A 57,671-nucleotide genomic window follows, 5' to 3' on the forward strand; every position below is an offset into this window, starting at 1 on the left:
TCCTGGCGGCGGGGGAAAACAACCCGATGGATGCGCTGCGCAATGCAATGATCATTGGTGCACTGCCCTTTACCATGGTGATGGGCCTGATGATGGTTTCACTGGCCAAGGCTCTCTACCGTGATGGTCAGCGCGACAAACACGCTGACTCAAGCACGCAGGCCGCTGAATAAGCACAAGTCCAAATGTCAAAACAAACGCCGCCCCAACCGGGGCGGCGTTTTTCGTTTACAGACAACGCAGGCGCTGCCCAGTGTTCCGTTTTTCAAGCTTCACGCAGGCCCGGCACCCGCGCGGGACTGGGCATTCGAGGGAACGAGAATGGGCCATGCGGCGGCGTTTAGTGCGTCCCAGTGATCTGGATCAACCTCAATCCCCAGTTCCAGCGCTTGGTTGTAGTTGGCTGCAAACTGCGCCGCCGAAATTTCATGTCGCTGAAGTTCGGGTTGTTCGACCTGACGTGTCACCGCATCCGCCAGCAATGCGGGCTGAGTTGTGCAGATGATCGTGACGGTCGAGATTTCTTTGCTGTCATCTGCATTGTCTACACGCCAGTAATGCGGGAAAGTCGCGCCGCTTTCAAAGCTCGCACCGTGCGATCCCGCCTGATCCTTCCAATAGGCCGATATATACACGCCCTGCTGCGCGACTATCGACAGGCCGTGCAGGATCAGGCCAGGATAGCGGCAGTTGGCCAATTCGATGATCGCAAAGCCCGACTTGTTGGCCTTGGAGTGCATCAGATAGGCCGCCAGCGTGCCGTGTTCGCAGACATCCGCGCCACCCGCATCCAGAACGGAGATATCGTCATTCTCGAAAACCAACCGCGGAGTCGCGCCACCCTTGGGGGCCAGTGGCGGCAGGGCAATGCGGTCGAACCCGCCCAGGCCCGCCATTTGCGACCAGGTGACCAATTGGGCAGCGTCCTCGTAGTCGCCGATCTCATGCCCGGCTCCTTCATACGCGCGGGACAGCGCGGCGATCATTTCGTTACGGGATACTTTCATGCCTGTGCCTCCTCGATCTGCGGTTTCAGTGGCAGGAACCAGCTTTCATAAGTCTGGCCAATGTCATCAATCAGCGGCGCTCCCTGATACATCGTGTTACGTACCCACAGTTTCGAACGCGGGTCGAACTTGCTGACGCCAAAGAAGGCCAGTTTGCAGCGTAACAGATCCATGGGCCGCACGTTCCGGTCCGCAAGGTTGGCCTGAATTTCGGCGTATTTGTGTTTGCTCATGGTTTGGATGCGGCGCACGATGCTTTTCAGAGCCGGGCTGCGTAGCAGGAAATGAATAACATCACTGTCCGGATGTTCTTCAAGATCCTCCAGCAACACGTCATAACATGCGCGAACACGGCGGGCGATGGGCAGCGGCATCTGTTTTTCTACCCCCGGATCAGCACCGGCAAAACCCAGGCGTGGTTCCAGCTTTTCTTCCGAGCGATACCAGAACGCATCCGATTGCTGGGGATCAGAAAAGTCGATGGCCAGCGCCCAGTCATAGCGATCCTCGATCAGCGTACGCAGCTGTTCGGTGCTCATGTCGGGGTCAATTACCGGATTGGGGACGACGGCAAAGCTGTCTTCCAGCTCGTTCACCAGTTCGGGATGAATCTCCAGACACAAAGCGTGGATAAGTTCCTGCGTCTCAAGGCTCCACGCGTCGCGGGCGTGATCCGACAGAGCCGACCATGTCTCTAACGCATCACCCTGCGCCGACAACCAGTCGCGCACCTCAGCCAGTTCCGCAATCAGAACCCGGTTGCGTTCGACCTGCTCTTCGTCTCCGGTGCGACTTTCGTTAAAGTGTTGCTCAGCCCGGTCGATCAACTCATGAAACAGCTTTATGCGCCAGTCGGTCGGGGTGGCCTTGTGCAAGACCTGCGCCAGAGCAGTTTCGCGCATCTCTATCCACTGGCTCAGCAATTCTCCGTGGTTCACCAGATAAGGCGCCATGCCCAAACCGGTCGAGTTGCCGATACCAAAGAACCGTTTCAGCCGACTGTCCAGGGCCACGGCGGTTTCGGGCGAACGCGACTTCGCAATTTGATCCACCTGATCCAGACTGAACTGTCGGAGCATGTAGCAGATGAACATCTCGGGGGCGAAGGGGCGGTTGAAGTCAGCAAACTTGGCTCGCACCTTGTTCCAGTCCGCCATGCCCAGCTTGCCACTACCGTAAACTGCAGTGGTGCGGTACAGGTATCCTACATCGGCGATCCGCCCCGCGTCAGGCTGGCGTCCGGCGCCGAGCTCCTCAAGCACATAACTGAACAGGCGCGAGCTGCGGTTGGCCCGCGACAGGCTGAAGACGCGCGCATCCACCCGGCCCGCTTCCTGTCGAGGCACGTTGCTCCGCATGTCCTCCAGCCAGATATCATCCACCTCGCCCTCACAGAGCGCCATGGTCAGATCCCAGCTGGTGGCGATCACGCGGTCGTTGCGGTCTTCGTCGGACAGGAAGTTAGAAAACAGCACGAAGCTGAATACATCATTCGGTGTTTCAATTCGGTAGACCGCGGTGCCATAACCATCGTTGTCGAGATCGAAGCGCTGTCGATCGATGGACCATTCCTCTTTCATGATCCGGCGCACCAACGTGCGCATGAAGCTGAGTGTCGACGAATGCAACGACCCCAATCGCGCAAGGTCCATGACCTCGGCTTCGGGACGCATTCTGTCGGAAATTGCAGCAATCATTTGACCCTCCTACGTCTGATATGCGTTGAGGGAATGCTTCGCCGGAACGGACGGTAGAGTAAAATTTGAACTTTCTGGGTATTTATTTGCAGAAATTATAAATTATCGGCATTTGCCTGGACTGTATTGTTAGGAAACATGGATGACATCTTGTTTGACCGGGATTGCAGAAACGTCAGAAACTCCTGCGCGGCGGTCGGCAGCGGCTGCTTGCCCGAGGTAATCATGCACAGATCACGGTACAGATCGGGTTCGGACAGTCGCCGGTAGACCAGAGACGGGTTCAGGTAATCCGGCGAGGCCAGAGCAGGCAACGCCGACACTGCCCTCCCCTGTTCGACGATTCCGACCAGCGCGGCAATGGTCAGGACAGTATAGTCGGGCTCGGATACGGAGACAGGCAAACTCCGCACGCCATCGGTCAGACGGCTGATCCCGGTGTCATCGGCCATGCCGACAAACGATTGATCCCCAAGACAGGCCCATGTCAACCTGTCCTTGCGCCGCGCCAGAGGGTGATCCGCCCGACAAATCAAACCCACATGATCCCGGAGGAAAGGAGTATAGGTCAAAACCGGATTGCCGGACCACATATTCGCAATCCCGAAATCGGCGACCCCGTTGAGAACCTGCGTTTCAACCCCACGTCCGTTATCGTCCTGAATTTGCACCGAGACATCCGGATTGACAGTTGCATAATCCCGGATAGCCTGCGGCAGTACCCGGATTGCGACGGAAGGCAGCGCAGCGATACGTACCCGATTGCGTTGTTTCCTGGCGCTGGTCCGTGCCGAAAGGATCGCATCGTCAAGGTCGCTCAGGATGGCTTCGGCCTTGTGTAGAAACTCCTTCCCCTGAGCTGTCAGCGAAACTGAACGTGTGGTGCGTTGCAGCAAAGCCGCCTCAACGTGTTCTTCGAATTGCTGGATGCTGAGGGTCAGGGCAGGCTGGGAAATAGCGAGCTCGTCCGCCGCCTTGCTGAACGACCCGCATTTCGCCACCTGCACGAAGGCACGAAGCTGCTTGAGTGTTACGTTTCTGGAAACCGGCCTGGACATGGGCAGAGTCTAAACCAGTTACGCAGCGGGTGCCTGCGAAATCGTCCCTACGTGTGACTATCTGCATAACATCAGGCACATGATGGGTTGGAGCACCGCAGCACTGCCAGATTGAAGGGGGTCTGTGAGACACTTGTGGGGTTGGCCGGCACCAAGGGAATTTCATGCTATTGGGCGTTTTCGTTCAAAAGCGAAGCCGCAGTGCTCTTCTTCTGCAGCGCTTGGTGGGAGGTTACAAACGGTCACGAAGATATCAGCCCGTCGGGTTCCAATCCTGTAAACCACCCCGACCGTTACCACTTGCAAGAGTTGATCACGGAAAATGGCACTTACCGTGTCGCGCTGAAAGACAAATGTCAGCCGGCCCGAACTTTGGTAAGAGTGGGTTTTGAGTACAACATGTGAGAAGTCTTACTGAATGCTTGGAAAGTACTCTGCCGGAGATATCTGGATATCGGTCAGCGTCGGATCTGACCGGGTCAAAAGGACTATGTCAGGCCCAACCAGACCGGCCGGCTTTCCGGATGCCAGAACGGACACAACCTGATTGAGTGCCATGTCACCCTGCATGGCCGGATCGTCAAATGGAGCTGCTAAGACCCTTCCATTCATCAAGCCACGCATGACCGTATGGCTGATATAGGTAGAGATCAGCTGCGGCGGCTCAGGATCATCTGAGTTCACAAGTACACCAATTGCCGCCTCAATCGCGGGGGCGCTGCCGATCAGATAATCGGCATCGGGATAGCGCTCCAAGGCCGCTTCGACCTGCGCCAATTGCTGACTAAGGCCCGTGTCGGCACCAAAGACTTCAAGGATTGTTACCTCGCTGCCGCTCAAGCCGTTACGCAGCCCGGTCTCCAGTGGCCCGGTCCATCCGGCTTCTGACGGGCCTGAAATGAAGATTGCGGTTTTGCGCGGCGATCCGTCGGGATGCAGCTTGGTCAAATGATGTCCAACGGCTTGTCCCATATCCTGCCAGTCGACTCCGATGCGTCCACTCAGGGTATCTGCATGGAGCTCGTTGACCAGACCAATAACGGGGGTCTTCCGCGCGGCCTGTTCTATTGACGCGATCAGATCCGGATGATCAGACGTCACTGCGCCGATGAGGATCGCGTCAACGCCCTGTTCAATGCAGGTATCAATCTGCCTGATCTGCCGTGACCGGGCGCGGTAGCCGCCCGCCTCATAGAGCAGCAGGTCCAATTCCAACCGTTCAGCCTGCTGTTCCAGGCCATAGCCGACGCTTAGCCAATATTCATCCTTGAAATGAGGAACAAGAACGCACACCAAGGGGCGCGGACCTGCCGTGGCAGCAGACCAGAACGCGACACATAGTCCGGTCGCCAAGATTGAACCAACCCAGATGGCCCCGTAGTGTCTGACAATGCGACGGACGAGATTTGACACGCGGCTGATCCAGATCCTTTCAGCAATGGGGGCGCTTGCCATTATGGTGGGTATCGTCGCGATTGCCGTCAACCGATATCTTATACGCACGCAGAACGAGCTGATCGAAACAAATCTGCCCGCGATTGAGCTGGCCAGTCGGATCGGTGCCTCTGCCGAGGTAGTTGGTACACTTGCCACAGCATTCACGCAGGCGGATACCAGCGATGACCTTGATCGAATTTCAGTCGCGCTTGGCCAGACCGTCGAAAGCATCGAAGGTGGAGTTAAGGTCTTGCAAGGCATGACCCCAGCCATGGCAGGCGCAGGGCCGGACTCTCGCGCCAGCGAAATTGTTGCGCAAATGGCCGAAAACGGACAAGAGGAGTTGCAGCTTGCCATACGGATCGCGGAACAAACAAACGAGATCATCCAGTTGGCGGGCCAACTGGATTCACTCGTCAGCGACGATACCGATCTGGCGCGACTTAGGATAACAGCCGGCATCGTAGGGATTTATACCGATTCTGACGGTGACCCGCGCCTGGCACTGGACGAGCTTGCGGATCGCCATTTCTTTGCCTTTGAACGGTTGACCGAGCTTGCAAACGTGGTTGATGCGATCCGGCTGAAGCTGCAGCAGGTTCAGGTGATTGCCGCGCCGGATGCGCTGGCGGATCTGCGCGCCGAGCTATCGGATCGTCTGAATTTGGCCGACCGCCGAATCCGCTATCTGCCGACACCTACGGCGCGGGAAGCGGCGCAGGCTGCGCTGCACCAGCTGCAGGATACCGTTGCGCAAGGTGGGCTGGTCGATACGCAGCGGGACAGAATCGCCTTGCAGATGGCGATTGCTGACGACAGTCAACGCCTGCAATCCATGATCGCCAGCCTGTCGTCGCAAGCCCGACAGGCACGCGACGCCGTGCAGGCCCAGGGGGTCGCCCAGATCGCGGCAGCAGAACGGCAGTCGTCAGTGATGAACATCGCATTGCTTGTGGTGGTCGCTGCAGCAGTAATCACCGGTTCGATATTGTGGCTTTACGCCCGACAGCAACTGGTCGACCGTCTGGGAGAGCTGGCCCGACGCATCGTGGCCGTGGCGGAAGGGGAATATGGCGCTCCGATGAAGATCAGCGGCCATGATGAGATCGGGCGTATGGAAAAAGCGCTCAATATCCTGCGTCGCCGTGCAAGCGAAGCGGCCGATCTGCGCGAACATCTGGAAGAGGCGGTGATCGCACGTACCGGCGATGTCGTTGCCGAGATGCAGGCCTCGGACGCGGCACGCACAGAGGCCGAGGCTGCAAACCGCAGTAAGACCGAGTTTCTGGCCCGGATGAGTCATGAAATCCGCACCCCGCTGAACGGTATTATCGGGATGTTGGGGTTGCTGGAGGCCGAAGTGACGGACAAGGCCCGGCAAGACCGGGTGCGAACGGCACACCGCTCGGCCCGCGAATTGCTGGAGATCACCAATGACATCCTGAATTATGCCAGCAGTGAAGACAGCGGCAATCGCACGAACCCTGTGCATTTTCACCTGCGCGATCTGGTTGGCCAGCTTGGTCACCAGCTGCAGTCGCTGGCAGCAAAGACGGGGCTGCAAACCGTTGTTGAACTCGCAGAGCCCGCCCCTCCGGTGCTGTTCGGCGATGTTGTGAAAATCCGTCAGATACTGGGCAACCTGATCTCGAACGCGGTCAAGTACACCAAGCGCGGGACTGTCACGCTTACCGTGGACCATGCGGTGGCGGACGACACCGGACAACCTGTTGTCAGCTTCACGGTGGACGACACCGGAATAGGCATGACGCGCGAAGCTATCGCTCAGGCCTTTGACGCCTATTCGCGGACAGCAACCGTGAAACGCGCGGGAATTGAAGGGCTCGGCCTCGGCCTTGCAATATCGCGTAATCTGACCGAAGCGCTCGGCGGGGCGCTGAGCATTGAAAGTGAGCCCGGCGTCGGCACCCGGTTTACTCTGACCGTCCCGTTGATGCCCGGCGATGCCGATTGTGTGGCCGAAGACGAAACCCACTTGTCCGAGGCTGATCTCAACCGCAATGTCCTGGTGATCGACGATCATGCGGTGAATCGCATGGTCGCACGCGGATATCTTGAGCGGCTGGGCTGTCGGGTGCAGGAAGCCGAAACCGGAATGGCCGGATTGAAGTGCTGCCGCGACAACCGCTTCGATCTGATCCTGATCGATCTTGATTTGCCGGACATGCGGGGCGAGGAAGTGGCCGCACGGATCGGTGCCGGGGAACACGCACCGATGCTGGTCGCGTTGACGGCGCATCTGATTGACGACACGAAACAGAACCGCGCCCAATTAGGTGTTGCCCGCATTCTAGCCAAGCCGATCTCGCCCAGAGCTTTGACGGAAGTTCTTTCGCCCGTCAGCCCAACCGAAACACCCCTGCGCGAAACCGCGGTTCTGGACAGTCTTCGCAGCGATATTTCAGATCTGGGCCCGGAAACAACCGGGCTGATCGTTTCCGAGTTTCTGCGCGCATTGCCCGAGGCTTTGGAAACGATCAAATCCACACGGGCCGATCAACAACGCAAGGCCGCCCACCGGTTGAAAGGGGCCGCCTCGAATTTCCAGCTTGAGGCGCTGTGTACGCTGCTTGCCGAGTTGGAGGCACAAGACTGTGATGCCAGCGAGGCCCTGTTGGATCGGGTTAGCGCCAGTGCCAAGACCGCGGCATCAACCCTTGAAGCGGCGGCTGCAGAGGCGGGGCTTCAGGTCGAGGCCGGATCAACGAAGTGATAGCCCTGACCATGTTGGGTCAGAATCCATTCTGGATTGGCCGGGTCCTTTTCCAGCTTCTTGCGCAGCCGTCCAACCACCACATCGATCATCCGGTCGTTGGCGCGGTTGGAGCTGCGGCCGATCAATTCGGAGAGCCGCGCGCGGCTGAGCGTCTGCCCAGGGTGATCCGCAAGCGCGGTCATGATCGCGAATTCCTGAGGTGTAAGTGTTTCTGTTCTTGCTGCCGAGACCAACCGGTGTCGAATCCGATCAAAACACCAAACGCCAAATAATTCGACCGGTGGAGGGCCCTCGGGTGCCTGCCCGATATCCGCAATCCGGGCCAACAGGTTTTTCACGCGCGCCGCCAACTCACGTTTGTCGAATGGTTTCGTCACATAGTCGTCGGCGCCCATTTCCAATCCGACGATCTTGTCGACCTGATCATCGCGGGCTGTCAGCAGAATGATACCGACCCGTGATTTTGCCCGCTGTTCACGGGTGATCGTCAGGCCATCCTTTCCGTCCATGTTGATATCAACCAACAACAGATCCGGCGGATCGTATTCGATGATGCTCTCCATCTCGTCCGCGTCCTCGGCCATGCTGACACGATGCCCCTGTTCTTGCAGGTAAGCGGCAAGCCGCAACCGGGTTGTGCGGTCGTCTTCGACAATGAGGATATGCTGCGCCATATGCTGCTTTTACATTTCTTTACATATTCGGACAACCGCAGTTGTGCGCAATCAAAGCGACAGCTTTGCCCAAGAAATATTGTGCGCCCAGAAGCCAGCCACAGGAGGCCCGATATGTCTTTCTCAACGCCAACCCGCCGCGCCTTTTTGCAAGGGGGTATCGCCACCTTCGGCGCAACTGCTCTGATGAATTCCACTGCACTTGCAGCGCTTGACCCCAACTCATTCGGGGGCCGCACATTCCACGCGACCCATTTCGGTCCGTTTGAGGCCGTGGTCCGCGATGGCAAGCTGATCGGCATCAACAAAATCATGGAGCTTGATGCCCGTCCCACCGAGATGCTGGCCTACGGCGTCATGGACCGTACCTATGACAAGAGCCGGATCAACTATCCAATGGTGCGAAAATCCTATCTGGAAGGTTGGGAAAGTGGCGACATCAAGCCTGAATTGCGCGGCAAGGAGGAATATGTCCGCGTCGATTGGGATACCGCCTGGAGCCTGGCAGCGAAGGCTTTGCTGGATACTGCCACCAACCACGGAAACGAAGCAATCTTCAGCTCGTCCTATGGCGGCTGGTCGAATGCCGGCGTGTTCCGTCCGAATGTTCTGCAGGGGCGTTTGATCAATCTGATGGGCGGCTGCACGAACACTGCGGGCGACTGGTCGGCCGGTGCCGGACAGGTTTGCCTGCCTCATATCATCGGCGACATGGAAGTTTATTCCGCGCAATCCGCCTGGGAAACCATCCGCGACAATACCGAACTGTTTGTGCTTGTCGGCTGTGACCCGATCAAGAACAACCGGATCGAGTACCGCGTGGCTGACCACGGCATGTATGCCCATTGGGAAGAAATCCGCGATGCGGGCGTCAAGTTCATCTCGATCAACCCGCAGCGCACCGCCAGCGACGACTATCTGAACGCAGAATGGAAGCGGATCATACCAAACACCGATACCGCCCTGTTCCTGTCGATGGCCTATCATGCGCTGGAAAACGGTCTGGAAGATCAGACCTATATGGACAAGTACACAGTCGGCAGCGACAAGTGGATTGCCTATGTGAAAGGTGAAACCGACGGCACACCGAAAACACCCGCCTGGGCCTCGGCAATCACCGGCATTGACGAGCAGGAAATCAAGGATCTTGCCGAACTCATCGCGTCGTCGAAAACCAGCATCGCGGGTTCCTGGGCCATCCAACGCGCCCAGCATGGCGAAATGGCCTATTGGTCGCTGATCAACTTTGCGGCCTTGCTTGGCAAGATCGGTAAACCGGGCGAGGGTGTCGGGTTCTCGTGGCACTACGGTAACGGCGGTATGCCTCAGGGTGGCAACGCCACACCGGTCGGCATGAGTCAGGGCCGGAACTTCGTCAAGAAGATCGTCCCGGCCTCGCGCATTACCGAGGCGCTGGAAAGCCCGGGCGTGGATTTCTTCTATAACGGACAGACCAACACCTATCCCGACATCAAGATGATCTTCAACGCCGGCAACAACTTCATGTCGCACCAGCAGGATACCAACCGGCTGATCCGCGCGCTTGAGAAGGTCGACACCATCGTCTCTGTCGATGTGTGGTGGACAGCTGCAACCCGTTGGGCCGATATCGTTCTGCCTGCGGCCTCGACACTGGAACAGGATGACATCACGTCGGGCGGCACCTATTCGAACGACCGTGTCTACGCGATGAAGAAAGTGATCGAACCCATTGGCGAAAGTCTGCCCGACTACGAAATTTTCGAAGGTCTGGCTGACAAGCTGGGTCTGTGGGCGCAGTTTACCGACAGCGAAGACAAGATGTATCACATCAAACTGGCCTACGAGGCTTCGGGCGCGGCCAAAGAAACCCCGTTCGAGGAGTTCTGGGAAAAGGGTTATGCCCGGATGCCGGTACCTGCAGAGGCCCGGAAATGGGTACGGCACGGCGAATTCTATACCGACCCGGAAGCAAACCCGTTGCACACAGCCTCGGGCAAGATCGAGATGTTCTGCGAAAATATCGCAAATATGGAGATCGAGGACTGTCCCGGTATGCCCATGTGGATGGAGAAACACGAATACCTCGGCAACGCCAAGGAAGGTCAGTTGCATGTCGTGTCACCCCACCCGTGGTACCGCCTTCACAGTCAGATGGACCAGTCGGCAACGCTGCGTGGTATCTATAAAGTTCAGGGGCGCGAGCCGGTGCGGATCAATGCCGAAGACGCCGCAGCACGCGGTATCGAAGACGGCGATCTGGTCGAGCTTTACAACGACCGGGGCACCGTTATCGCCGGGGCCGTTGTCAGTGACGAGATCATGCCAGGCGTCGTTTCGATCTACGAAGGTTGCTGGCCGTCGCTGGACAGCAAGGGACGTTGTAACTCGGGTCTGGTGAACTTCCTGACTTCGACACAGCGCGCATCGGGTCTCAGCGAGGCCACGTCTGCCAACACGGTACTGATCGAAATGCGCAAATGCGAAGACCCGGAAGGGCCGAACATGGCCTACGATAAACCGGCGATCATCGAAGACATGGAGCTTGCCGCGATTGATGACGACAAGCTTGGTCTGGAGCGGCTCGAAGCTTTGACGGCATCTCTTTATGCTGACATGACCCCGGGCGAGAAGATGTTCTTCCAGCGCTGTACTGTCTGTCACGCCCCACGGGAAGTGACCCATTACACGCAACAACAGTGGAAAGGTATCGTGCCGTCGATGTTCGAACGGGCCGGCCTTGATGACAGCGAACGCGAACTTGTCATGGAATACTTGATGATGAACGCGGCCGACGCCAACTAAGACACCGGAGACCAGCGCGGCCGGGTCAACGCCCGGCCGCGCAACACTTAAGATAATCCCCATTACTTGCAGGAGGGTCCGATGCTGGACAACACAAACAGCAGTGGTTGCGGCCAGAATGCCTACCCTTCTGACCTGACCCCCATCAAAACTGCGCGCATTAGCGCATCTTCGACATCCAAAAGAAAAGCGCGGTATCCGCTAACTCCGCTGGTCGATGGTTTTGGCCGAACCGTCAATTATCTGCGCCTGTCCGTCACCGACCGCTGCGACCTGCGCTGCACCTATTGCATGGCCGAGAAGATGTCCTTTCTTCCCAGGCGCGACCTTCTGAGCCTCGAAGAGCTGGCCCGCCTCAGCGACATTTTCATTCGGCGCGGTGTGCGCAAGCTGCGCATTACCGGAGGCGAGCCTCTGGTGCGCCGCGATGTAATGGATTTGTTTCGGGATGTGTCGCGGCACCTGCGATCCGGCGTGCTGGATGAATTGACACTCACCACCAACGGAACATTGCTGGCACACCACGCGGATTGCTTGGCGGCTTGCGGTATAAAGCGGATCAACGTCTCGCTCGACACGCTAAACCCGGATCGATACCGCAGCATGACACGGCTTGGTGATATTCGCATGGTTCTGGCTGGGCTGGATGCCGCGCAGGACGCGGGCCTGAAGGTCAAGCTGAACGCGGTTGCCAGCCGAGGTGCGTTCGAAGACGAAGTTGACGAATTGATCCGCTTTGCCCATGGGCGCGGCATGGGTTTGACCCTGATCGAGGAAATGCCACTGGGCGATACTGGCCTGGACCGAAATAATAGTGTGTTGTCCCTGCGTGTTCTGCAATCGGACCTGGCGCGCCGATGGACGCTGACCCCGCTAACCCGTAGCTCTGGCGGTCCGGCGCGCTACGTTCGGGTTGCAGAGACTGGTGGCCAGCTTGGGTTCATTTCCCCGATGTCCTGCAATTTCTGCGCACTCTGCAATCGGGTGCGGGTCAGTTGCACCGGACGCCTTTACACCTGCATGGGCGACGAAGGATCGGTTGATCTGCGCGCAAGCCTGCGCCGATCCGAGGACGAGGTATCGTCCGCCATTCGAAGCGCGTTGCTGACCAAGCCTGAACGTCACCGCTTCGACATTTCCCAGATGTCAAAACCAGCCGTAGCGCGGCACATGTCCGCGCTTGGCGGATGAACCTCTTATAACCTCACAGCGAAACGTAAGATGAAACTCGGATCTCCAACCACAGCCACCCCGCATGCTCTTGCCCCGGTTTCGGTGTTTGCCGAAACCATTGAGGTCCAGATGCTGAACCAAGGTGAAGCGGGAACAATTGTGTTTGAACCGCGATTTGTCTCTGCTCTGGTCGGTGATATCGTGGTCTTCCGCGCAGCGGACAAGGGTCACAATGCCGAAACCGTCAAAGGTGTGGTTCCCGGCGGGCAAGCGCCTTTCGTAGGCAAGATCAATGAAGAGGTTGAGCTGACTTCCGATGGCATGATCGGGGTTAAATTCAAACCGCATCTCGGGATGGGTATGGTTATGGTCATGGAGGACGGCGCTCTTGCTATGCAGGACGGGTTCCTCAACGCCAAGTTACCCAAGAAAGCATGTGAAGAAATCATTTCCGAAAGCATGAGCTAACAAAAAGGAGAGTTGAAGATGACCAGAGATCTGCCCGGCGCCGCAGGTGCGCTTGCCAATAAACACCCCGCCATCTGGGACGCCTATTCCGCACTCGGATCAGCAACCGCAGAGGCGGGGAACCTCACGGAACGCGAACGTCGACTTGTTAAACTGGCACTCGCGATCGGCGCTGCGTCCGAGGGAGCGGTACATTCACATAGCCGTCGGGGGCTGGCCGAGGGAATTCCGGTCGAAGATTTGCAACAGGTCGCGCTTTTGGCGATTGGTCCGCACGGGCTTCCGCGTGCCGTCGCAGCGGGAACGTGGATTTCGGACGTGACCGAGACGTAAACAAACGCGAGTAGTGAGATCCTAACCACGTGTTGCTCGCACTCTGACTCAAGGTAACTCCTGACGGATGTGTCGCAAAATTTGTTGCCCAATTGACGAGCATGCAGGGATTGACGTTTGTTCCTATCGAATAGGAATTGAACAGGTTTCAGAACGATCTCCTTGAAAGGCTGCCATTCCCTCAAGGATGTGGTTTTGTACGCAGTTTACTTTTATCTGCGGTACACAGTGTCTTATCGTGACCTTGAAGAGATCATTGCCGAACGCGGTGTTCTGGTTGACCACGCTACTCTCAATAGGTGGGTTGTGAAGTATTCGCCGGTGGTTGCTGCACGTGCGAAATCGAAGAAGCGCCCGACACAGAATTCCTGGCGCATGGACGAAACCTACGTACGTGTTCGTGGCAAATGGATGTACCTCTATTGAGCGGTCGACAAAGCAGGAGACACTCTTGATTTCATGCTGTCTGAGCGCCGGAACGGAACTGCGGCAACAAAATTCTTTGCCAAAGCGCTGTCGTCAAATGAAACCCCCGCCAAGATCGTCATCGACAAGAGCGGAGCAAACAAATTCGGAATTCGCGAAATCAACAGAATCCTGAAGCGCTACGGTTGTCCGGCCACTGTGCAGGTGATCAGGTCCAAATACCTAAACAACATCGTGGAACAGGATCATAGATTTATCAAACGTCGCGTGCGTCACATGTGTGGGTTCAGATCTTTCGAATCTGCGTCACTAACCGGGACGGTATCGAGGTCGCCAACATGATCCGAAAGAGACAATTTCCAAATACAACTATATCCGGATTTCGACTGTTCGTTCAGTTGGCAGAAAAAGTGTTCCCAGTGAAATGCCAGAACTTACCGCTCAATAAAGTTTGCGACATAACCAACTTAGGCCTGCTACGAAGGCAATGATTTTATCATTGCAGCACACTCTCAGCGTTTGCTTCGAACGGCATTCCCACGTTAATTACACGACTGAAAGACAGGCACATTCCGCAAGGTGATTGACACGCTGGGTTGTGCTGCCTTGAATAAGGGCTCCAACTGAGCCCAATCCGCGACGCCCAGTCACAATCAAATCAGCATTGCAATCCTTCGCACAATTGATGATATTCTCTGCTGGATCACCAGTTTCCAGATGTGTTTCTGTAACGGCTTGACTGTATTTTTCTGCAATAGCCTTTCCAGCAGAAAGAATTGTCTCCCCCGCTTTTTGCACTTCTTCGGCTGATGGCATTGTAGTGGCTGCATGGTAGCCTGCAACAGCTCCCAGCGCGAACGCAACCGTCTGCGGCTGCGGAGTGTGCACCAGATGAATATCCGAGCCGTACTTCTGCGCTAGATCGCAAGCCACGCTAAGCGCTTTTTCTGAAGCTTCCGAACCATCCAGTCCGACAACAATTTTATTGAACATTTCTTCCTCCTAAACTCGGTGTTAATAGCCTGCCCACAGACACACATTTTTTATTGAATAGAAGGTAGGTTACCGTACAACGGACAACACCGTAAACGCACTTTTGATCAGCTTCTTTTTCACCTGTGCTAACTGCAAAAGAATTATTGTGGCTGCCGGGCGATCATCAGTTTCGTGGTTTCACTACTTTTTCTGCAACGTGCTTCTGGTCGTCCTGCTCCGTTGAGCGCTCAGATTGGTAAAGCGGGTCCTGCCGTTTGGTGCCACCAATAAAGGCAAACCAATAAGCCAGGGCGACGCCACCTGCCCCACCAACAATATTGCCCAAAGTAACCCACAGCAGATTGGTCGCTGCAGCGAAAATCGGCACAGTTGCCCCCGCTGCCCAGCCCTGCGGGAAGAAATACATATTTGCAATCGAGTGCTCGAGCCCCAACAACACAAATGCGGTGACGGGCCACAAGACAGCCAGGACTTTACCAGCTACAGTGCGGGCGGCGAAGGACAGCCATACGGCAAGGCAAACCAGTCCATTGCATAAAGCCCCGCGGGCGAATGCTTCCATCGGCTCCAATCCCGCTTTGGCATTGGCTATCGCCGCAGCAGTGCTACCCATCGGCCCCTCGAGCAGGCCGGTAAAGACAAAAGCCAACGCAAGTCCGATGGCACCCGCGAGGTTGCCAACATAGACAATTCCCCAGCTTCGGAACAACAAGCTCAGCGGTATCTTGCGGTCAACTGCCGCCATTACCATCAGAACATTGCCTGTGAACAATTCTGCCCCGCCTGCGATTACCAGGATAAGTCCAAGCGAAAACACTGCGCCACCCAGAACACGGACCGGCCCCGAAGTGCTGTCTGCTCCAGTGATCGCCATTGTATATGCTGCTGCGCCAAACCCTATGAACGCTCCGGCGAGCATTGCAAGAACAAACATGGGCGCCACTGGCAACTTTGCTTTTGCCACCCCGGCAGTCTCGACTAACGCTGCAATTTCGGCAGGCTTGTGAGCATCAAACGGGGTCGGGGTGTTCATATGGCCCTCCAATGTTAGTGCGGATAAACGTAACAGGAAGCTAACGGCCTGTCTTGTGACCTGAAAAATGCGCGAATAGAACCGCAAGTGTTCTCCGCTCCACTGAGGTTCAGAAAGGTCCGCCAAGGACGATTTCTGGCAAACGGAAATGGCGAAAAGAACCCGTGCTGCCTTGACAGCATTGGGTGACGCGGGGCGCGATAGAGCGCGTAGAATGAAATTTCTATTGGCTGCTCCTGCCTAATAGAGGCAAGCTATTTTGATTTAACGCAATGCACCGTGTCGCGTTTTAAGTATGTTCTACTTGTATTATTAACTGATGTTCGCTGGATTATGAAAAAGCGCCTAAGTGCAATGCTGATTGTCATTACCCTGCTTCTTGTGGGTGCGGGCGCGTACATGCTGGTCTCAAACGGCAACAATGAATTGCCTGTTGGGTTTGTACAGGGCAATGGGCGGATCGAGGCTGAACAAGTAGAAATAGCCCCTACCTTTGCGGGGCGCGTTGCACAGGTCATGGCGGCCGAGGGCAGCTTGGTTTCGTCGGGTGCACTGCTGGTTGAAATGGATACAGATGAATTGTCTGCCGCCCTTGACCGGGCCAGTGCCGAAGTTGCACTGGCCCGCCAATCCAAGGCCGAAGCTGAGGCTGTTGTCATCCAGCGAGAAAGCCAGCAGCGTCGCGCATCGCAAGAGCTTGACCGGGCAAAGGCATTGCTGGCCGGTCAGAATATCTCGATGACTGTCTTTGAAGATCGTGAGACCGCGTTTCAGGTTGCCGATGCCGTGCTGGGCGCGGCTAAGGCCCGGGTAGCAACGGCGGATAGCCAGATTGCCGCCGCAGAGGCTGAGGTACGCCGGATCGCGGCACAGATAGAGGATGGTTCTCTCATCGCTCCCGTGCCCGGGCGTGTTCTGTATCGACTGGCCGAGCCCGGCGAGGTTGTCGGAGCGGGCGAACCGATCCTGACGTTGCTGAGTTTGGAAAACGTCTATATGGAGGTCTTCCTGCCTGCCCGCGAAGCGGGGCTTTTGCCCATTGGCGCCGAAGCGCGTATCGTGCTTGATGCGTTGCCGGAATTTGCCATTCCTGCAACCGTCACCTTCGTCTCTCCCGAGGCTCAATTCACTCCCAAGCAAGTCGAAACTTTGAGCGAACGCGAGCAGCTGGTTTTTCGCGTTCGGGTTCGCATTCCCAAAGATCTGGTTTTAGAGCGGATCGAGCATGTTAAAACCGGCCTGCGCGGCATTGCGGTGATCCGGCTTTCTTCCGATGGCGCATGGCCAGAATATCTGGACAGACGAATTCCGCCCGAGCTGTTCGAATGAGCGCCGAGGCGGGCTCATCTCGTTTTTGCATCAACGGTGTCACACACAGGTACCGGCAGCATGTCGCGCTGGATAACCTGTCGCTCGATCTGCCAACTGGTCAGCTTATCGGATTGATCGGGCCGGATGGGGTTGGGAAATCTACGCTGCTGGGATTGATCACCGGCGCAAAGAAGCTTCAGTCCGGAAATATTGATGTTCTCGGGGGCTCGATAGACAGCCGCGCGCACCGTCACCGCGTGTGCCCGGCGATCGCATATATGCCACAGGGGTTGGGCCGCAACTTGTACGCGGAACTGTCGGTGCGTGAGAATCTCGAGTTCTTTTCGCGTCTTTTCGGACAGGGGCAACAGGAACGTGAAATCCGGATCCCGGCCTTGCTGTCAGCGACGGGGCTTGCGCCTTTTTCGGACCGGCTTATGGGCAAGCTTTCGGGTGGAATGAAGCAGAAACTCGGACTGTGTTGTGCGTTGATCCACGACCCGAAACTTCTGGTGCTGGACGAGCCGACGACCGGAATTGATCCCCTGTCGCGGCGCCAATTCTGGGCGCTGATCCACGCGGTCCGGGAGGAAACGCCCGGTCTCTCCATACTGGTTTCAACGGCATATATGGAGGAAGCTGAACAATTCGATTTTATCGTCGCGATGGATGCCGGTCGGGTGATATTTCATGGCTCTCCAGCCGAGCTGAAGGGTGAAGCCAGGGACCTTGAAACGTCATACCGACAGCTTCAGGCGCAAGGAGAGCCCCGGTTTGTGCCGAACAAGGCACCAATGCACCATCAAGGCGCAGACCCGGTGATCACGGCGCGTGGGTTGACCCGGCGCTTTGGCGATTTCACCGCGGTAGACGGTGTCAAATTCTCGATCCGCCGAGGCGAAATCTTTGGCTTCCTAGGATCGAATGGCTGCGGCAAGTCAACTACCATGAAAATGCTGACGGGCCTTCTGCCAGCAAGTGAGGGAGAGGCATTGCTGTTCGGCAGGCCGGTAGATGCGCGCGATCTTAGGATGCGCCGCGAGATCGGGTATATGAGCCAGGCATTCTCGCTTTACGGCGAGTTAACCGTTCAACAAAACCTCCAACTGCACGCCCGCATTTTTGCGATCAAAAATCGTGTGGAACGCATTGATGAATTGGCCGAACGTTTTGGCCTGACCGCACATATGGACACGCTGGCGACGGCGCTGCCGTTGGGTATCAAGCAGCGTCTTTCCCTGGCCGTCGCCGTGATCCACCAGCCCCGCGTGCTGATCCTGGATGAGCCAACCTCTGGCGTGGACCCCGAGGCCCGCGACTCGTTTTGGGCATTGTTAATCGAACTGTCGCGAGACGATGATGTAACGATATTCGTCTCGACCCATTTCATGACCGAAGCGGAGCGCTGTGACCGGGTCTCTTTCATGCACGCAGGCCGGGTATTGGCTGAAGGCACGCCAGATGAGTTGATTGCAGCAGCGCAGGCGGACAGCCTGGAAGAAGCGTTCATCGCTGTCCTGGAAGCCGCCGAGACCCCGGCACCGGTAGCAGCGCCCGATGTCTCGGTTGATGCGGTCTATCCGGGCGCCGCCGGGAGTATCGGGCGCATTCTGGCCTATGCACGGCGCGAAACAATCGAGGTTCTGCGCGATCGCGTGCGTTTGGCTTTTGCGTTCCTTGGCTCAGTGATCCTGATGCTGGTCTTTTGCTATGGGATCACTCTGGACATCGAAGATCTGGATTTTGCGGTACTCGACCTGTCTCAGGGACCAGAGAGTCGTGACTATATCGCCGAGATATCTGGTTCGCGCTATTTCAACCCTACGGGGCCACTGGCCAGTTCTGAAGATGGCCGCGAGAGGTTGGCCAAAGGAGACATTTCGCTGGTTGTCGAACTCCCACCCGATTTTGGTCGCAAGCTGCGCGCTGGTGAGCCAACTGAAGTCTTGGCAATTGTGGACGGTGCAATACCGTTCAAGGGTGAGACAATAGAGGGATATGTGGCTGGGCTTCACAGTTCGTTTCTGGAAGTAATGGCCCGCCAAAGTGGTGAGCACCCGGTCGAAATTGCCCGTATCGAACCACGCTTCCGATACAATCAAAGCTTTGAGAGTATCGCTGCGATGGCCCCAGCCATGCCCGCGATCCTGTTGATAATGCTGCCGGCCGTTTTGATGGCAGTCAGTGTCGCGCGGGAAAAAGAGTTGGGCACGATCACCAATTTCTACGCGACGCCAACTACGCGGCTCGAGTTTCTGGTTGGTAAACAGATCCCATACATCGCAATAGCATTCGTCAATTTCCTGCTTTTGGCGGCGATGACCATCTTCATTTTTGGCGTGCCCCTGAAAGGAAATCCGGTGCCGCTTGCAATTGGTGCTTTCCTGTATGTCTGGGCAACCACATCTTATGGACTGCTTATTGCGACCATGACGTCGAGCCAGGTGGCCGCAACCTTTGCCACAGCTATTGCGTCGGTGGTGCCCACCATTCAATTCTCCGGGCTGTTACAACCGGTCTCGACTTTGGAAGGCGGTGCTCAGGCGATTGGATCGCTTTGGCCGTCATCCTACTTTCTGCATCTGAACGTCGGCGCGTTCACCAAAGGCCTTGGCTGGAATGCACTTGCCCCCGACCTTCTGGCCCTGGCCTGTTTTGGACCGGCGCTAACCGTGATCGCTGCACTGTTACTCCGAGCGCAGGAGAAGTGAATGCAACGATTGTCCTGCATATTCTGGCTTGGTTTGAAAGAAATGATGAGCCTCCGGCGTGACTGGGTGATGATGGCGCTGCTTGTCTGGTCATTCACGCTAGCACCCGTCATGGAGGCAACGGGTGTTTCAAACTCGGTCAACAACGCATCCATCGCTTTTGCCGACGAGGATGGATCGACCCTTTCACGCTCACTTGCCTCTGCATTTTTTCCGCCCGAATTTCAGCCCGTCGCCGAGATCGCACCGGGCACCGGGGCCGAAATGATGGATGCCGGGCTGTTCCTGTTTGTGGTGGCGGTACCACCGGGGTTCGAGAAAGATGTTCGTGCCGGACGCTCACCAGAAATTCAGGTTCTGATTGATGCGACAGCGATGGAGCAGGCCGGGATCGGTGCGAACTACATCATCAATATCCTGAACGCCGAGATCCGGCGTTTTGCCATCGGTGCGAACTTGTTGAACCCGCCTCCCATCGACATCATCGTGCGCAGTGCCTTCAATCCGAACCGCGACACTGTCCGTTTCGCCGGTATCGTCGCGCTGATCGGCCAGATTATGTGGCTGACCACAATCCTCACGGGTGCCGCCATGATCCGCGAGCGTGAGCATGGAACAATCGAACATCTGCTGGCGATGCCGCTTACCCCGTTTGACATTGCAGTCGCCAAGATTTGGGCAAACGCGGCGGTGGTTCTGGTCGCAACTGCCTTGTCGTTGTCCTTTGTTATGCAAGGTTTCCTAGGGATCAGCATCGCGGGATCGAAGGTGTTGTTTCTGTTTGGAACCGCGCTTTTTCTCTTCACAGCGACGGCGCTTGGGGTGTTTCTTGCGACGATTGCGCGCTCAATGGCGCAGTTCGCACTTTTGGTTATGCTGACGGTCCTTCCGATGTTGATGCTGTCAGGGGGAGAGACGCCAATCGAGGGGCAACCCGGCTGGCTTCAGATCGGAACATCCATCCTCCCGTCCCGCCACTACATGTCGGCCAGCCAGTCCATCATTTTCAAAGGTGCCGGGATTGAGACGGTCTGGGCAGAGTTTGTGTGGATGGCGTGTCTCGGGGCGATCCTTCTGGCAACAAGCCTGCTGCTTTTTAGACGCTCGGTGGCGCAAGAGTCTTAGAATAAGCCGTTGAACCTGAGCCAAGCTAGGCGTCTGACAGAACACCCGTTTGCGCAAGATCAAGGCCCGAAGGCCCGTAATTCGGCATAATTCTACTTCGCCCTTGTCGCACTAAAGAAGGAGGTTCAGAAAATGCTTGAAGACAAAAAGTCCCCGCAACTGTTCGCCGGAACACATCCGCTCTCCGATAGTTTTCGACGCGAAATGGAAACCGTGATGTCGCGGTTTTTCGGAGGTGCGGCACCATTCTTGCCACTGGGAACAGCCGCTCAGCGCACCGGTTTTCCATCTCTTGATATGACGGGTGCGATTTCGCCAGCAATTGACATTCACGAGACAGATACCGCGATAGCTTTGACAGCTGAATTGCCCGGCCTAAAAGAAGACGACGTCGAAGTCGAAATCAAGGACCGTCGGTTGACACTGCGTGGCCAGAAGAAGATCACGCATGACGATGCGGGCGACCTGCGCGTCAGCGAGAGAAGCTATGGAAGCTTCGCCCGGACAATGACGCTCCCGGATACTGTTGACTGCGAGAAGATAACTGCCGAATTCGACAAAGGTGTCCTGCACATCAACATGCCGAAAACCGAACCTCAGGATCCCAGGCGAAAGATTGAGGTCTCATCCAAATAGGCGCGTTGTCTGTCCTACCGCTTTCATCAGATCGGGGCCACCTGCGCGAAAGGCTGGTCTGTGACGGCCCGTTCTTTGATTACGTCACCTTTGCGCCTGTTTATCCGGCGGACATGATTGGCCACCGGAGACTCTTCCCGGGAGTATTCTGATTGCATGCGTTGCTCCCAAACGTAGCGGTACTGAGGTTGCACATGGTAATGTGCTCGTAGCTCTATTGAACAGGGATGGACCATGCGGACATCTGATCAAGGCAACACGGGAGATGATACAGTTAGCGTGCGTGCATTCTTGGAGAGCTTGACTGGCCCATCCCGTGGAGCCGTAGTCTGGCTTGCCGATAACGCTGTTTCCGCCTCGGTCGGTCCGGACCGTACCTTGAGGCTGAGACCGAAAGAAGACGTGCCAACTCATGACGAAGACATTGCGACCTTTCAGTGGTCAAATGACGGGTACACGTTAAACGCGTTGTTTGATCGGGAAATCTGGGTCAATGGTCAAAAGGTCGTTTCGGCTGATCTTAGGCATGGCGACATGATCGAGTTTGGCGAAGAAGGCCCGATGTCGCGCTACAGGGTGTGCAATCACTCATTCCCCGCGCATCACACGGTCGAAGATATATTAAGTGACGCGTTTGCTTATACGAGGACAAGCCGTCGACCGTTCACCAGAAAAATGTCCGGCGCTCTACGCGACAGCGGGCGTAGGCTGGCGTCACAAACCACAATTCTGTTCAGAGTCACTGTTATCGGCGCAATCATACTGATCGCCGTATTTGGGCATTTGCTCTTTAAGAACGACAGGAAGCTGGCGGACAGCCTGGAACGAGAATCCCGCAAGATTGAAGCGGTAGCCGTCATGCTGGCGCAGACCCGGGAAGATGCGCTGACGCCCGAGGATTTGGGGGCACTCAAAGACGCTTTCGAGAGCCAGGTGCTGTCCACCGAGCAACGTCTTGGCACGCTGGAGGAGCGCGCAGGCGCATCAACGCGGATAATCACAGCCTCTACACGTTCCGTCGCATTCGTTCAGGGTGCCTATGGATTGCGACAGATCGAAAGCGGGAAATTGCTGCGGCATGTGGTTGGCTCCGATGGCGAGAATCTGAAAACACCATTTGGACAGCCGTGGCTCGAACCAGATGCAATGGGCAAGCCTGCAGAATTCCAGTTCACCGGAACCGGGTTTCTCTTGCAGGACCCGCCGCTGTTGGTGACCAACCGTCATGTCGCATTGCCCTGGACCACAGGCGACCGGGCGCAAGCCCTGCAAGCCGCCGGCCTGGAGGCCGAGATGCTGAGTTTGTTGGTCTATCTGCCAGATCAGACGGCACCAATAAAAGCTGTCTTGCACGCAGCGAGCGAAACCGCAGATCTGGCGCTTCTGTCTATTGATGCCACACGCGTTCAGGGTCTTGGGCTGTTGCTTGCCGATGAACCTCCGCGAGCGGGCGAAGAAGTTTTTCTGCTCGGGTATCCGACAGGCCTCAAGGCGCTGATCGCGCAGGCTGGTCCGGACTTTCTGAAAACACTTGAAAGCAAAGGCGGCGTTGATTTCTGGACCATTGCGACCCACCTTTCGGAACAAAGTAAGATCCGACCCTTGGCCAGCCGGGGGATAGTAGCCCAGACCAGTCCCGGCGCGATAGTGTATGATGCGGAGACCACAACCGGAGGAAGCGGAGGACCTGCATTGAACCGAAGCGGTAGGGTGGTCGCGATCAACGCCGCGATCTTACCCGAATTTGGCGGCTCGAACATTGGCGTTCCGGTGTCGCACCTCAAGACACTTCTCGATGAAAGCGATTGAATCGCGTATTCACTCGCTTGTCCGATAAGGTGAATTCTGCACAAGAAAAACCACGGCCAGTGGAACGATGACAGAGATCGCGCCCACAGCAATCAGCAAATTCCCCAAGTGACTATAGTCAGCGACGGAGGTAACCGTGCCCGATCTGGGGTCGGTCACGGCGCGGGTCACGACAAATACCTGGTTCAGGTATTTTGTGCCCAGGCTGCTTGCTGACAATGCCATGTTGGTGAATGACGCCATGACCGCAAAAAAGGTAGCCTTCAGATGTGTTGGAGCGTTGCGTGCGATCCAGGCCAACATCGGAACCATCGCGATCTGGCCCAGCGGTGACTCGACGGCTGTGTCGAGTATGGCGATGAACCTTGCATCCACGACCCCGCCAGTGCGCGCAGCCGTCCACTCATGCACCCCGTAGTACAAGGCAAGGTTCGGAAGAGCCAGCACACCGGCGGCAATCGTTAGTAACACCACAACCTGCGCAATCGAACGACTGGCCATAAACGGCCTGAGGATGATCAGGCCAAGCAGTGCTAGCAGTGAGGTCAGGAGCGCCAGAATTGCGAGAAACTGTTCGTCAAACCCAAGCTCGTCAATCTCGAACCAGGTCAAACCCGGCCCTGGCAGAGGGACTGCGCGAAAAACGAAAATGATGGTCGCAGTCCCGATCAGAACTTTGGCCTGTTTCGGCTTCAGCTCTCTAAGCAACCGCGACATGAGGTAGAGAATGACTGTGAGCGACACCGCAAATACAGTCTCTTGCGCAAAGGCGAAATCTGCGGTTCCCAACACTACGCTGAGTACAACAAACGCAAGTCCCCCTAGCAGTATCGGCCATCTGACTTTGGTGGTTTGGTCCGGTTTGTGTGGGAGATGGCCAAGACGAATGAGGCGACGCTGTATAAAAGCATGAAGAACTACTCCGCTGACCGATAGCAAGGGGATGACCAGAGCGACGAGATAGACCTGACCGTAGAGAACCAAACGATCCTCTTTTTCGAAATCCTCCGCCCCCGAAAAAATCCAGATGTTTACTGCGGCGACCCCTGCAAACCCGGATATGATCGCGATCCTGCCGAGGGTCTGCATGGTGGTGTGCCGGGTACGAACTTCTTCCTGGGTAAATGCGCGCCCATCTTGATCAACGTGCGGCACCGCCTCGACTGTCATGGCATCTGCCACGACGTCCTGAATGGCATAACCTGAAGGTGCCAGGATCAAGGCAACGACGTACCAGTCCTCAAGCAGCATAACGCCCGCCATCTGATTGGGCGCAGTCACAAGCCCGTACATGATAAGCAACGACGCCGTAATAAGGGACGCGCCAACCAATATCAGCAGCGATTTCCAACGCCAGAACAGATCCACCAGATGCCCAAGCGGCATTTTCAGGATCCAGGGCAACCCGGCCCAGAACGCCAGCCCGGCAACAAAAGCAGCGGACAAATCCAGATAGTCCTTGAGGAAAAATGCACCGACGACGGATGTCAGCCCCGAAACTCCAGCTGCGAAGTAAACCATCAACGGTGGCAAGTAGGACCATTGCAATTGTGCGACCAGGTCAACGAAAGTCCGGTGCCACCAGTCGGAGAACCGCCTTCCAAATGCTGGTCGATCAGTATTCATGCGTCAGTCGGACCCCGTTCTGGTGACCCAGTGCTGTCGGTTTTCCTCTCAAAGTAATCCGGTGCCAAAAAGCAGCGCGCTGGTCAGCACCCCCAAAATTGGCACGATAAGCGGTACGCGGAAATGTTCCCGAGCTGAGCTTGGTTTGGCCTTCAACAATATCAACGAGATATTGACCAAGACAAACACTCCCAAAACGATCTGGGACGTGCGTTCTGCCAAGATGCCAATCGGCAGGGTTTGCGTCAGCAGAAGGATAATCGCCACAACCAACAGGGTCGCAACGACCGGTGTCTGCGTCATCTGTGGGACAGTCGCCAGTACCCTCGGTAAATGATCCCGGTCGGCAAGGCCGTAGATCACCCGTGACGCCATGATCATCTGGATCAGGACGCCATTGACTGTTGCAACGACCGCAACTGCAGCGAACCCTTGTTTGATTACTTCGGGTGCACCTGAAAAAACCAACGCAAGCGGCGCAGCCGAAGTCGACAAGGTATCGATCGGCACAACAAGCAGAACCGTCATCGAGGTTGCCAGATACAGACCTGTCGCCAGAACGAGCGTCAGTAGGATAGCTTTTGGGATTGTGTGGAGTGGGTCTTTTACCTCTTCAGCAACATTCGCCATGTCCTCGAACCCGACAAAGGCAAAAAAAGCCAGCAGAGATGCCGCAAAAACACCGCGCCAGGCATTAAGCTCGAGTCCGGGAACCATCTCACTGATTTCATAACCTTGCGGGTCCTGCACGGACATGCCCCAGCCGATCACAAACAGAAGCCCGGAAATCTCGATGATCGTGATCACCGCTGCAATAAACACCGATTGCGCGATACCCCACAACGCGATCAGCCCCATGACTGCTACAACACCGATAGTGAGTACCGAGGTTCCAATGCCAGTTAAGGTGTGAAGGTATGAAGCCGCCCCGATGGCAACGGCCGAGGCTGATATTATCCCAGATGCAGCGACCGCGAGCCCAACCAGAACCGCCATCCAGTTTCTTTGAAACCCCGCTTCGACATATGCCGCTTCTCCTGCACTTACGGGATAACGTGTTGCGAGTTCAGCGTACGACAAAGCCGTCAGCGAAACGACGAGCGCTGCAATAAGAAACGAAACAGCAGCGTAAGGACCGGCGGCCTCAGCGGTGGCACCAACAAGCACATAGATTCCAGCCCCGACGGTGACGCCGAGCCCATAAAGCGTAAGCATCGGGGTGTTGAGCGCGCGCCGAAGTTTAGGTGCTGGTGGATCGGCCGTGTGCATTGGCTTCCCTCCTCGATGGACAAACGCCTGTGTACCGAAACTACAGCGCGATTAAGAACACTGGTCACGAACGAGGGCCTCGCACTGCTGATTTCGAGTCCTTGCTCAAGCATTCATACTTCACTTTGTAGTATGCCGCTTTGCGTTGATCTACATCATTGGGTGCGATGGACCGATCAGCGAGGCAGGATCGACTGCGGCGCCCCCTTTCTGATGCCGCTTTTCCCAACTGGCACTCAATGACGGAATATGAGCGAGATCAATGAAGCGTTCATTCGATGCCGCGTATTCTCAACTAGAAATGCTGACTTTGGAGGAGGAACAGATGCCAGTTTGCCGCGCACTTCTTTTGTCGATGTTTGCTGCAAGTGCCGCACTGGCGCAGGATATTGACCCTCAAAACGGGCATGATCTCTACAGAACCTATTGTTGGCAATGCCATGGTTTCGAGGCCACCGGAGATGGCCCAATGGCGGAGATGCTGGCGATAAGGACGCCCGATCTGACAAGGCTCGAAGTGCAAAATGGCGGCGTTTTTCCGACTGAGGCGGTGGCGCGTCAAATTGATGGTCGCGCGCCACTGCTGGCACATGGCGGGGAAATGCCCATTTTTGGTCCAGCATTGGATTCGGATAAAAAAGTAGCGATTTCCATGCCTGACGGCCAACCGATGATAGTCGGCGTGCCACTGGCGAATGTGATTGCGTATCTTGAGGCTATACAGACCGAATAGTTTGGCACAAAGTCCACCTTTGGAACGCAGGACACCTCTACCACGTTTGCCGGCACTGGTTGATTTACATTAAGGCAAGTTTTCACGATCTCAGCTAATATTCAGCATTTAGAGATGAGGAGGAATCTCCGATGCCTGAAGAGAAACCAAAATCAAGTTACTCCAACCCACTTGTCGATATCTTCAAGCAGATGCAGCCGTCTGCTACAGCCAATCCGTTTTTAGACGCTCAGCTTGAGCAATTCTGGGACACGCAGGAAAAATCACTGAAAGAGGCAGAGGCCTTTGCTCAGCATTGGTTTGAGAGGCGTCACGAGGCTGTTCGAACCGCGCTTGAAGCTGCGCGCTCGGCATCTGCTGCAGACCCGACTGATCCAGCAAAAGCACTGCAATCCATAGCTGAGTGGCAGAAGCATTCAGCTGAACGCCTTGTGGCTGACGCTCAGGAATGGTTCGAAACAGTTGCCCGATGTGCAGCATATGCAGCGGAAACCGAAGCCCAAGCTGTGGAAAAGACAATGGATGATGTTTCAAGCACAGCAAAGAAGGCGGGTAAGTCTTCGAAATCCGATCCGGTATAATGAGCCGCATCACCGCAGAGGTCGGAATGATCGCAGCTGGAGCAATGGAAGGTAGCTAATATGTATAAAAACATTCTGGTACCAGTCGCGCTGGACAAAGATCACGATACACAGGCCTCATTTGAAGCTGCTCGTTTGCTGGCGAATGCCGATGCGGAATTCACAGTGCTTCATGTGCAGGAACCGATCCCTGCATATGTGGCATCTCAGATACCCGAGGAAGTTCTGGCAAACACGCGAAAAGAGCTTCAGGAAGGCTTACATCGGAACGCTGCAGAGCTACCGGGCGCGAAGCCGCGGCTTATCTCGGGGAGCGCTGGCCGAGCGATCGTTGATTTCGCAAATGAAAATGACATCGATTGCATAGTACTGGCCTCACACAAGCCGGGGATCGAGAACATTTTTATTGGGTCGACTGCGAACCGGGTCGTTCACCACGCCAATTGTTCTGTCCACGTGATCCGCTGAGTCGTCATGTGGCAGGTGCTCCAAGTCGAATGCTGGATGCTCGGCATGGCAACAGAGACGATGGCGTGAACTAGCGAACGATTGAGTGACGAGCTCCCTATTCGATGACAGACACAGAAAGCAGTCATTGGGACGCGATAGTTGTCGGTTCCGGTACATACCTTGGTCTGGGACAGCTATCTGGCAGGCGGTTTTTGGTATCCGGTCGATGGCGGCAATGCATTTACGGAACATCTGTTTCCGACAATCACGGTTGCAAACGGTGAAGCACGGACCGGTGTAAAGGTCGAGACACTTCTGACTAACGATGGCAAGATCGTCGGGCTGTACACATCTGAGGGCGAAGACGTCCTCTCAGATGTTGTCATATCCAAAATTGGCGTAGAGGCAATAAATGTGCCGCGCTATGCAGATGATACGGGAAGGACAAATCTTGACGATGCCAGCTGACCCTAACTACCGCCACATGATATCTGCAAAAGCTTGACCGTTTTTTTGTCACGCCGCCTCTTCTCAAGGCGCGCTTTAGCGAGATTAAGCTTCAATCGCGCAACCTCCAATTGTCGTAGCGCTCTATCTCGTTGATCGTGAAGTCTTCTAATAGGTGATCCCGGGTTGCCAAGAGACGATACGGATGGATGTTTCTTCGATGGAAACCACAACCACATTTCCTGTAATGCTGACATCAGGGCTCTGTCCGCATCTAGATAGCGTTGGAATTTTAGCTGAAGAACTCGGCGTCTGACTTTAAGATCTGTATGCATAGCTCGCCCAAAATCTGCTGCTGTCACTGTTCATGAGTATCAAGTCTTAAACGCATCTCATAGTGCAGAGTGTCATTTCGCAACCCATCCGGACTTTTGCATCAATGCCGTAAGAGGTTTCACTACAACTGCTCGCATCTATATATTGCTACCAAGCCTTTACAAATTAACACATTCATTTTATTGATTTCGTTATGAATCGTCATAACCCCCCAAAACCGCTGCACCGCCGCGCTTTTCTTTCCTATGGTACATGTTTTGCTGCATTAGCCATTCAAACCAAACCTGTGTTTGCCGACTTGCGGTTAGGTTCCTCGAAGCGCTTAGCGACATTGTCTGATGGATATTTGGTCCTGCCCCCTGAAATGGTCTTTGGAGCAATGCCACAGAATGAACTCATTGAGTTGTTGGCCCACCACCAAGCAGACCTGACCAAATATGAGCCAAGCTGCAATGTCGTGCTGTACCGCGATGATGAAAACACGGTTTTGTTCGACGTTGGTGCCGGGCCGGATTTCATGCCGACATCCGGTCAGCTTCCGGAGACCCTGGGCGCGATTGGGGTATCACCCGATGATGTCACACAGGTGGTCTTCACCCATGCGCACCCGGATCACATCTGGGGGGTGCTGGATGATTTCGACGATCCTCTTTTTCCTAATGCAACTTATCACTTCGGTCGTACGGAATGGGACTATTGGTGGAATCCTGCGACCGTAGATTCCATAGGTGCAGATCGCGCATCATTCGCGGTGGGCGCAAAGCGGCGCATGGAAGCGATCGAGGATCGTGTCGAATTCGTTGATGATGGGCAGGAAATCCTCCCCGGTATTGCTGCCCGGGCAAGTTTCGGACACACCCCCGGACATATGGCCTTTGAAATCCGCGATGGCAGCGATGCAGTGATGATTGTCGGCGATGCGATCAGTAATCCCCATGTCGCATTCGAACGCCCCGACTGGCACAGTGGCACGGATCAGGAGCCCGATACAGCAGCAACCACGCGCAAATTACTGCTGGATCAAATCGCGCATGAGCAAATGAAAGTCATTGGGTTTCACTTGCCTGACAGTGGAATTGGCCGCGTCGAACGGAATGGGTCTACCTATCGATTTATCGGAGAACCTTCATGAAGAAATCCACTTTGTTCGCTTGCCTCCTGGCAACAAATGCCTTGGCCAGTGAGGATATTGTCGATCAATACCCGCAAAGTCCGCTCTATTCCAAACCCGTTGAGTATATTCCCGGGGTATATACCGCCATCGGCGCGACTGCACCGCCCACTTATGAAAATTCGGGCCATAACAACAACCTCAGCTTCATCGTGACCGGAGAGGGTGTTGTCGTCGTTAACGGTGGAGCGGCATATGTACTTGCCGAGGCGCTTCACCAGGAAATTCAGGCGATCACCGATCAGCCTGTGAAACTTGTTTTCAACGAAAACGGTCAGGGGCACGCAATGCTGGGTAATGCCTACTGGTCCATGATTGGCGTGCCGATCGTAGCCCATGCTGATGCCGCAGCGGAGTTTGAAGAGTATGGAGCCCAAATCCTTGAAGGGATGAAAGGGTACAACAAAGACAAGGCCGAAGGAACGTTCCTGGCAGGCCCAACCAAAACCTTCGATGATGAATACGTGGTCGAAATGGGCACGTTTCGTATTGAGGCCAAGTATCTTGGGCCCGCGCATAGCGCCGGTGATATCTCTATTTGGCTGCCCAACCAAAGCCTTGTTATCGCAGGGGACATGGCGTTTCACGAACGTATGCTTCCGATCTTTCAGGAAACCTACACCGCAGATTGGCTGGAAACCTGGGACAATGAATTTGAGGCGCTAGAGGCCACTTATGTCATTCCGGGCCACGGGCATCCGACGAACATGGATCAGGTACGCCGATATACGCGCGACTATCTGGTGTATCTGCGGAACAAGATTCAGGAGCATATGGACGCCGGAGGAGAACTGGCCCAAGCCTATTATGTCGACCAATCCCCTTATGCTCATCTGGATACATTCGAAGAGCTTGCCACGAAAAATGCCGGTCGAGTCTTTGAACAGATGGAATTCGAGTAGCTCAAGTTTGCTGAAATACGGGCATTCGCGCCATTAACCTATGAGCGGCAATTGCCCCAACCCACATAGAAAACACGGCCAACCATGCAGTCAATGAAAGGGCCGACCCACCGGACAGCCCGGCGCCAACTGCGCACCCTCCTGCCAGCATCGCGCCAAAACCCATTAGAACTGCACCCACGAGATAGCGCTCCATCGGCGTATCCGAACTGAACCTTTCGACCTTCCATTTCCCTGTCAAAATTGCCGACATTGCCGCTCCGATCGCCACGCCGGGGACAAGGCCGATGCCGAAGGACAACACGACGCTTCGCTCCGTAACCAGGGCCATCAGAGTATCTGTGGCCGGGCCAGTAAATGTTACAGACGATACCGGCACGACTTCAAATGATGCCTGAGCAATTGCGAATGTCATCAACCAACCAATCGCCACGGCAACCCCTACACCTATGGCTGAGACAATCCTGGATAGAGAGACATTCTTCCGGATGGCAAATAGAACTGTCAGCACCAAACCGGCCATTGCCAGCACAGTGTAAACCACTGGCGAAAAGCCGATTATCAATGACAGGCTGCGTGCCTCCCCACCTGAGATCGTCCAGATCCCGGCGATCCACTCACGCACAGGACTTAGCACGCCGGTATAGGCTGCCTGCGCCACCAAAGTCAGGATCAGCCCTGTTACTAAGGCGCGCAAGTTACCACAGGACGCAAGAACCAGCAGACGAGAAGCACACCCTCGCGCCAGGATCATTCCCACCCCGAACATCATGCCACCGATCAACGCACCGCTTAAGCTTCCCGTCGACGCAAATGCACGTGCCTCGGACAGCTCCAGCCACTCGAGTGCAACAAATCCCTGAACCAAAGTGAGTGCCGCCGTGAATGCAATCAGCCAGACAGCCAATCTAGGGCCAAGTCTGCCCCCGGCGACTTCGATTGTCGATGCACGCAAGCAGAACTGAGATCTTTGTGCCGTAAGTCCGAACAAGATGCCAACCAGCACTCCGGCAAAAGCCAGTGCGCCCTCATCACCTAGCAGATCGATGAGCATCTCCATGAATTGAATCTCTCACCTCGTTGGCTGTTCGTCCTTGTGTTTGGTCAATTTCTCATTGAGCCGCCATCGGCTTGCGCGCCAGTTGGCATTGGGTCCAGAGCTCTCCCAGAGCGAACACCAGCCGTTTAACATCTTCAGGGGAATGCACCGGTGAAGGAGTAATCCGCAGTCGCTCGGTCCCCTTCGGAACGGTTGGATAATTGATCGGCTGGATGTAGATGCCATAGTCGCGCATCAGCATGTCCGAGATAAAGCGGCACTTAATCGGGTCGCCCACCATCACCGGGATGATATGGCTTGGGTTTGGAGTGTGCGGAATGCCCAGCTCGTCCAGCCTGTTTCTGACTTCAAGCACACGGCTCTGGTGCAGTTTTCGTTCCTCGGCGCTTTGTTTCAGATGCCGGACCGAGGCCGCTGCGCCTGCCGCGATCGCAGGGGGCAACGCTGTGGTGAAGATAAATCCGCTGGCAAAGGAGCGGACAAAATCCACTAGGTCAGTCGATGCGGCTATGTACCCGCCAACTACTCCATATGCTTTGCCCAACGTGCCTTCGATAACCGTCAGCCTGTCCATCAATCCTTCGCGTTCGGCAATTCCTCCGCCACGCGGTCCGTAGAGGCCAACGGCATGGACTTCGTCAAGATAGGTCATCGCCCCGTAGCGATCTGCCAAGTCGCATATCTCGGCTATGGGTGCGATATCACCATCCATTGAGTAGACGCTCTCAAAAGCAATAAGCTTCGGTGCGTTCGATGGAAGACTTGCAAGTTGCCTCTCAAGGTTTTCCAGATCGTTGTGCTTCCATATCCTTTTTTGACACCGGCTGTGACGGATACCCTCGATCATCGAAGCATGATTCAATTCGTCGGACAGGACCGTGATACCGGGTATGCGGGCGGCCAGAGTGCCCAAGGCGGCCCAGTTCGAGACATAGCCGGACGTGAACAGCAGCGCTGCGTCTTTGCCATGCAAGTCAGCAAGCTCTTGCTCAAGCAGAACATGTTGGTGGGTGGTTCCCGAGATATTGCGCGTTCCTCCTGCCCCGGCGCCACAGTGATCTATGGCCTTGTGCATTGCCGCAAGAACCTTGGGATGTTGCCCCATTCCCAGATAGTCGTTGGAGCACCACACAGTGACATCTTCTGGACCCTGCGAGGAATAACTTTGAGCTGCCGGGAATGTCCCGCATTGCCGTTCTAGCTCGGCAAAGACCCTGTAGTTGCCTTCCTCCTTCAGCTGCTCCAGCTGGTCCTGAAAAAACTCTCGGTAGTTCATCTCAGTTTCCAGCGGCCTCTTCGACGATCCCTGCAAGCAGGGCTTCGACTTTCTCCATGGGACCGTCAGGATAGCTTCTATACCCGACCTGAACGCCACTTTCGTTCTCGGCCACAAAAATCGTGTAAGGGCAGTAGCCGATGTTCATCGGGTCCGCCTCCATCACTTCGCGCGAAATTTTGGCAGAGCAGAAAACAAAGATATCAGCGGCCGAGAATATCTGTTTGTCACTGCCGACGTCGGCGCCCGTTCGGTTCAGCATGTCACCAACATGGCTTACATAGTCGATGACCAGGCCCTGACCGACGATCGCGGATTCTACCGCAAATGTCGCATCATCAAAGCTGCCGTCAAAGGGTACAGCAACAATCTCTTCTGCAAGCACCTGACTTGCCAGCAAGGCAGAAAATGCGGCCGTAGCGATATAGCGTTTCATGATTTTGTTCCTCCACTTGAACCGAATTTTCTCAGACTGCGAGGTTGAAGCTTTGACACCAGTTAAAAATCCCCTGTTTTCCTAGCCGAACATGTCCGAGGTAATACCGGCGTACCAACCAAGCGACTCTTCGTATGTGGCCTTGCGCAGGTCGGCGTTTTCACCGGTCTGACTAATGAAACCATCCACCTTGGCGATCTTGTCCGGCGTCGCCTCGTAGGTTGCGCCAACCTTGACCCCGTCATTCGCATCGATGAGCGACCAACAAGTATTCGAGAACTTGGCCGGGAACACTTTGGAACCGGTTAGTGCGCCACGAACAGCATTTGCACAGACTTTCGCCTGGCTATTGGCCGAAAAGCCGGATTTTGGCATATCGCCCTGCTGACTGGCATCCCCAAGGACATAGATATCCGGGTCTGCCTTTGAGGACATGTCTGCTGCGTTTACAGGCGCCCAGTTACCTTCGGTCACGCCTGCCATTTCCGCGATACGTCCCGCTTTCATCGCGGGGATGACGTTGCACACATCGACCTTGGTTTCCTCTCCGTCGATGGTCACAGTCATCGCTTCGGGATTTACCGAGACACTGCCACCGCCAAAATCCTCACCGATCCAGTCGACCATGCCTTCGTAATGGTTCGACCATCCTTCCTGAAAGAGCGACATCTTGGAAAACTTGGGCTTTGGGTCAGCCACGATGATCTTGGCCGTCGGGTTATTGGCTTTCAGAACATGCGCCACCATCGAAACCCGCTCATAGGGTCCCGGAGGACAGCGATACGGGTTGGGCGGGGCAACCATCGCAAAGGTTCCACCCTCGGGCATCGCCATGATCTGCGCCTTGAGCAGCTCGGTCTGGGAACCGGCTTTGTAGGCGTGTGGCATCTTGTTTTGCGACGACAAATCCCAGCCTTCAACAGCGCCACCGACGAAATCGATACCTGGGCTGAGGATCAGCTTGTCATAAGGAACAGACCCTCCGCCTGCCAAAGCAACGGATTTGGTATCGCGATCCACACCTACAGCCCAATCATGGACGACATTGATGCCATAATCCGCAGCCAGCGTTCCATAACTATGTGCGATGTCCGAAAGCTCTTGAAAACCACCCAGATAGAGGTTCGAGAAGAAACAGGTGTAGTAGGTCCGTGACGGTTCAATCAGTGTAACGTCAATTTCACCTTTGCTGTCCTTGGCGACGTAACGCGCTGCGGTTGCACCGCCCGCCCCGCCGCCGACAACCACAACCCTTGGCTTGCCCTGAGCCAACACCATTGGCGCCGAAAATCCGGCAGCAACCACTCCAGCGGATCCAATAAAGGTACGTCTATTGAGCTTCATCGCGTTTCCTCCCGTTAAACACAACTACTCTGGGTTGTTGAAATACGCAGCCAGGGCCGCGATCTCGTCGTTGTTCAGGCGGCCTGCGATCATCTGCATGACCGGATGGGGCCGTTTCTTTTCCTTGTAGGCGTGAAGGGCGACAACAAAATCCTCAGCAGGCCAGTAGACGATTGAGGGGATGCCTTCGTCGCCCCCTTCGATCTGGTGGCAAGTGGTGCATTCATTGCTGAGGTAAGCGCCGTATTCAGGATCACCCTGAATCGCCAGGATTTCGGGGTCTATCGAGTGATCGGTCCCCTTGGCCGTCGGGTCAGCCTCTGGGATGTCGCTTGGGTTGTCGGAGAACCCACGCAAATAGGCAACTACATTCGCGCGGTCTTCCGGGTTTTTCAGACCAGCAAAGTTCATCCGGGTTCCAGACGCAAACGCGCGCGGGTTTTCAACATAGTCAGACAGAGTATCGGCATGCCATTCCAGACCAGAATTTCCCGCACGAGTTAGACTCTTGGAGTAATTGAACCCTTCAAGACCTGCCGCCTTTCTTCCAAAGACCCCGTTCAGATGCGGCCCAATCTTGTTCTCGGCGCCTTTACCCACCTGATGACAGCTACTGCATTTTTCAAAAACAACTTTCCCTGCTTCTGCATCACCCAGATCCTCTGCAGTCGCTATCACCGGGGTAAGAACCCCGCCGACGATCACAAAGAACAGTTGATGCGGCAACCGCATGGTCAGCTTCCAAATGACCTGAGATAGACGATAACCGCATCGATATCGTCCTGTTTTTTAAGACCAGCAAAGGACATCCGGGTCCCCTTCATATAAGCTTTGGGCTTGGCAAGAAACGCGGCCATTTCCTCATCAGTCCACACCAACCCGCCTTCGGCCGCAGCCTTCATGGCTTTGGAGTATTTGAACCCCTCAACAGTACCAGCACTTGCACCGACAATTCCGTTCAAGGCAGGCCCTGTGCGATGTTTGGCCCCCTCACCAATCTGATGGCAAGATTTGCATTTCTTGAAAACCTTCTCACCGCTTGCGATCATCTCAGGATCAAGCGCTGTGGCTTCTTCTGTCGTGACCTCAGCTTCTGCCGAGGTTTCCTGAGCGGCCGGTACGGCCTCTGCCGCTGCAGCATTGGCTTCGGTTTCTTCCGGCGTCACGTCCAGCACAGCCGCGCGCATTGTGATTTCGACACTGTCTTTGCAATTGGTCATGCACGGCTCAGCCGTCCAGAAATGTGCCTCAGATGTCTCGCGGTCGTCCATGATGAACCCGTCGGCGTTCGGCATTTCCACGTCCAGGAAGTTCTCTTGTGACAAGGTGAACTCATCATCCACCAGATCGTTCGAATACAGGATGTAGGCCACAATCGCATAGACCTCATCCGGTTCCAGCGACTGGGCATCGCCGAACGGCATGGAACGGTTCACATAATCCCACACCGTGGAAAGATAGGGCCAGTAGGAGCCCACCGTTTTCAAAGGGTCCTTATCGGCGAGTGTGCCTTCACCGCCTGCCAGTTTGGGCCAGTTGTCCACGCCTTCGGCGAAATCGCCATGACAAATGGCACACTTCTCGGCGAAAACCTCTTCTCCGGTGAAGACATCGCCGGACCCCACAGGCAATCCTGTTCCGTCCGGTGCCACGTCCAGGTTCCATGCCGCAATCTCTTCCGGCAGCGCCGGTCGCCCTAGTCCCAGTTTTTCCGCCGAGGCGGGGATTGCCAAGCTCAGGCCAATGGCGGAGGCGGTGAACAACTTAAGATACTTCGACATTTTCCGCCTCTCCGGTTTCCTTGATCCACCAGGTCTGGATACAGTTGTTGTGATAGATCGAGTTCTCGCCCCGCGCTTCGCGCAACTGTGCCTTGCTTGGCTGCACATATCCGGTGGAATCTTTGGCCCGGGCCTGCAGCAACATTTCCGAGCCGTCCCAATTAAAGTCCAGATAGAAGCGGGTCAGTGCTTTGTCAGTCCCCGGTGCAGCCAAACGCGCCGGAAGCCAGTTCTTGCCGCCATCAACCGACACATCGACGCCGGTAATCGAGCCTCGGCCCGACCATGCCAGACCCGTGATTACCAACGGCCCCGGACCATGTGTGATCGGCGCTTGTGGGCTGGGCGAAGTGACAACCGATTTGGCGTCCATCACCCACGTCCATTTGCGCGATGTTCCGTCTTCGAGGGTATCCGTGTACTTGGATGTCTCCTCGCGACTTTCGATGGCCGTCTCGGTGACTTCGACACGGCGCAGCCACTTGACCCACATGTTGCCTTCCCAGCCGGGAACGACAAGACGAACGGGATATCCGTGTTCTTTGCGCAGAGCCTCACCATTGGCCTTGAACGCAACGAGCACGTCATCCATCGCCTTTTCCAACGGGATCGAGCGCCCGTTGGAAGACGCATCCGCGCCTTCAACATAAACCCACTTGCCTTCGGGTTTGACACCGGCCTCTTCCAACAAGGTGCGCAGCGGCACGCCGGAATATTCCATATTGTGGATCATGCCATGGGTGAACTGTGCACCGTTAAGCTGCGCGCCGGCCCATTCCATGCCGGTGTTCGCGGCGCATTCGCAAAAATAGACCCGGTTTTCGCGCGGAAAACGCTCAAGGTCCTCGTAAGTAAACACAAGCGGCGTATCCACAAGACCGTTGATCATCAGGCGGTAGTCCGGCTTGCGCAATTCGATGGCACCGGAATGGTGCCGCTCGAACGCACATCCCTGCGGTGTGATCGTTCCATCCAAGGCGTGGATAGGCGTAAAGTTAATCGAACTGATCGTATCCGCAGTCAGCCATTCGACATTGCGCCGAACGACATCCTTTTCAAACTGGATCGGCAGCCCATATGGGGTAGCATCCACGCCTTCCCCAGTGGCCTGTGCCCATTCTTGGACCTGCGTTATCAATGGGTCTGGCCCCGCAGCGCGGGCTGCTCCGGCACCGACGGCGCCCACTCCTACGGCAGCCGCTCCGCTCAGAAACTGGCGGCGGGAAGGTGCTTTTTCTTTGGAGTTCTCACTCATCTGGTTTGCCTCCGTTACTCGATCAGCAATTCTTGTTTTTTGGGTATGACGCTCGAGATTGCGGTGTCATGCACCGATCACTTCGACCGAGGTGTTCGGCGCGACGGTCACGGTGCCCTGATTGCGAATATGGCTTTCGACGACATCCCAGATCGGCGGACCTTCGGTGCCTGCGTTGACGCTTGCCCAACCCGCGACAACGTAAGTCTTGGCCGGATCAATCGCTTCACCTGTTTTGAGTAACGTCATATCGGTAATCCGCTGCCCCTGTGGCTTGGTGACGTCGATGCGATAGCCAAGCCCCCCGACGCGGACCATGTCACCACCCTGCTGGTAATAAGGATCGGGGTTGAACAGGTTGTCACCGACATCTTCTAGGATGATATGGATGAATTCACCCGTCATTTCAGTGCGATAGGCATTCGGATAAGTCATCGAGGTGACATTCCAGATATCCTCGCGGGTGATCTCCTGACCCGGCAGGATCGATGGCCCCCAGCGCACGCCCGGCGACATGGCAATATCGGCTTCGCGTTCGCTAAGCAGCGCGTCGCAGATCAGGTCGTCCCATGTGCCGTTGAAGTTACCCCGCCGATAGAGAAGCGAATCCGTCTTGCCAATCACCTCGCTCAGCGCTGCCTCATAGGGTGCGCGCTGTTCATCGATCAGCGCCGTGATCACAGGATCGGGTGCAATAACGTCTGAAAAGATCGGGATCAGCTTGTGCTTTAATCCCATCATCTGGCCATCCCGTACATCCAGGTCGACGCGGCTGACAAATTTTCCATTCGAACCTGATGCGATGATGTGTGTTTTTCCGACCAGAACCGGCTCGGGCAACGCGTCATGGGTATGGCCGCTAAGGATCACATCAATCCCCCGCACCCGGCCCGCCATCTTCTTGTCGACATCGAAACCATTGTGGCTGAGCACGACGACAACATCGGCCCCGGCATCGCGGACCTCATCCACCATGGCCTGCATGTTCTCATCCCGGATACCGAATGAATACTCAGGGAACATCCAGCTGGGGTTGGCAATCGGCATATAAGGGAAAGCCTGGCCGATTACGGCAACCTTCGCCCCGCCACGTTCGAAGAACTTATAGGGCTTAAACAACTCGGCCGGTTCGTCCCATTCGGCATCAAAAACGTTCTGGCCCAACGACGCAAAAGGTAAGCCTTCGACGATCTCGTTGACCCGTTCGCTGCCCAGCGTGAACTCCCAATGGAAGGTCATCGCATCGGGCTTGAGTGCGTTCATCACATTGACCATGTCCTGCCCCGCTGTCTGATAGCAGGTGTAGGATCCGTGCCAGGTATCGCCGCCATCCAACAGCAAGGCGTCGGGACGGTCTGCACGAATGGCGTTGATGACTGTTGAAACCCGATCCAGCCCCCCTACCCGACCGTAAGCTTGCGCCAGCGCAGAGAAATCGTTGTAGGTCAATGCATAGGCAGATGGGCTGCCATCTTCGATTCCGTAAGCCTTGCGGAACGCTGCGCCCGTGACATGTGGCATCTGTCCTTGGGCATTGCCGATACCTAGATTGACCTCTGGCTCACGGAAAAAGATCGGTTTGAGTTGCGCGTGTATGTCTGTGACATGGATCAGGCTGATATTGCCAAAGGTCTCGAATTCCAACAGTTGGTCTTGCGTCAGGCTTTGCTGAGCAGCAAGTCTGGCCCAGTTGCCAAACCCGGACGCCCCATACAGCGCCGAGGCTGCCATTGAGACCTGTAGAAAATCACGTCGCGAAATCATCTATCGGCTTTCCTATTTCACATATAAATGTGTGAATGTTACTTCCGTGAAGAACCCGCGCAGGACATGTCCGACGCGGGTAAGGCGTTACTGGCGCACCGCTGGAGTTTCGACCGAAAGCCCGTTGCCGCGCGATGCTACGTAAAGCTCCAGCGCTCGGAACTCGTCAGAGCCTTCCGCAAAAGTCTCGGCCCGCGTATCCCGAATACAGCCGCGGAAACGGTTGTGGCGCGAGATCAGCTTCGCTTGTTTCAGCCGGTAGGTCGGGAAACCATTGATCATGCCCTGGCTCAGGTGATCAGCCCGGATCATGTTGCCCCAGTTTTCTTCGTGGCAATTGGCACAGCTCAACTCAAGCTGGCCGTAGCGAGTATAGTACATCTCTTTGCCCTGCTCCCAGTACGGAGCAGCAGCACCATCAATGGCCACGTTCATGGGCATGCCACGCGACTGCAGACCTATCAAAGCGACCAGTCCCTGCATGTCAGCACCTGACCATTTCAAGGCATCCGCTTCCATGTGATCGGTGCGGCATTTGTTGATCAGGTCTTCCATCACGACCAGCCTACCGCTTTCGGCGTCGACCTTGGGCATTGATGCATGAAGCCCTTCAAAGCTTTCCACCCCATCGTGACAGGATGCGCAGCTTTTTTCGGCCGCTCCGTCAACGGTTTCAAAGAGATCTGCTGCCTGATCGACAAAAATCATCGCCGGGTTGTCAAAGTCATCGATCTGCAATGCCTGCGTTTCGTCCGTCCGGAAATGCCATCCCGAATAGATCGTATCAAGGTTTTCAGTATGCGCCGGTGCCTCGGTGACTGAGGTCATGTTCAACTCATCGTTGATCACCAGATTGTCGTCGTCCGGTCCAGCGTTCACAGTAACTGGAAAGACCCAGACCGCCGCCATCGTCGCTAGTGCCTTTGTATTCATTACGTTCCTCCCTTGGTGGACCAGCGCCAACGATCACAGTCGGCACTGATCTTCCTTAGCGGTCGAGCCGTCAGGCGATCTCGATCGATTTTTTGGTGTCGTAGACAGAGCCGTCGTCGTCATACCAGGTAAAGACGAACTCACCCGCTTCGGGCACGGTGGCGTCGAACTGGAAATACGGGTTGGTTGAAATCGCCGGTTCCATTGTCACATCGATCACCAACTCACCATTAAACTCGCAGGTAAAGCGGTTAATGATGGAACGTGGAATGACATTGCCTTCTTTGTCTTTACGCTGGCCGCTTTCCATCTTGTGGCTGATCAGAGTCTTGATCGTGATCGTTTCGCCAGCAGCAGCAGTCTTTGGAACCTTGACGCGGGGTTTTACACCGGATGCCATGGGGGTGTTCTCCTGTTCTTCAGGGCGCGCGGCGATCAGCCACCGCAGCCGCCAATTGTCACTTTTACGGTCGCCGAGGCCTTGGCAAAGTTGCCATCAGCCATCTTGGCCACTGCAATCACATCCTGAGTTCCGGCAAGCCGGATGCGTGTTGAGGCAGCCTGCTCGGCAGCAAGCGGACCGAAGTTGAACGTGGCGACACCCGGTTCGGGGTTGCCCGCGGCCACAATCAGGATCGAAACCGCACCCGGAGCGCTAACTTCAATCGGAACAGTGTTACCGTTCTCGGCGATTTCAGGCGCTGTCAGGGAGACACCTCCATCGGCCATTTCCGCACCACCCGTGAAGGCCGAAATCGCATCGGCGGCGGCCGCATTTGCACGGAACGGTACCAATGCCATAACCGCGGCGCCCAGGCCCAAGGCCAGAGTCTCGCGACGAGAAAGTTCCATTTTCAATCTCCTATGAATCCTCAAGATTTCGCGCTTTCAAGCGCGATTATTGCTCTTTCAGGGTTGTAAGAAACGCGACAACGTCCTCGATTTCCTGTGCTGTCAGAATTGACGTCAAAGCTGCCGAGGCAGCTTTGCCGGTATAGGCATCACCCGGCCGGATATAGCCGTCATCCTTGTAGAAGGCCGGCATAACCGTGCCCTCAAACGTCATCTTTGCGTTTGCTACCAGACCGCGAAGTTCCGCCTCAGACCAACGGTCGCCTGCACCATCCAGCATCGGGCCGACCTCGCCATGAAACGGAATGTCGGCAAGCGCAGTAAGCTCATGACAAGCGACACAATTGCCCTTGGACTTTTCTCCTACAATGAGCGCGCCGTTCGCTGCGTCGCCAGGGACTCCGGTCAACGATTGCTCAATCGCGCCATAGTCGTCGAACTGAACGTCTTTCGGGCCTGTCTCTGCAGCAAATGCAGCACCGCCCGTCATTGCACAGACCAATGTTATAAGCCTCAGCTTCATGATCCCTCCCATTTTTTTCCGCGCCTTTGGCGCTATGCGACCCAAAGCCTTTGTGTACCGTAGTCGACGCACAGGGCTGATCGCAACATAAAATTCATTTTTGTGAATTTTTTTATTTGTAATAACTCTAGTCAATCACTTGAAACATTGTTGCGCTCTTGAATGCGTCGCGCATGGTATCTTTGAAAATCCTCCCCGTTATCAAATTCGTATCGATTTTCGTTGACCCAGGTAAACAGGTCCAAGGTGGTTACCTTGGAAAAAGCGCCCGGCATGGCCGCGACGGCAGCTTCGGCGGCCGTCGAATCCCCAGGTACGTTTTCAGGCAGGAAGATAAGCGTCGGCGTGAACAGGATTCCCCACTTGCGCATTAACGCCCGCTGCTCGGCCTCTTCTCCATCAAAGTCGACAGCCGTCGCGCTTCCGTGCAAATCCAGTTGAACGACAAAGAAGTTGTCTTCGATATAGGCAGAAAGGTCTGGTTGTGGAAAAACCTCCTCGTGCATCTTCTTACAGTAGATGCAACCCTGCTGCTCGATGAGCAAGACCAGACGTTTCCCTTCAGCAGACGCTTCCTCAAGATCCTCGCGCAGGTCCTTGAATGTATCCCGCATCCAGGGCGTTTTGTGCAGGCCATCATCTCCAAGCTCTGCTGCGGACACTGCCCCGGCAAACAGAACGGCGAAAAAAGAAAAAAGAAACCGTCTCATAATATCCTCCAGAATTAGCCAATGACCGCCAGCCAAGGCATATGAACCAGCATCCACTGGGCAATGTGATTTATGGAGTTGGTGGCGATCAAAACGCCAAAGAGGATCAGCAAGGCCCCCATCGCCTTCTCGATCAGCCCCAAATGTTTTCTGAACCGCGCCATCCACTGCATGAAGGGGCGCACAAGAAATGCCGCCAGAACAAACGGCGCGGTCATGCCAATGCCGTAGACGAATAAAAGCCAGGCACCGCGCCAAGCTGTTTCCGTTCCTGCGGCGGTGAACAGGATGGCCGCCAGAACCGGTCCGACGCATGGCGTCCAACCAAAGGCAAAGGCCAGCCCTAGAACATATGCCCCGACCGGGTTTACATTCGACGTCTCGCCGATGTCCGCCCGAAACTGGCGATAGAGGAATCCAATGCGGATGATCCCCAGAAAGTGCAGGCCCATCGCCATGATGATGGCCGCTGCGATCCAGCGCAGAATGTCAAAATACTCACGAATTAACTGGCCAAGTATTGACGCTGTTGCCCCCAGTGCCATGAAAATCGTTATGATTCCCGCTGCAAAAGCCATGGCTGAAATCGTTGCTTTACGGCGCACATCTACGGGAATGTCAGAGCCTGCTGAAATCCGCTCCATCCCGACACCAGCCAGATAGCTGAGGTAGAACGGAACAATAGGCAATATGCACGGAGAGAGAAACGACAACAGACCTGCGACCCAAGCTCCTGCAAATGTAATGTCGAGCATAGTCAAATCCGTTCGGACAGGTTATCATTCATACATTCAAAATAATAAAGATATTGCACTGCGGTCAATCGGAGCTTGTGATGCGCCTTCTAATCTTCTTTTTGCCGGCAATAGCGCTGTTCACCTGGCCTGCGGCATCTCACGCCGAAATGACGCTGCTAATGGCGGAAGAGGACGGCTGCATGTGGTGTGCACGCTGGGATTCAGAAATCTCAGAGATCTATCCCAAAACGCCCGAAGGAAAGGTCGCTCCACTTCGACGTTTGGAGATTCAAGACTCTACTCCAGCTGATGTTACCCTGAAACGACCCCTATATTACACGCCCACTTTTGTGTTGCTTGACGATGGGCAAGAGGTTGGACGCATCGAAGGTTATCCGGGTGAAGACTTTTTCTGGGGATTACTCAGCGTTCTGCTTCGGGATGCCGGAGTAGTGATTGAGACCTCTGGCTAAAATGCGTTATATTACATATACTGTTTTGAATACTTGAAACCAAGAAAGCGAGGCGATCTTGTTGGACAAACCATCGAAACTGCCCGTGTTCACCAAGGACATGTGTGCCGAGGATCTGGACAGGATGATGGAAAACGCCCAGACGGCATCCAACTTCCTGAAGGCGATCAGTCACGAAGGGCGGCTGATGATCCTGTGTTATTTGTCTTCAGGTGAAAAATCCGTCACGCAAATGGAGGAAATGCTGTCGGCCCGCCAGGCAGCGGTATCACAGCAACTGTCCCGCCTGCGCTTTGAAGGGTTGGTCAAAACACGGCGCGAAGGGAAAGCTATCTACTACAGATTGGCAGATGACCGGTCCACGCAAATCCTTGAGGTCGTCTACGATCTATTCTGCCGAGAGAAATAACAATCAGTCGGTAGGTCCGCCAACTGTTGGAGGAGACTGGCCATGTTCGAGGTTTTAGGAGACGCCAATACAGTCGCCCTGATCGGGCTTGTCGGCGGAATTGTGTTGGGTTTGGCCGCTCGCATCGGTCGTTTTTGCACCTTGGGTGCAATCGAGGATTACCTTTACGCAAATGATGATCGACGGCTGCGTATGTGGGCGGTGGCCATCGGTGTCGCGATCATCGGCAGCCATCTGGGTATGGCGTTTGGCTGGCTAGACCCGGCAAGCTCGGCATACCTCGCCCAGACCTGGAACCCCATCGGCTCGATCGTCGGCGGCTTGATGTTCGGATATGGAATGGCCATCAGCGGAAACTGCGGCTACGGCGCGTTGGCGCGCCTTGGCGGCGGGGACTTGAGATCCTTTGTTATCGTGTTGATTTTGGGTCTTTCCGCCTATGTCGTCATGTCTGGTCCGTTGGCATATCTCAGGGTCTTGATCTTCCCGGTGGAAATGGATGTCAGAGATCCTCAAAGCATCAGCATGCTTGCGGAGCGGCTGACCGCATTTCCTGCATGGGTATTTGGCGTGATCATCGGAGCGGCTTTGCTTGTGTTCGCAATGGCTAGCGAACGTTTTCGCAAATCTCCTTCCCAGATTATGTGGGGCACGGCCGTTGGTCTCGCGATATTCTCGGGCTGGATTGGAACAAGCTGGGTCGCGATGCACGGTTTCGATGGTGAGACAGTTCAAACCCATACGTTTGCCGCACCTCTTGGCGATACAATGTTTTACCTGATGACTGCTTCGGGAACCACGCTTTCCTTCGCTGTTGGATCGGTTTCCGGCGTTCTCATCGGTGCCTTTCTGGGGTCATGGTCCAAAGGTCATTTCCGTTGGGAGGCGTGCGAGGACCCACGAGAACTCAAGCGCCAGATGCTTGGGGCCGCGATCATGGGACCCGGCGCAATCATTGCGGTCGGGTGCAGTGTTGGACAAGGTATTTCCGCGTTTTCGCTTTTGGCTTACAGCGCACCTGTAACCTTTGCTGCGATATTCACCGGAGCTGCACTTGGATTGAGGCAGCTAGTATCTGGATTGTCGATCATAGCAGAACGTTGAGCTCCAGTATCATTGCAAATTGAAACCCGCTTCACGCCAAGACGGGTGTGACACCAGCTGAAAATCTCTTGCGCAGGTTCTGTTGCGAAGTTTTTGCTGATTGAAGTTGCGCACATGAACCGCAAGGGTCAATTGTCGCCCGGAATCTGCCCGTTTCGTCAATTTTCCGAATTGGCAATCTGAACCTGAAGTGATCGCAGATCTTTTTCACTGACCTAAATCTTTGCAACAGATCCAAATTTTAGCGCAGTTAATACGATGAAGTCGGCGACGCACTTAGCAAGATATTTTAGCCATATCGCGATTCGATCTGGATTATGTTAAAGTAACTGCAACTTTCGTGGACGAAGTTATTATGCTGGTACACCTTGTTTATCTGGGTTTTTTGCGACTTAGGTCTAGCCTCATTGCTATTGTGATGTTCGGACCTGCTATTGCACTGGCGGACGTATCTGATGCCAGACGCATGGCGATTGTCATAGGAAATTCGCAGTATGAGTACGTTTCGAATATTCCGAACTCGGCAAATGACGCCCGGGATATAGCAGCCGCGCTTGGTCGGATAAGTTTTAATGTGACCGAGTTATACGATCTCGACTATCGTCAAATGAGGCTGGCCCTTCGGGATTTTTCCGACAAGGCTGCGACGGCCGACGTGGTTTTGGTCTATTTTGCGGGTCATGGCATCGAAATAGACAACACAAATTACCTGATCCCCACCAATGCGGAACTCAAAAGCGACAAGGATGTGGAATTCGAGGCTATACGGCTGGACTCGGTGCTAAATGCGGTATCTACGGCGAAAGGTCTCAAGCTTGTCCTTATTGACGCCTGTAGAAACAATCCGTTCCTTTCTGATATGGAGCGCACAACCGCGACGCGGTCGATCGGGCGCGGTTTGGGCAGTATTGACCCCGGAGGTGTTCTGGTAGGCTATTCTGCGCGTGGTGGAACTTTGGCTTTGGATGGAAAAGGCCGCAACAGCCCATATGCCGAAGCCCTGCTTGAACATATTGAGGTTCCCGGACTGGAACTTGGGAAATTGTTTCGCAAAGTGCGGGATACAGTCTTTGAACTTACCAATGGGTATCAGGAGCCCTTCACTTATGGCTCATTGCCAGGACGGGATATTTTCCTTGTCCCAGCTGCGGTCAAGACACCTGCCATTATTAAAAATACGCCTGCCCCCATTGCCGAGTCCTCGCCTGAAGATGAGCGTGAAAAATCTGCCCAACGCGTTCTGCGCGAAGCGTTGAAATTGGATGATCAGACAGTCAGGCTAGGCGCTTTGAAGATGATCGCGCAGCTCTATCCGAATACACGCGCCGGTCAATACGCGGGTGACGTAGCCGATGTACTCAGCCGTTCACAACCGAATAAGAACAACGCCAGCGTGCCCAGAGAGCCTGCTGCTGTGTCCCAAGGCTCGGTCAGCACAGCGAACCAGGAAATCGCCACGGAGCAACGACCAGATCCCGCCCTTGTGGCAGAAAAGGATCTTAACCTCAGCCAAAACGATTATCGCAATATTCAACGTGGTCTGAATTTCCTGGGGTATTCAGCCGGGCCTGTTGATGGGATATTCGGCACGCGCTCTCGTGCGGCACTAAAGCAATTTCAGAGCAAAAGCGGTTCGGCCAGAACGGGGTATCTGACGGCGCAAAGCCTTGCTGTGTTAAAGAACGTCGCAAAGCCGCCACCCTCGGCGCAGAGCGAGGAACAAACGAGGGGCCAAACGCTTGCTGCCTTGCCGAAGACAAGCCAAAATGGCGCGATAGCCAACAGCTACTATGGGGATTACTCGGTCGTGGTCAGAAGACGACCCAATCCAAACTACAAAGACCCGGAGGTTGCCAATGAGCGGCCCAAAATAGTGTTGCAGATGGTGTACCGGAAGTCGTCCGCCGGGTTTCAGATGATCAGTGCTCAGGATCTGACGAAAGGTGGTGCAAGTCGACCAAAACGATTTCGCGCATCGCTATCAGACAAGGGGAGGCTGCGTATTTCGGGAAATACAGGGTACCTGTTTGGTAAAGTAAGAGTTGTCCCCTTCTCAATCACTCAGAGAATTCCTGCAGACTTTTCCAGGGGGCAAACCCTACACTCCAACCAAGGCCAGTTCGACAAAGCCTATTTCGTGGATGTGACGATAACAAAACGTTGAAACTCACAACTCAAATTGTTCGCAGCTACTCGGGTACGCGCCTGCTAAGTTCAACCACTTGAATTTCTGTTTCGCCATCATCGTGAATGAAACTCGCAGCCACTGGCCATTGTCGGGCAGCGTCCACAGTTTTTGCCGTCGCCATGGTCATACAAATGGGACGAAGCCCATCGGCATCCGGTGCTAGGGTCTTGATCCAGCTTTCCAGGCGTGCAGCGACATTTATCGTATCACCGATGACGTTATAGTGCATGGATCCGCTGACGCCCAGTGTGCCACCGATTGCGTCTCCGCTGTTCAGTGCAATGCGTAGCTTGTATGCACGTTGATTTCGAAAAGTGTTGTTAAGTGATGCTACGGCGTCGCGCATGGCGTTGGCACAACGTAGTCCGGCCTGTGCGTCCGATTGCCTTTGCTCGTGTGTTTCGCTTGGAATTGGCGCGCCAAACACAACTAGTATGCCGTCTCCTGTATATTTCTCGACAAACCCACCATGCGCGCGAGCGATTTCACCCAGCCGATCAAGAATTCGCGCGATCCACGTCATAAACTCGTCTGCATCCATCGCATTCCCGGCGAGGGTCGACCCTTCAATATCCGCAAGCAGCGCCGTGACATACAGCTGCCGAGATCGGGGCTTTCCACCCGACATTAGATTTTTGCGCTGTTTCCAGATCTCAGCTGACAACTCTTCGGACAGATGAGATGAAAAAACCTGTGCGATGGCGCGTCTTTGGTTGCGCGAAAAGCCTGAGATGATCCCAAAGCCGAAAAGAAACCCGAAAGTCCAGCCCAGCAGAGAAGGCGCGACAGGCATTAACAACGCGAACTGTTGAAACACGGACAACGCAACCGTTAGCAGGACGCCACCTATCCCAGCCAGCAACACCGCATTGCCGGTGACCCTGATGAAAATGGACACACAGGCACCACAGAAGACCGAAGCGAGGATGATGAACGCAGGATTCCGACCGTCCAAGGCGCGCAGCGGAGAGGCTTGGCCGTTGAAGTAGTCAATCAACTGTTGAACGATGGCGGCGTGAATCTCGGCACCAAAGGTAAAATCTGACCCGGTTGATCGGTTGAGTGGTGTTGAAAAGTAATCTTTTACGGAATGACTGGTAACGCCGATTATCACGGCATTTCCCTCAAAGCGATCCAGCCCAGTTTGAGTCAGAATCTCTGCGGCGGGAACACTGCGCGCGATCGGCAATGCATTTTTGTAGTCAATGATGGTTTGATAACCAGACGTATCCACGTTGCGAAACAGGTTCGCACCCGGGGCCAAAGGTTTTACAATTGTATCGCCAAACATCAAAAAGCGCGGATTGTCGGGATCACTTTTCAATGCGGGTTGCCCGGTATGGGTCGCGGCCATATGCATAGGCAGTGACAGGGAAATACCATCCTGGGTATTGACCAGCAGCAAGGCGCGTCGGGCAACGCCATCAGGGTCAATTGGAATATCAGCGAACCCCGTATGCGTGTCCGGCGGCGCGGCAATGCCAGCAGTCTCGCCGTCCTTTAGTTTCGAGATCACGAAAACTCTGGGATCGCTCAGCACCTCAAGCAAGGCGTCCCGACCTTCACCTGCCGGAACGTCCCTGTAAATGTCTACACCCACCGTAGTTGCACCAGAGGCGAGCAAGGTGCTTACAATCTGCGCCAATTGCCGATCGGGGACAGGCCAACCCCATTCGCCCAAATCTCGGTCGGTGATGGCAGCCAGATAAACGTCTGCTATAGGTTCATCTGCCGCAAAGGCCGATGTTGTCCAATCGTATTGGAGGAGCTCGAGTGGTTCGAGCATGCCTTTTTTCCGGAGTTCGATCAGAGGTATGCCGACAATCAGTGTAATGACACAGACCAAAACCCAGCGTTGCCAAACCGGCATTAGCGATGACGTTTTCTGCCATGCATGCCTTTGACGCTTCAATGTCACTGACTTACGCCAGCTGAATTCAGCAATTGTTCGAGTTCGGCTGGATTCGTAGTTTGAACTCGGCCGCTTAGGCCTATATCCACAAGTTCAGAAAGCGCATCGAACCACAGACCAGCTGCGGCCGGGGTGTCGGATCTAAATCCTTTCGGCAAACGCTCAATCAACCCTGATGATCGTTCGACCACCGCGTTGGTGTTTGGATCGAGCAGCTCGAGTTGCCAAAGGTAAACCCGGTTGGTGTCCAGCAGAATATTCGACCTACTGAGGTCCAGACCGTAATCGCCGGGTGGGAAAGGACCACTGATGTGTAACTCTGTTGCAGTCATCCCGGACGGGCCAAGTTTAACGATTGCATCTCCACGATGGCCGCGGGTCAGACGCCAGATCAAAGGCGGAAAAGCCTGAGTTGTTAACCCACCGTCTGCCGGGACCAGTAGCAATAGGTCAGAAGCCGCATCCGAAGTTACATTACGGGTGCCTGCGCCCATTCGATCCTTTGGCGTACCTATTTCGGGAGGAACAAACACAATTTCTGGGGATTTGTCGGTGTCTGCTTCATCGCCGGCAGCCAGTGCAAAACCGCTGGGAAACAAGCCTGCCGCCAGTAGGAAGACAAAAACAGCTTGTGATACCCAATTCCACGACACAGGACGCCTCGCGAAGAAAATTGCTAATAAATCCGCCTTTTGAAGGTTTAGCGTAGGCTTGAAACTACGTTGAGTCCAGTTCCTGCTCTATCTCGCTGCAACTGATCCTAAGCTCGGTAGCCAGGCTTTTTCATGCTAAAATGAGAACCTGTTCGGTTCAGAGTTGAGTCAGTGCTCATGATTCCTGAAAGCAAATGGCGAAGCGGCGCCTGGTGTTTGCTGGTGGTTTGTTTGCTCTTGATCGTGCCGCTTGCGGCAGAGGCCAAGGGCGAGCGCGTCGCGCTTGTAATAGGTAACTCTGCCTATCAATACGTCCCGGACCTGCGCAATCCGGCCAATGATGCCGAGGACATATCCAAGGCGTTACAGCGCATTGGGTTTTTGGTTACACAGCGTCAAAACCTGAATTACACCGACATGCGCATTACATTGCGCGACTTTGCCGAAGCCGCAGCCAATGCGGAAGTGGCGCTTGTGTATTTCGCGGGTCATGGAATCGAAATCGAGAACACAAACTATCTGATACCCGTGAATGCAGCGCTGAAAAGTGACCGGGATGTAGAATTCGAAGCCATTCGTCTGGACACTATCGTGAATGCCATTGCTGGCTCATCCGGTCTAAAAATCGTGATTGTCGACGCATGCCGAAACAACCCGTTTTTAGCCCAGATGAAAAAGGCATCGAACACTCGTTCGATCGGGCGCGGTCTGGCCGCGGTTGAACCAGGAGGCGTCGTGGTCGGATACGCGGCCCGAGGTGGGACTCTGGCGCAGGATGGCGACGGTCGGAACAGCCCTTACGCGCAGGCGTTTCTGGAACATGTTGAACAACCGGGTCTGGAGTTGGGTAAACTGTTCCGCAAGGTGCGCGACCGGGTGTTCGCGCTGACCGACGGGTATCAGGAGCCTTTTGTCTATGGCTCACTTCCGGGCGAGGACATTTTTTTGGTTCCCAAGGTAGAACAGGCTGCATTGCCCGCGTTGGGCCTTCAAGAGCTTGACGTACCAGTCTTGCAGCCACAGGAAACTCGGGAAGACGCGCTAGCAGCGGCTATGAAAGTGAACACAGTCAGGGGGTGGGATTTGGTTGCCAGATCCTATCGCACAGCAACGTTATCCGAGCCCGAAATGCTGAAGCGGATGGCCCAGATCACACCTGCCTGGATCAGAAAGAGCGGGCGGTTCGATGAGATAGAAGCCGCGCTTTTGCCGGGCCCCGCTCAGAAAAAGGAAGTACAACAAAGTCTTAACAACGCAGGCTTTGACGTCGGCGCGCCCGACGGAGTTTTCGGGCCGCGGACCCGATCAGGCATCAAGGCGCTTCAGGCCAAATTGGGGTTGGAACAAACCGGATATGCCGATCTTGCCGTCCTTTCCGGCCTGGGGATCAGGCCGCAGGCGGAGGATGGCGCGAACTTTATCAGCAATCCCTTTGCTGTCCGACAGAATATTTCCGAGTTGGAAGTGTTAGGTGAGTCCGAAGAAGTCACGCAAATTCTTGGCTGTTTGGGCCTACGTAAAAGTGTCTATGGCACGTTTCGTGGCAACCTTTACATTGCGCTGGTCTATTCAGGCAGTGTGCAGAGTGCGCGCAGCGAGGCGCAAAAATGTGGCTTGGATTTGGCCGCAATCACATCGGCTGCAGAGAATGCGTTCATCGTCCGGATGATTTCAAGTGACCCGGATTTCTTTGAAATGGGATACGACAGCAAAACGAAAATCAGCTACAAGGCCGGACCTTATTTCGGGTTCAGAAAGGACCCCAAAGAAGACGGCGCCATCATCGGATGGCGATGGTTCAGCGGAGAACCCGTGAGCTATACCAACTGGTTGCCATCCAAGCCAAACAGAACCCACGGCAAAGGCAACAAATCATTCGCCCAGTTTCAGTACGAAGCGCGAGGACGGCGCGACCTTGACGATGTGATCCCGACAAAATGGTTCGATGGCTCTGGATGGAATGCACGTTCCGTGGTCTTGGAAGGTTCTCTGAAATAACGCGCTCTGCCCAAAGGGTTTCAGCGAATCTATTTGTTTTTATGAGGTTACGCTGGAAATCGGATCGGCATATTCGCTTCAATGAGGTTTTGTGGTAATGTTCAGGCGTCTCAACTTGTTCCGGTCGGAGGCAGTTTGTTTTACAGTTCATTTCAATATCCGATCAGGATTCTCTTAGCGCTAATAGGCTTTGCGATTTGGTTCGCGGTCTCGCATGTTGCGCACGCGAACACCAAACGGGTCGCATTGGTGATAGGGAATGCCGAGTATCAATTTGTCGCCAATCTTCCAAATGCCGGCAATGATGCCTCGGATCTGGCCGAAGCCTTGCAACGCATCGGCTTCACGGTTTGGCACAATCAGGATCTAGATTACCGCGGTCTCCGCATTGCGTTGCGCGACTTTGGTCGAGCGGCGAAAGATGCGGATATGGCCATCATCTACTTTGCGGGTCACGGGATTGAGATCGACAACACTAACTATCTCATTCCTGTCAACTCAGAGCTGCGCAGCGATCAGGATATCGAATTTGAAGCGATACGGCTTGATTCCGTCATCAGTTCCTTGTCGGGTGCCGATGGGTTAAAGGTCGTTTTGATTGATGCGTGCCGGAACAACCCATTCCTGAGCACGATGGAAAGAAATGGCAGCACACGCTCAGTTGGTCGCGGCTTGGGTCGTATTGACCCCAGCGGAGTTTTGGTAAGCTACGCAGCCAAGAGCGGAACGTTGGCTCTTGATGGAGAGGGGCGTAACAGTCCGTATGCCACAGCGCTGCTAAAGCACATCGAAGAGCCCGGGTTGGAACTAGGTAAGATGTTCCGCAAGGTCCGCGACACCGTGTTTAAATTGACAGATGGGTTTCAGGAACCTTTCACTTACGGTTCTTTACCAAGCCAAGATATCTACCTGGTTCCGGTGGCAGCGCCCGTGCCGTCGGAAGCCAAGCGTGTCGGGCCTGACAGCGGTGAAATTTACGCTGATTTTGAGTTGGCTCGTTCACTCGGAACGCTGGATGCAATTGAATCCTTTCTGAACCGTTATCAGGAACAGAATGATCACTTTGCGGTAACGCTCGCCCTTTCGCTTCGGGATGATCTGCGTGAGAAGGCAAGGCAACAAGCTGCTCCTGACAACAACCTCAGAACGAACGGCACGGAAGTCGCCGTTGTGGCTCCGCCGGACAAGCCGACTGAGGAAGCACAAACACGCAGCCTGGTCCGTGATATTCAGAGCGAATTGAACCGCGTCGGATGCAGTGCGGGCGCGGCGGACGGCGTTGCAGGTCCTCGCACAAGAGCGGCATATACCAGATACCGGAACGCCCGAAAAAAACTAGGTCTTCCGGCGGAAGGTCTGAACCAACAACAGACACTCATTGCGCTTAAGAAAGAACAGGGTCGCGTCTGCAAGGAAGTTGCGGTTGCTGTAGGTTTTGACGGCGATTACGTCATCTCCATTCGGCGTAGATGGGATGATGACTATTGGCAGACTGCAACGCGCGGGGACGAATCCTACTACCCCGGAAAAATCGAACCACTCGCGTCATTGCGGATCAACCGGAAAGGCAGCAAAGTGACTCTTGTGTCCGCCCAAGCGTTTACCGGAGGTGGTCCGTGGTTCAAGGATTTCCAAGGGTCATTGGATGACAACGGTCAACTGAAACTCCGCTTCACCCTAAGCTCACATTTTGGTCCACCGGTGACGCCCTACAAAGTTCGAATTGATGTAAAGTTGCCTCAAGGACTGCAACCCGACCGACGCCTCGTGTACGAGCCCCGACGTATCGATGGTCAGTTTTTTCTGAACTTCCTGGTCAGGCGTGCGAACTAGCTTCCAACGGAATTCCCAAGATGACTGGGGTCGACAAGAGCAGCATGAATACCAAGCTGCGTGCCGTTTGCGCCAAAGTTGCAGAGACCGATTTCTTCTACTTCGAAGTCGGCCATCGGCTTGAGAGCCGTTGAAAATAGAATTTCCACTAAATCACCTGAAGTAGCTGCATGTTGTTGTACACCCAGCTAATGAATCCAGACGTGATCGCGATTCAAGAAATCTATGACACCAACTACGACTCTGACATTCGAACCAATGAAGTTCTGGATCGCGCTTTAGCAATCGTTTCTGGGCTCCCGATTATCAGTTCAGAATTCTCCGGAGAGCAAGCTTTCGGCGCAGGCCACGGGGGAAGAATAGCCGTCCGCCGCAAGACGCTTTCCTCAGATTAGCCCCGACGCGTTTGCCACGACCAATATGACAATCGGCGGAGCCGCGAGAATTGCGATTACGAAGGCCACCTTCACCAGAAAGAACCCGAATTGAAATGGCGTTGCGATAATGCCTCGTTCTCCCATGCCAGACCAAGTGCGAATTGCCGATGGAACGTGCATCGCCACCCCTTTGATAAAATAGAGAACATAGAGCGCGAAAATCGCAGTATAGAATGCTATCCAGAGACTCACATTAATTATCTCGGCCCAGGGACCCTTGCCCCAATTCGCACTCGTCAAAAGACCGATTGCGACACCCGCAATACACAGTAATATCAGTCTAAGAAGCGGCTTACGGACTCGGGACAGCAAACGTTCGAGCCGCGCTTTCCAAGCATGAAATTTTGCCGTCGACGCGAGCCCGGCCACCCATTCCCGATGCGCTCTATCTCTCTCCAGCCGTGCTCGCTCGCGTTCACGCTGACGGAGCTCTCTACGTGTCAGTTTCCGAGGTTTGACTTGCCGAACACTCGAAGGTGTAGGGCCATAAGTGTTTGTGTTTTTTGGCTCCGGCTTCTTGATCGGTGGAAGCTTCGGTGGCTTCCACTGATGGTCGAGCCCAACCTGGTTCATCATCGAACCGGTTTGAATGCCTTGAGCGCCAAGTTGAAACTGAAACCAGTCCTTGTCGTCCATTGAGGCCCCCAAGCGTTGCAACACTGTAACAAAAATAGCACAAACCCATGGAATCGTCGAGCGCCGCACTGGCAATACAGCGAGAGCATCAGAGACCACCCTCTGATCGACCGACAGCGACGTGGATGCATTTAGGCATCTCGGCCCTGGCTCTCTTACTCATCCCCCAGTAACACTGTTTGTCAGGTCTGAATAATGCGGCCCGTCCGTCGAACCGGAATCCGACCGAGATCCTCTGATGTTGGGCACCGGACACGTACATCAATGAACTCCCGCCCATGCATGTGGCATGGGAATGGAGCCTGGCGAACAGGCCAATCGGGACCGGCAATACTTACTAGATCAAAAGCCAGAAAGTTCATCTTTCGACGACAGAAGTTACACCGGTTCTGTCGCAAACTTTTTTGGTTGGCAGAGCATCAATGGAATTAGAGGGCAGTTTACCCTGCCAGTTGGGCGAACTGCTGAAACGGACGGAGTCCGGGTGTGAATTGACCTTTGCGGATCATGTTGACCATTTCTATGCCTGCCAGGACAGATGCGGCTGAAGCGAAAGATTTGAATCCCAGCATGGATCTGATCCTTCGTTTGATGAAACGGCGATCCTGTTCAACAATGTTATTGAGGTATTTCCGCCTGACCATCTCGATCGGGATCGGACAACCAAAGCCTTTCAACATCTTGTTGATCACCTTGATGCCAGCTGTGTTGGCACCACTTTTGTCGATGACGATCTTGCGTGGCAGTCCGTTCACCTCGAGAGCGCGGGCGAAGAACCTCGTCGCAGCGGCTTTGTTCCGGCGCTCGGACAACATGAAATCCAGGGTCTTGCCGTGTTTGTCGATCGCTCGGTAAAGATAAACCCATTCACCTTTTACTTTCACATAGGTCTCATCCAAGCGCCGCGAACGGTCGGCGGGACGCTTTCTAAACCGCGTTGTGTCCGCAATGAGACCAGCATATCGACTGACCCAGCAGTTCAGTGTTGCATGATCCAGATCAACGCCGCGTTCCGCCATGATTTCTTCCAGATCCCGGTATGAAACACCGTAGCGTAGGTAGAAGAAAACCGCGTGCAAGATCACGTCTTTCGGAAAATGAGCGCCCTTAAATGAGATTGTCACAGCCTACTCCTGCCATGTTATAGGGCGCGCTTCCAGAAATGCACTCGAACTGACAGGTAGGGGTGAGTTTTGCGACAGAACCCTTCTCCCAGCGACCAAAATGAATGGGAATGGAACGAATTACGGGTCGGCAATGGGCTCAATGCGCCAGCTCGGGCGCATCGCAGAGTATGTCGGCAGGGAGCCCAGAGAAACGAATGCTGCGCTCTGCACGAAGATCGGTAATGCGCACACAATTGCCAATTAAGAACTGTTGTCCAGCTCGTTCTAAACCACTGCCGCGGCTGAATACTCGCAAGGACAGTCAAAGAGCCAATTGCGCCTAAGGCTTCACTTCACACCAACGTAAAAACACATCTTTACAAATTTTTAAACTGCCTGAAAGGTCGGTTAAAACTCCCAGTACTCTACGGACCGCTTAGTTGATTGGTAACGAGGCGAGGGTCTTATGCTGAGTTCTGTTTTACCCATTTTGGCTGGTGTTCTTTTTGAACTCGGGCATCTGTGCTTCGCATTCCTTCTGAGCCCCGAAAGTGTCTTGGCCCTTTCAGCCAACAATGCCCAATATTTGGCCCTAGCCTGCATTGCCGCACTTAGTTTTTTGCATAGAGACCGCAATCATTCTCAGGACCTCGGTGCATCAGTTCTGAAAGTGACTTCAAATCCCAAGTGTCACGCCCATCGGAGCACAAGCACCCTCCCAAGTTTGGATGACAGATTGGTGGATCAGCTATTCCTTCATGCCCAGGCAATTCGAAGCGGCAGGCATCCAGTTCGACGTTCTACCACTAGGATCACAGCGAGAATTGGATAGCGAATGTCGAAACCCAAAGGTGATGCCACCTCTGTGCTGGCCAGATTTAACGAAAGATTTGGTCTGGTTCAAAGATACGTCATCACCATTCCACCAGCAAACAACAGAGTTCGTCCAGTCAATCAAATATCTGGTGCGATTCAGACAAACAAATCCAAGGCCAAAAAGGAGCCAAACATGTCATTGGACATTTCTAAACTAAGTGAAATCAAAGGTCTTTTGGGGGCGTGTCTCGTCGACAGTGACACAGGCCTGGTCCTAGACACAGAGGGTGGTTCAAAGTTTGATCTTGAAACTGCAGGCGCAGCGAATGTTGAAGTCGTTCGCGCCAAGCTTCAGGCAATCGAAGCACTGAAACTTAACGATACTATCGAAGACATTCTGATCACACTTGGCAAACAGTTTCATCTGGTCCGCCCGCTGGACAAAAACCCAAACATCTTTGTGTATGTCGCGTTAGACAAGAAGACCGCCAATCTGGGTCTCGCG

The 57,671-nt window shown here is 54.8% G+C and carries 52 protein-coding genes and 1 pseudogene (1 of these 53 running past the window's edge); 26 read left to right on the forward strand and 27 right to left on the reverse strand.

Translation table 11 applies throughout. The annotated features are described in order from the left end of the window. Positions 1-173: BCCT family transporter (locus tag GOX88_RS22140; protein ID WP_170407251.1), on the forward strand; the 173-nt coding region annotated here is incomplete at its 5' end. Positions 174-272: 99 nt separating this feature from the next. Here GOX88_RS22140 and GOX88_RS22145 read toward each other — a convergent pair. The 4 genes from GOX88_RS22145 to torT form a co-directional block, all read right to left on the reverse strand. Further along, entirely contained in the window at positions 273-1,007 is a 735-nt protein-coding gene (locus GOX88_RS22145; protein WP_170407254.1) for a DUF3726 domain-containing protein, read from the reverse strand. Then, on the reverse strand, positions 1,004-2,704 hold the full coding sequence (locus tag GOX88_RS22150) for a hypothetical protein (protein ID WP_170407257.1): 1,701 nt from the start codon (positions 2,702-2,704) through the stop codon (positions 1,004-1,006). The genes GOX88_RS22145 and GOX88_RS22150 overlap by 4 nt, the downstream gene beginning before the upstream one ends. Positions 2,705-2,799: 95 nt before the next feature. After that, positions 2,800-3,762: a LysR family transcriptional regulator gene (locus tag GOX88_RS22155; RefSeq protein ID WP_170407260.1), complete on the reverse strand. Its 963-nt coding sequence runs from the start codon at positions 3,760-3,762 to the stop codon at positions 2,800-2,802. Between the two features lie 411 nt (positions 3,763-4,173). Next, positions 4,174-5,247 (reverse strand): TMAO reductase system periplasmic protein TorT, encoded by a 1,074-nt coding sequence (gene torT, locus GOX88_RS22160; RefSeq protein ID WP_254443403.1) that lies wholly within the window; start codon positions 5,245-5,247, stop codon positions 4,174-4,176. Here torT and GOX88_RS22165 point away from each other — a divergent pair. Further along, on the forward strand, positions 5,219-7,933 hold the full coding sequence (locus GOX88_RS22165; protein ID WP_254443404.1) for an ATP-binding protein: 2,715 nt from the start codon (positions 5,219-5,221) through the stop codon (positions 7,931-7,933). The genes torT and GOX88_RS22165 overlap by 29 nt on opposite strands. Here the strand turns inward: GOX88_RS22165 and GOX88_RS22170 are convergent. Continuing rightward, complete coding sequence (locus GOX88_RS22170; protein ID WP_170407265.1) at positions 7,906-8,610, reverse strand: response regulator; 705 nt, start codon at positions 8,608-8,610, stop codon at positions 7,906-7,908. The genes GOX88_RS22165 and GOX88_RS22170 overlap by 28 nt on opposite strands. A 114-nt stretch (positions 8,611-8,724) precedes the next feature. Here GOX88_RS22170 and GOX88_RS22175 point away from each other — a divergent pair, with 114 nt between their 5' ends. The 5 genes and pseudogenes from GOX88_RS22175 to GOX88_RS22195 all read left to right on the forward strand — a co-directional run. Further along, positions 8,725-11,394, forward strand: a complete 2,670-nt coding sequence (locus tag GOX88_RS22175; RefSeq protein WP_170407268.1) for a molybdopterin-dependent oxidoreductase — start codon at positions 8,725-8,727, stop codon at positions 11,392-11,394. Between the two features lie 81 nt (positions 11,395-11,475). After that, on the forward strand, positions 11,476-12,585 hold the full coding sequence (gene moaA / locus GOX88_RS22180) for a GTP 3',8-cyclase MoaA (protein WP_170407270.1): 1,110 nt from the start codon (positions 11,476-11,478) through the stop codon (positions 12,583-12,585). Positions 12,586-12,615: 30 nt separating this feature from the next. Beyond that, the gene (locus GOX88_RS22185; protein WP_170407273.1) at positions 12,616-13,035 is read left to right on the forward strand and encodes a plastocyanin/azurin family copper-binding protein; all 420 of its coding nucleotides are present in this window, start codon (positions 12,616-12,618) and stop codon (positions 13,033-13,035) included. Positions 13,036-13,053: 18 nt separating this feature from the next. Then, entirely contained in the window at positions 13,054-13,368 is a 315-nt protein-coding gene (locus GOX88_RS22190; RefSeq protein WP_170407275.1) for a carboxymuconolactone decarboxylase family protein, read from the forward strand. A gap of 156 nt (positions 13,369-13,524) precedes the next feature. Further along, positions 13,525-14,198: pseudogene (locus tag GOX88_RS22195) on the forward strand (IS6 family transposase); the annotation flags it as partial. A gap of 142 nt (positions 14,199-14,340) precedes the next feature. Here GOX88_RS22195 and GOX88_RS22200 read toward each other — a convergent pair. Then, positions 14,341-14,787: a universal stress protein gene (locus GOX88_RS22200; protein ID WP_170407277.1), complete on the reverse strand. Its 447-nt coding sequence runs from the start codon at positions 14,785-14,787 to the stop codon at positions 14,341-14,343. A gap of 166 nt (positions 14,788-14,953) precedes the next feature. Beyond that, positions 14,954-15,823 carry a formate/nitrite transporter family protein gene (locus tag GOX88_RS22205; RefSeq protein WP_170407280.1) on the reverse strand — a complete coding sequence of 290 codons (870 nt, stop codon included), beginning with the start codon at positions 15,821-15,823 and terminating at the stop codon, positions 14,954-14,956. Between the two features lie 333 nt (positions 15,824-16,156). Between GOX88_RS22205 and GOX88_RS22210 the strand changes: the two genes are divergently transcribed. From GOX88_RS22210 to GOX88_RS23820, 5 genes are all read left to right on the forward strand, one after another. After that, positions 16,157-17,152, forward strand: a complete 996-nt coding sequence (locus GOX88_RS22210; RefSeq protein ID WP_170407283.1) for an HlyD family secretion protein — start codon at positions 16,157-16,159, stop codon at positions 17,150-17,152. Beyond that, positions 17,149-19,845 carry a ribosome-associated ATPase/putative transporter RbbA gene (gene rbbA, locus GOX88_RS22215; protein WP_170407286.1) on the forward strand — a complete coding sequence of 899 codons (2,697 nt, stop codon included), beginning with the start codon at positions 17,149-17,151 and terminating at the stop codon, positions 19,843-19,845. The genes GOX88_RS22210 and rbbA overlap by 4 nt, the downstream gene beginning before the upstream one ends. Continuing rightward, a complete protein-coding gene (locus GOX88_RS22220; protein ID WP_170407289.1) occupies positions 19,846-20,970 on the forward strand; it encodes an ABC transporter permease in 1,125 nt (374 codons plus the stop codon). A 132-nt stretch (positions 20,971-21,102) separates the two neighbouring features. After that, positions 21,103-21,606: an Hsp20/alpha crystallin family protein gene (locus GOX88_RS22225; protein ID WP_170407291.1), complete on the forward strand. Its 504-nt coding sequence runs from the start codon at positions 21,103-21,105 to the stop codon at positions 21,604-21,606. Between the two features lie 402 nt (positions 21,607-22,008). After that, a complete protein-coding gene (locus tag GOX88_RS23820) occupies positions 22,009-23,415 on the forward strand; it encodes a S1 family peptidase (RefSeq protein WP_170407293.1) in 1,407 nt (468 codons plus the stop codon). 9 nt (positions 23,416-23,424) lie between these two features. Here the strand turns inward: GOX88_RS23820 and GOX88_RS22235 are convergent, their stop codons facing one another. Both GOX88_RS22235 and GOX88_RS22240 read right to left on the reverse strand, forming a co-directional pair. After that, the gene (locus tag GOX88_RS22235; RefSeq protein ID WP_170407296.1) at positions 23,425-25,041 is read right to left on the reverse strand and encodes a hypothetical protein; all 1,617 of its coding nucleotides are present in this window, start codon (positions 25,039-25,041) and stop codon (positions 23,425-23,427) included. A gap of 48 nt (positions 25,042-25,089) precedes the next feature. Beyond that, entirely contained in the window at positions 25,090-26,310 is a 1,221-nt protein-coding gene (locus GOX88_RS22240) for an APC family permease (RefSeq protein WP_170407299.1), read from the reverse strand. A 262-nt stretch (positions 26,311-26,572) separates the two neighbouring features. On the opposite strand from GOX88_RS22240, the gene GOX88_RS22245 reads away from it, so the two are divergent. From GOX88_RS22245 to GOX88_RS22270, 6 genes are all read left to right on the forward strand, one after another. Beyond that, on the forward strand, positions 26,573-27,043 hold the full coding sequence (locus tag GOX88_RS22245) for a c-type cytochrome (RefSeq protein ID WP_170407301.1): 471 nt from the start codon (positions 26,573-26,575) through the stop codon (positions 27,041-27,043). A 131-nt stretch (positions 27,044-27,174) separates the two neighbouring features. After that, on the forward strand, positions 27,175-27,624 hold the full coding sequence (locus GOX88_RS22250; RefSeq protein ID WP_170407304.1) for a phasin family protein: 450 nt from the start codon (positions 27,175-27,177) through the stop codon (positions 27,622-27,624). Positions 27,625-27,684: 60 nt separating this feature from the next. After that, positions 27,685-28,092 carry a universal stress protein gene (locus GOX88_RS22255; RefSeq protein WP_170407307.1) on the forward strand — a complete coding sequence of 136 codons (408 nt, stop codon included), beginning with the start codon at positions 27,685-27,687 and terminating at the stop codon, positions 28,090-28,092. Positions 28,093-28,233: 141 nt separating this feature from the next. After that, positions 28,234-28,542: a hypothetical protein gene (locus GOX88_RS22260; protein WP_170407309.1), complete on the forward strand. Its 309-nt coding sequence runs from the start codon at positions 28,234-28,236 to the stop codon at positions 28,540-28,542. A 508-nt stretch (positions 28,543-29,050) separates the two neighbouring features. Next, positions 29,051-29,989: an MBL fold metallo-hydrolase gene (locus tag GOX88_RS22265; protein WP_170407312.1), complete on the forward strand. Its 939-nt coding sequence runs from the start codon at positions 29,051-29,053 to the stop codon at positions 29,987-29,989. Continuing rightward, the gene (locus tag GOX88_RS22270) at positions 29,986-30,930 is read left to right on the forward strand and encodes an MBL fold metallo-hydrolase (RefSeq protein WP_170407315.1); all 945 of its coding nucleotides are present in this window, start codon (positions 29,986-29,988) and stop codon (positions 30,928-30,930) included. The genes GOX88_RS22265 and GOX88_RS22270 overlap by 4 nt, the downstream gene beginning before the upstream one ends. A gap of 1 nt (position 30,931) precedes the next feature. On the opposite strand, the gene GOX88_RS22275 is transcribed toward GOX88_RS22270, so the two are convergent. The 14 genes from GOX88_RS22275 to GOX88_RS22340 form a co-directional block, all read right to left on the reverse strand. After that, positions 30,932-31,990, reverse strand: coding sequence for a YeeE/YedE family protein (locus GOX88_RS22275; protein WP_170407318.1), 1,059 nt, complete (start codon positions 31,988-31,990; stop codon positions 30,932-30,934). A 52-nt stretch (positions 31,991-32,042) separates the two neighbouring features. Further along, the gene (gene hemA, locus GOX88_RS22280; RefSeq protein ID WP_170407321.1) at positions 32,043-33,266 is read right to left on the reverse strand and encodes a 5-aminolevulinate synthase; all 1,224 of its coding nucleotides are present in this window, start codon (positions 33,264-33,266) and stop codon (positions 32,043-32,045) included. Position 33,267: 1 nt separating this feature from the next. Continuing rightward, positions 33,268-33,702: a DUF302 domain-containing protein gene (locus GOX88_RS22285; protein WP_170407324.1), complete on the reverse strand. Its 435-nt coding sequence runs from the start codon at positions 33,700-33,702 to the stop codon at positions 33,268-33,270. An 81-nt stretch (positions 33,703-33,783) separates the two neighbouring features. Further along, positions 33,784-35,046: an NAD(P)/FAD-dependent oxidoreductase gene (locus tag GOX88_RS22290; RefSeq protein WP_170407327.1), complete on the reverse strand. Its 1,263-nt coding sequence runs from the start codon at positions 35,044-35,046 to the stop codon at positions 33,784-33,786. A 24-nt stretch (positions 35,047-35,070) separates the two neighbouring features. Then, complete coding sequence (locus tag GOX88_RS22295) at positions 35,071-35,778, reverse strand: c-type cytochrome (protein ID WP_170407330.1); 708 nt, start codon at positions 35,776-35,778, stop codon at positions 35,071-35,073. 2 nt (positions 35,779-35,780) lie between these two features. Next, positions 35,781-36,827 (reverse strand): c-type cytochrome, encoded by a 1,047-nt coding sequence (locus GOX88_RS22300; RefSeq protein ID WP_170407334.1) that lies wholly within the window; start codon positions 36,825-36,827, stop codon positions 35,781-35,783. Next, positions 36,811-38,082, reverse strand: a complete 1,272-nt coding sequence (soxC, locus tag GOX88_RS22305; RefSeq protein WP_170407336.1) for a sulfite dehydrogenase — start codon at positions 38,080-38,082, stop codon at positions 36,811-36,813. The genes GOX88_RS22300 and soxC overlap by 17 nt, the downstream gene beginning before the upstream one ends. Before the next feature lie 66 nt (positions 38,083-38,148). Continuing rightward, positions 38,149-39,846 carry a thiosulfohydrolase SoxB gene (gene soxB / locus GOX88_RS22310; protein ID WP_170407339.1) on the reverse strand — a complete coding sequence of 566 codons (1,698 nt, stop codon included), beginning with the start codon at positions 39,844-39,846 and terminating at the stop codon, positions 38,149-38,151. A gap of 87 nt (positions 39,847-39,933) precedes the next feature. Then, entirely contained in the window at positions 39,934-40,779 is an 846-nt protein-coding gene (soxA, locus tag GOX88_RS22315; RefSeq protein ID WP_170407341.1) for a sulfur oxidation c-type cytochrome SoxA, read from the reverse strand. Between the two features lie 70 nt (positions 40,780-40,849). Beyond that, positions 40,850-41,179, reverse strand: coding sequence for a thiosulfate oxidation carrier complex protein SoxZ (soxZ, locus tag GOX88_RS22320; protein ID WP_170407344.1), 330 nt, complete (start codon positions 41,177-41,179; stop codon positions 40,850-40,852). A gap of 35 nt (positions 41,180-41,214) precedes the next feature. Next, entirely contained in the window at positions 41,215-41,631 is a 417-nt protein-coding gene (soxY, locus tag GOX88_RS22325) for a thiosulfate oxidation carrier protein SoxY (protein ID WP_170407347.1), read from the reverse strand. Positions 41,632-41,677: 46 nt separating this feature from the next. Continuing rightward, entirely contained in the window at positions 41,678-42,154 is a 477-nt protein-coding gene (soxX, locus tag GOX88_RS22330) for a sulfur oxidation c-type cytochrome SoxX (RefSeq protein ID WP_170407350.1), read from the reverse strand. A gap of 131 nt (positions 42,155-42,285) precedes the next feature. Further along, positions 42,286-42,864 carry a thioredoxin family protein gene (locus GOX88_RS22335; RefSeq protein WP_170407353.1) on the reverse strand — a complete coding sequence of 193 codons (579 nt, stop codon included), beginning with the start codon at positions 42,862-42,864 and terminating at the stop codon, positions 42,286-42,288. A 14-nt stretch (positions 42,865-42,878) separates the two neighbouring features. After that, positions 42,879-43,619, reverse strand: a complete 741-nt coding sequence (locus GOX88_RS22340; RefSeq protein ID WP_170407356.1) for a cytochrome c biogenesis CcdA family protein — start codon at positions 43,617-43,619, stop codon at positions 42,879-42,881. 80 nt (positions 43,620-43,699) lie between these two features. Between GOX88_RS22340 and GOX88_RS22345 the strand changes: the two genes are divergently transcribed. The 4 genes from GOX88_RS22345 (at position 43,700) to GOX88_RS22360 (ending at position 47,751) form a co-directional block, all read left to right on the forward strand. Next, a complete protein-coding gene (locus GOX88_RS22345) occupies positions 43,700-44,074 on the forward strand; it encodes a hypothetical protein (protein WP_254436345.1) in 375 nt (124 codons plus the stop codon). A gap of 100 nt (positions 44,075-44,174) precedes the next feature. Continuing rightward, positions 44,175-44,483, forward strand: a complete 309-nt coding sequence (locus tag GOX88_RS22350; RefSeq protein ID WP_170407445.1) for an ArsR/SmtB family transcription factor — start codon at positions 44,175-44,177, stop codon at positions 44,481-44,483. A 42-nt stretch (positions 44,484-44,525) separates the two neighbouring features. Beyond that, complete coding sequence (locus tag GOX88_RS22355) at positions 44,526-45,587, forward strand: YeeE/YedE family protein (RefSeq protein ID WP_170407359.1); 1,062 nt, start codon at positions 44,526-44,528, stop codon at positions 45,585-45,587. Positions 45,588-45,942: 355 nt separating this feature from the next. Continuing rightward, positions 45,943-47,751, forward strand: a complete 1,809-nt coding sequence (locus tag GOX88_RS22360; RefSeq protein WP_217354289.1) for a caspase family protein — start codon at positions 45,943-45,945, stop codon at positions 47,749-47,751. Between the two features lie 25 nt (positions 47,752-47,776). On the opposite strand, the gene GOX88_RS22365 is transcribed toward GOX88_RS22360, so the two are convergent. Both GOX88_RS22365 and GOX88_RS22370 read right to left on the reverse strand, forming a co-directional pair. Beyond that, positions 47,777-49,645 (reverse strand): CHASE2 domain-containing protein, encoded by a 1,869-nt coding sequence (locus tag GOX88_RS22365; RefSeq protein WP_302478213.1) that lies wholly within the window; start codon positions 49,643-49,645, stop codon positions 47,777-47,779. Positions 49,646-49,689: 44 nt separating this feature from the next. Continuing rightward, complete coding sequence (locus tag GOX88_RS22370) at positions 49,690-50,340, reverse strand: DUF928 domain-containing protein (protein ID WP_170407368.1); 651 nt, start codon at positions 50,338-50,340, stop codon at positions 49,690-49,692. Between the two features lie 222 nt (positions 50,341-50,562). On the opposite strand from GOX88_RS22370, the gene GOX88_RS23580 reads away from it, so the two are divergent. From GOX88_RS23580 to GOX88_RS22385, 3 genes are all read left to right on the forward strand, one after another. Then, the gene (locus tag GOX88_RS23580; protein ID WP_367648097.1) at positions 50,563-52,338 is read left to right on the forward strand and encodes a caspase family protein; all 1,776 of its coding nucleotides are present in this window, start codon (positions 50,563-50,565) and stop codon (positions 52,336-52,338) included. A 135-nt stretch (positions 52,339-52,473) separates the two neighbouring features. Next, entirely contained in the window at positions 52,474-54,171 is a 1,698-nt protein-coding gene (locus tag GOX88_RS22380) for a caspase family protein (protein ID WP_170407374.1), read from the forward strand. A 170-nt stretch (positions 54,172-54,341) separates the two neighbouring features. Further along, on the forward strand, positions 54,342-54,566 hold the full coding sequence (locus tag GOX88_RS22385) for a hypothetical protein (RefSeq protein ID WP_170407377.1): 225 nt from the start codon (positions 54,342-54,344) through the stop codon (positions 54,564-54,566). Here the strand turns inward: GOX88_RS22385 and GOX88_RS22390 are convergent. Both GOX88_RS22390 and GOX88_RS22395 read right to left on the reverse strand, forming a co-directional pair. Continuing rightward, the gene (locus GOX88_RS22390) at positions 54,558-55,244 is read right to left on the reverse strand and encodes a hypothetical protein (RefSeq protein ID WP_170407379.1); all 687 of its coding nucleotides are present in this window, start codon (positions 55,242-55,244) and stop codon (positions 54,558-54,560) included. The two genes, GOX88_RS22385 and GOX88_RS22390, sit on opposite strands and share 9 nt — an antisense overlap. Before the next feature lie 440 nt (positions 55,245-55,684). Continuing rightward, positions 55,685-56,368, reverse strand: a complete 684-nt coding sequence (locus GOX88_RS22395) for an IS6 family transposase (protein WP_170407382.1) — start codon at positions 56,366-56,368, stop codon at positions 55,685-55,687. A gap of 817 nt (positions 56,369-57,185) precedes the next feature. On the opposite strand from GOX88_RS22395, the gene GOX88_RS22400 reads away from it, so the two are divergent. Beyond that, positions 57,186-57,671 carry the 5' portion of a roadblock/LC7 domain-containing protein gene (locus GOX88_RS22400; RefSeq protein WP_217354290.1) on the forward strand. Its footprint extends 42 nt past the window's final position, so only the first 486 of its 528 coding nucleotides appear in the window; the start codon lies at positions 57,186-57,188; the stop codon falls past the right edge of the window.

Origin of the sequence: Ruegeria arenilitoris (assembly GCF_013030985.1) — a bacterium.
Taxonomy (GTDB): Bacteria; Pseudomonadota; Alphaproteobacteria; order Rhodobacterales; family Rhodobacteraceae; genus Ruegeria; species Ruegeria arenilitoris_B.

Bases quoted from the DNA above. Each gene is read 5' to 3' on its own strand.
- GOX88_RS22145 (WP_170407254.1), bottom strand. From the start codon at position 1,007: ATGAAAGTATCCCGTAACGAAATGATCGCCGCGCTGTCCCGCGCGTAT.
- GOX88_RS22150 (WP_170407257.1), bottom strand. From the start codon at position 2,704: ATGATTGCTGCAATTTCCGACAGAATGCGTCCCGAAGCCGAGGTCATG.
- GOX88_RS22155 (WP_170407260.1), bottom strand. From the start codon at position 3,762: ATGTCCAGGCCGGTTTCCAGAAACGTAACACTCAAGCAGCTTCGTGCC.
- GOX88_RS22165 (WP_254443404.1), top strand. From the start codon at position 5,219: ATGGTGGGTATCGTCGCGATTGCCGTCAACCGATATCTTATACGCACG.
- GOX88_RS22170 (WP_170407265.1), bottom strand. From the start codon at position 8,610: ATGGCGCAGCATATCCTCATTGTCGAAGACGACCGCACAACCCGGTTG.
- GOX88_RS22175 (WP_170407268.1), top strand. From the start codon at position 8,725: ATGTCTTTCTCAACGCCAACCCGCCGCGCCTTTTTGCAAGGGGGTATC.
- moaA (WP_170407270.1), top strand. From the start codon at position 11,476: ATGCTGGACAACACAAACAGCAGTGGTTGCGGCCAGAATGCCTACCCT.
- GOX88_RS22185 (WP_170407273.1), top strand. From the start codon at position 12,616: ATGAAACTCGGATCTCCAACCACAGCCACCCCGCATGCTCTTGCCCCG.
- GOX88_RS22190 (WP_170407275.1), top strand. From the start codon at position 13,054: ATGACCAGAGATCTGCCCGGCGCCGCAGGTGCGCTTGCCAATAAACAC.
- GOX88_RS22200 (WP_170407277.1), bottom strand. From the start codon at position 14,787: ATGTTCAATAAAATTGTTGTCGGACTGGATGGTTCGGAAGCTTCAGAA.
- GOX88_RS22205 (WP_170407280.1), bottom strand. From the start codon at position 15,823: ATGAACACCCCGACCCCGTTTGATGCTCACAAGCCTGCCGAAATTGCA.
- GOX88_RS22210 (WP_170407283.1), top strand. From the start codon at position 16,157: ATGAAAAAGCGCCTAAGTGCAATGCTGATTGTCATTACCCTGCTTCTT.
- rbbA (WP_170407286.1), top strand. From the start codon at position 17,149: ATGAGCGCCGAGGCGGGCTCATCTCGTTTTTGCATCAACGGTGTCACA.
- GOX88_RS22220 (WP_170407289.1), top strand. From the start codon at position 19,846: ATGCAACGATTGTCCTGCATATTCTGGCTTGGTTTGAAAGAAATGATG.
- GOX88_RS22225 (WP_170407291.1), top strand. From the start codon at position 21,103: ATGCTTGAAGACAAAAAGTCCCCGCAACTGTTCGCCGGAACACATCCG.
- GOX88_RS22235 (WP_170407296.1), bottom strand. From the start codon at position 25,041: ATGAATACTGATCGACCAGCATTTGGAAGGCGGTTCTCCGACTGGTGG.
- GOX88_RS22240 (WP_170407299.1), bottom strand. From the start codon at position 26,310: ATGCACACGGCCGATCCACCAGCACCTAAACTTCGGCGCGCGCTCAAC.
- GOX88_RS22245 (WP_170407301.1), top strand. From the start codon at position 26,573: ATGAAGCGTTCATTCGATGCCGCGTATTCTCAACTAGAAATGCTGACT.
- GOX88_RS22250 (WP_170407304.1), top strand. From the start codon at position 27,175: ATGCCTGAAGAGAAACCAAAATCAAGTTACTCCAACCCACTTGTCGAT.
- GOX88_RS22255 (WP_170407307.1), top strand. From the start codon at position 27,685: ATGTATAAAAACATTCTGGTACCAGTCGCGCTGGACAAAGATCACGAT.
- GOX88_RS22265 (WP_170407312.1), top strand. From the start codon at position 29,051: ATGAATCGTCATAACCCCCCAAAACCGCTGCACCGCCGCGCTTTTCTT.
- GOX88_RS22270 (WP_170407315.1), top strand. From the start codon at position 29,986: ATGAAGAAATCCACTTTGTTCGCTTGCCTCCTGGCAACAAATGCCTTG.
- GOX88_RS22275 (WP_170407318.1), bottom strand. From the start codon at position 31,990: ATGGAGATGCTCATCGATCTGCTAGGTGATGAGGGCGCACTGGCTTTT.
- hemA (WP_170407321.1), bottom strand. From the start codon at position 33,266: ATGAACTACCGAGAGTTTTTTCAGGACCAGCTGGAGCAGCTGAAGGAG.
- GOX88_RS22285 (WP_170407324.1), bottom strand. From the start codon at position 33,702: ATGAAACGCTATATCGCTACGGCCGCATTTTCTGCCTTGCTGGCAAGT.
- GOX88_RS22290 (WP_170407327.1), bottom strand. From the start codon at position 35,046: ATGAAGCTCAATAGACGTACCTTTATTGGATCCGCTGGAGTGGTTGCT.
- GOX88_RS22295 (WP_170407330.1), bottom strand. From the start codon at position 35,778: ATGCGGTTGCCGCATCAACTGTTCTTTGTGATCGTCGGCGGGGTTCTT.
- GOX88_RS22300 (WP_170407334.1), bottom strand. From the start codon at position 36,827: ATGTCGAAGTATCTTAAGTTGTTCACCGCCTCCGCCATTGGCCTGAGC.
- soxC (WP_170407336.1), bottom strand. From the start codon at position 38,082: ATGAGTGAGAACTCCAAAGAAAAAGCACCTTCCCGCCGCCAGTTTCTG.
- soxB (WP_170407339.1), bottom strand. From the start codon at position 39,846: ATGATTTCGCGACGTGATTTTCTACAGGTCTCAATGGCAGCCTCGGCG.
- soxA (WP_170407341.1), bottom strand. From the start codon at position 40,779: ATGAATACAAAGGCACTAGCGACGATGGCGGCGGTCTGGGTCTTTCCA.
- soxZ (WP_170407344.1), bottom strand. From the start codon at position 41,179: ATGGCATCCGGTGTAAAACCCCGCGTCAAGGTTCCAAAGACTGCTGCT.
- soxY (WP_170407347.1), bottom strand. From the start codon at position 41,631: ATGGAACTTTCTCGTCGCGAGACTCTGGCCTTGGGCCTGGGCGCCGCG.
- soxX (WP_170407350.1), bottom strand. From the start codon at position 42,154: ATGAAGCTGAGGCTTATAACATTGGTCTGTGCAATGACGGGCGGTGCT.
- GOX88_RS22335 (WP_170407353.1), bottom strand. From the start codon at position 42,864: ATGAGACGGTTTCTTTTTTCTTTTTTCGCCGTTCTGTTTGCCGGGGCA.
- GOX88_RS22340 (WP_170407356.1), bottom strand. From the start codon at position 43,619: ATGCTCGACATTACATTTGCAGGAGCTTGGGTCGCAGGTCTGTTGTCG.
- GOX88_RS22345 (WP_254436345.1), top strand. From the start codon at position 43,700: ATGCGCCTTCTAATCTTCTTTTTGCCGGCAATAGCGCTGTTCACCTGG.
- GOX88_RS22350 (WP_170407445.1), top strand. From the start codon at position 44,175: ATGTGTGCCGAGGATCTGGACAGGATGATGGAAAACGCCCAGACGGCA.
- GOX88_RS22355 (WP_170407359.1), top strand. From the start codon at position 44,526: ATGTTCGAGGTTTTAGGAGACGCCAATACAGTCGCCCTGATCGGGCTT.
- GOX88_RS22360 (WP_217354289.1), top strand. From the start codon at position 45,943: ATGCTGGTACACCTTGTTTATCTGGGTTTTTTGCGACTTAGGTCTAGC.
- GOX88_RS22365 (WP_302478213.1), bottom strand. From the start codon at position 49,645: ATGCCGGTTTGGCAACGCTGGGTTTTGGTCTGTGTCATTACACTGATT.
- GOX88_RS22385 (WP_170407377.1), top strand. From the start codon at position 54,342: ATGTTGTTGTACACCCAGCTAATGAATCCAGACGTGATCGCGATTCAA.
- GOX88_RS22390 (WP_170407379.1), bottom strand. From the start codon at position 55,244: ATGGACGACAAGGACTGGTTTCAGTTTCAACTTGGCGCTCAAGGCATT.